The following is a 54,750-nucleotide window of genomic DNA, read 5'->3' as shown; positions in this document are numbered from 1 at the left end:
GACGATCTCGGCCACGAGGAGCATCGCGTCTCGGCCGTGGTCGACGAGCTGGTCGCCCGCGTCCCCGAGGTCGAGTCGACGCCGCTGCGCCTCGACGCCGCCGATATGAAGGTCACCTGGAGTGCGTTGCACGCCCTGCTCAACGGCACGAGCCACGGCCAAGAGGAGGCGCGCACCCATATCCGCGCCCTCCTGGACCGCATGCCCGGCGAGCACGACGTCCGCGCGATCGACCTCGACACCGAGCTGGCCCGCCGCACCTGACGTCCGCCGCGCGGCGCGTCACCATGTCGGGGTGAGCAAGAAGGACACGAGCGCCGCGCCGCGCATCGCCGAGCTGGCCGCCAAGGTCAAAGAGCTCAACGACGCCTATTACGGCACCGGCGACACGCCGATCCCGGATGCCGACTACGACGCGCTCAAGGACGAGCTCGCCGCGCTGATCGCCGAGCACCCGGAGCTCGAGCCCGCCGACAGCCCGCTGGGCAAGGTCAACGCGCCCGAGCACCTCACCGGGCCGACGATCCGCCACGCGCGGCCGATGCTCTCGCTGGCCAAGGCCAGCACCGAGGAGGCGATTCGGACCTTCTGCTCGCGCTTCGAGGGCCAGCCGTTCCGGGTTTCGGAGAAGCTCGACGGCCTGTCGCTCTCCATCGTCTACGAGGACGGCAAGCTCGACTACGTCGCCACGCGCGGGACCGGGACCGTCGGAGAGCTGGTGACCGACAAGGCGCGCTGGGTGATCCCCGCGCTGCCGAAGAAGATCCGCTTCAAGGGGCGGGTCGAGGTGCGCGGCGAGGCGCTGATGCCGCGCTCCACCTGGCAGGCCTACAACGACACCCATCCCGACAAGCCGCTGACCAACCCGCGCAACGGCGCGGCCGGCACGCTGATGCAGAAGGACCCCGAGGCGGCAGCCGCCGCGGGGCGCCTGCTGCGCTTCTTCGCCTTCGGCGCCGAGCGCGGCGCTGGCGATGAACTCGACCCCGAAGCCCTCGGCATCGAGTTGGCGCACCAGACGATCTGCGATGACGCCGACGCGGTCATCGCTGCCATCCACGCGATCGGCGAGCGCCGCGACAAGCTCGACTATGACATCGACGGTGCCGTGATCCGCCTGCACGAGCCGGCCGCCTTCGAGGCCGCGGGCTTCAACAGCGCCGAGCCGCGCGGCGCGATCGCCTTCAAGTACCCGCCCGAGGAGAAGCTGACCAAGCTGCTGGACGTGGCCTGGCAGGTCGGCAAGGTCGGCCGGATCGCCCCGCGGGCGAAGGTCAAGCCCGTCTTCGTCGGCGGTGTGACCGTCGAGAACATCACCTTGCACAACCCGCGCCTGATCCGGGAGCGCGACCTGCGCATCGGCGACACGATCGCCGTCGTGCGCCGCGGCGACGTCATCCCGTTTGCCGGCCGCTCGATCCCCGAGGATCGCGACGGCAGCGAGCAGGTCATCGAACCGCCGACCCACTGCCCGTCCTGCAACACCGAGCTGGAGGTCCGCGGCACCGGCGAGGAGCGCTGGTGCCCCAACCTGCAGTGCCCGGCGCAGATCACGCGCCGCCTGATGCACTGGGCGTCGCGCCCCGCGGCCGACATGGAGGGCGTCGGCGACATCTGGATCGAGAAGCTCGCCGAGGAGGGCGTGCTCAAGACCCGCAGCGACTTCTACACCTTGACCGCCGAGCAGTTGATGACCTACGAGCGCATGGGCGAGGTCTCGGCCAAGAACATGGTGGACTCGATCGAGCGCTCCAAGGGCTTGGGCCTGCGGCGAGCGCTGTTTGGCTTTGCGATCCCCATGGCTTCTGACGGGACGGCCAAGCGCTTCTGCCTGGCGGGCTACGAAAGCATCGAGGCGGTCGCCGACGCGACCGTCGAGGACCTCGTCGCGATCCGCGACATCGGCGAGAAGGTCGCCGAGAGCGTCGTCGCGTTCTTCGACCGCCCCGAGGTGCTCGAGGAAATTACGGCGTTGCGCGCCCACGGCGTCGACCTCGACGTCCATGACGAGGACCGCCCCGTCGACGTCGCCGCGGCGGCCGACTCGCCGCTCAAGGGCAAGTCGGTGGTGATCACCGGCGCCTTCACCGACCCGCGCTCGGGGGCGAAGGTCAGCCGCCCGGACGTCACGCGCCTGGTCGAGCAGGCCGCCGCCACGACCGCCTCGTCGGTCTCCGGCGAGACCGATTACCTACTGGCCGGCGCCAACACCGGCGCCGCGAAGACCGCGAAGGCCGTCAAGCTCGGCGTGACGGTCGTCGAGCAGGACGAGCTGTGGCGCTGGCTGGCCAAGGCCGGCGTGGCCCAGTAGGCAACGCTCGTCGTCTAGTAACGCCCTGCACCTCATAGAACGTCGAGCGTTTGTGCTGGCGTCCTAGGCTCGCACCGACGAGGCGTACAACTTGCGCTCGTAGTCGGCGAGCATGCGCGTGGCCGAGAAGGACGGTGCGAGGGACTTGAGAGACGCACGCATGCGGCGCACCCAGGCGCCGTCGCCAGCGTAGAACTCGGGGACGATCTCGTCCTCCAGCAACCGGTACAACATGGCTGCGTCGCGGGCATCCTGGGCCTGGTGGTCGGCGTCGACTTCCCCGGGCAGCGCCCAGCCGTTGGTGCCGTCATAGGCCTCGGCCCACCAGCCGTCCAGCACCGACAGCTGCAGACCGCCGTTGAGCACCGACTTCATGCCGCTGGTCCCGGATGCCTCCAGCGGCGGCCGCGGCAGGTTGGCCCAGACGTCGCACCCGCCGACCAGCTTCGCGGCGCTGGCGAGGTCGTAGTCGGCCAGGAAGACGACGCGGCTCTGCGTGCCCTCCGCCCCGCGCAAATGCATCAGCTGCTGGATGAGCTGCTTGCCCGGCTCGTCCTTGGGATGGGCCTTGCCGGCGATGATCAGCTGCACCGGCCGGTCGCCGCGCAGCAGGTCCAGCGCGCGCAGGGCGTCATGGACCATCAGCCCCAAACGCTTGTACGTGGCGACGCGGCGGGCGAAGCCGATCGTCAGCACGTCGGGGTCGAACGCCGCCTCGCCGGCCTCGACGAACGAGCGCTCCTCCCCGCGCCCGAGGCGGTCGCGCGGGATCCGCTCGCGGACGAGGTCCACGAGCGCGGCGCGCTGCTCACGGCGCGCGGCGAGCAGCGCCTCGTCGGAGATCGCATCCACGCCTGCCCACGTCTGCGGGTCGGCGGCCCGCGTGATCCAGCCCGCGCTGAGATGCTGGTCGAGCAGCGCGCGCATCGGGCGCCCGAGCCAGGTCGGGACGTGCACGCCGTTGGTCACGTGCGTGATCGGCACGTCGTGAAGCGGCCGGTCGGGCCACAGCTCCTGCCACATCTCGCGCGCGACCTCGCCGTGACGACGGCTGACGGCGTTGGTCGCCCGGGCGGTCCGGATCGCCAGCTGCGTGATGCCGAACGGCTCGTGCTCATCGTCGGGATGGGTGCGGCCGAGCGCGAGGACGGCATCCTCGTCGAGCCCGCGGGTCGCGATCAGCGGCTCCAGCAGCGCGCCGACCTCGGAGCTCGGGTAGGCGTCGTTGCCTGCGGGCACCGGCGTATGCGTGGTGAAGACCGTGTGCGCGCGGCTGTGCTCGACGAGCTCCTCGAGCGTCGCACCCGGCTCCTCGAGCGCGCCGAACGCGGCGTGGCCTTCGTTGAGGTGGATCACCTCCGGCGTGATGCGCAGCGCGGCGAGCGCGCGACGACCACCGATGCCGAGCAAGGCATATTGATTGAGTCGCACCTCCGGCGAGCCGACGTAGAGCTGCGAGGTCGTCCAGCGGGCGAAGGCCGAGTTCTCGGGGCGCTCGGCGTCAAGCAGCAGCAGCGGGACGCGGCCGACGTCGACGCGCCAGATCTGCGCGACGATCTCCTCGTCGTGGGTCGGGACGGAGACCGTGACGGGCTCGCCGTCCTCCCCGCGGATGAGGGCCGCAGGCAGCCGCTCGGCGTCGGTGTCGAGCCAGTACTCGCGCTGCCAGCCCGAGAGGTCGATCCGCTGGCGGAAGTAGCCCTGGCGATACAGAAGGCCGATGGCGACGAACGGCAGCGCGCGGTCCGACGCCTCCTTGACGAGGTCACCGGCGAGCGCGCCGAGGCCGCCGGAGTAGACCGGCAGCGACGCGTGGATCGCGTACTCCGCGCAGAAGTAGGCGACGGGGCCGTCGTCTCGCGACGGCGGCGCAGCGCGGTGCTCGGCCAGCCGGCGATCCAGCGCAGCGGCGCGCTCCAGCAGCGCGCCGTCGGCGGCGGCCGCCTCCAGCCGCTGCGTCGCGGCCTCCTGCAGCAGCCGCACGGGGTTCGCGCCGCACGCGATCCAGCGGTCGGGATCGATCGCGGCGAAGACGTCGGGGCCATCGGGATCCCACGACCAGGCGTAGTCGTAGGCGACGCGCGCGAGCACCTCCAGCTCGGCGGGCAGGCGCGCCGCCAGCCCGGCGATCGCGCGCTCGATGTCGCGGCGTCCTGCGTCGATCATGGCCTGCCCTCTACCCCTTGGCGGCGGGAACACACGTGGCGAAGCCTAAGAGCTGTCCCAGCTCGGATCCGGCCGGCGCAGCCATGCGCGGACCTCGGCAGCGAGCACGACGGGCTCGCCGGTGGAGGTGAAGCCCATGACCGGCAGCTCCTCGCGGGCGATGGCCTGGGCCAGCCAGGACTCCTCGACGTCGAGCCACGCGGCGACGTCGCAGGGGCGCAAGAGCGCGTCGTCGGGCGGGCCGTCGGACATCTGCATCTGGAGGTTACGGAGGGCGACGGCCCTCGTCGCCGGAGAACCGGCAGGATGCGGAGCGGATGGCCGCCGCTCGCAACCTCGTCAACCTGAAGTCCGTCGACAAGGGCTACGGCAGCCGCTCGGTGCTGCGCAACGTCACGCTCGGCGTCAGCGCCGGGGACCGGATCGGCGTCGTCGGGCGCAACGGGGACGGCAAGTCGACGCTGCTGGCGCTGATCTCCGGCGCCGAGGAGCCCGATGGCGGAACGGTCGTGCGCTCGGGCGATGTCGAGCTCGGCATCCTCGGCCAAGGGGACGAGCTCGACGAGGCCCAGACGATCCGCTCCGAGCTGGTCGGCGGGCGCGCGGACCATGAGTGGGCGGCCGACGCACGCTTTCGCTCGGTCCTCGACGGGCTGCTCGGCGGCGTCGACATCACGCGCTTCCCGCAGGGCCTCGACACGGTGATCGCCCCGCTGAGCGGCGGCGAGCGGCGGCGGATCGCGCTGGCCAAGACGCTGCTCGACAACCCCGAGCTGCTGCTGCTCGACGAGCCGACCAACCATCTTGATGTGGAAGGCGTCGACTGGCTGGCGCAGCATCTTGCGGCACGGCGCGGGACGCTGCTCGTCGTCACGCACGACCGCTGGTTCCTGGACGCCGTGTGCACCGCGACGTGGGAGGTCAGCGACGGCACCGTGCACCAGTACGAGGGCGGCTACGCGGCCTACGTGCTGGCGCGCGCCGAACGCGACCGGCAGGCCGCGTCGCGGGAAGACCGCCGCCAGCAGCTCATGCGCAAGGAGCTGGCGTGGCTGCGGCGCGGGCCGCCGGCGCGGACGTCGAAGCCGAAGTTCCGGATCGAGGCGGCCAACGCGCTGATCGCCGACGAGCCCGCAGCCCGGGACACCGCCGAGCTGCTGCGCTTCGCCGGGCGGCGGCTGGGCGACAAGGTGCTCGACGCCGAGGACATCATGTTGGCCTACGGCGACCGGCCGATCCTGCAACACGTGACCTGGCGGTTGGGCCCCGGCGACCGCGTCGCGCTCGTGGGGGTCAATGGGTCGGGCAAGACCTCGTTGATGAACATCCTGGACGGCACGCTCGCGCCGACCGGCGGGAGCGTCGACCGCGGTCAGACGGTGCGCGTCGCCCACCTCTCACAGGACACGGCCGAGATCCCCGGTCACCTCCGCGTCCTGGAGTCGCTGGAGCAGGTGCGCGGCCGCGCGACGCTGGCCGACGGCCAGGAGATCACTGCGGCGCTGCTGGTCGACCGCTTCGGCTTCCGCGGCGACCGCGCCCGCACGTTGGTGAAGGACTTGAGCGGTGGCGAGCGCCGGCGGCTGCAGTTGATGCGGTTGTTGATGGACGAGCCCAACGTCTTGTTGTTGGACGAGCCGACCAACGACCTGGACATCGACACGCTCACCGCGCTGGAGGATCTGCTCGACGGCTGGCCGGGGACGCTGGTGGTCGTCAGCCACGATCGCTACTTCGTCGAGCGCGTCTGCGACAACGTGTACGCCTTGATGGGCGACGGGGCGATCCGGCATCTGCCGGGCGGGATCGACCAGTACCTGGAGCTGCGCCACGCGGCCGAGGCGGCTGAGAGCGTCGCGGCCTCCCCCGCGCCCGCTGCCGCGCCGCGCCCCTCCGGCGCCGCGGTCCGAGCGGCGCGCAAGGAGGCCTCACGCCTGGAACGGGCATTGGAGAAGTCGACGGCCCGTGAGGCCGAACTGCATGACGCGATGGCCACCGCCGCGACCGACCACGCGCGGCTGCGCGAGCTCGACGCCGAGCTGCGCGCGCTGCTGACCGAACGCGAGGCGCTGGAGGTCGCGTGGATGGAGGCGTCGGAGGCGGCGGAGGGCTGAGCGCGGCGATCTGGGCGGGCGCACTCAGCGCCCGAGCGTCCGCTCCAGCTCGTGCGCCGCGTGCGGCAGCGGGCCGAGCAGGCCGCGCGTCTCAGAGATCCCGGCGCGCACGGCGGCGTCGCCGATCTCGACCGGCAGCATCGAGTCCTGGAGCTCGCCGAGCTCCGCGTCGGCGCGCTGGATCGCTTCGACCGCGTGGTCGATGTGGCCACGGGCGCCGGACGCGTGGCCCGCGGAGCCGACCGCGAACGAGCGCGGCGGAAAGCCCATCCGCTCGGCGAACTCCGCGTACGTGCGCTTCGCACGGCCCGACGCGGCCTGTGCCGGACGGAACAGCAGCTCTTCGAGGCGGTCGGCGGTCAGGTCGTCGAGCAACTCGTAGGCCTCACCGAGCATCGCGATCGCCATGCCGATCGCCTCGGTCGCGCTGCCCAGCTCGTCCAGCAGCTGCTGCCGGCCCTCCGCGTTGGTGTACGCCATTGGGCGGGAGCCTACGCGGTAGCGTGCCGGGCATGGCCAAGCGCTCCGGCTCCGGCGACATGGTGTGGTCGAGCTCCGACGGCGACCTGCGGCGGGCGCGGGATCCGAAGACGGTGACACGGAAGACCGAGGGCCCCGTCAAGGTGCGCCGTGAGACCGCCGGGCGCAAGGGCAAGACCGTCACCACCGTCTTCAACCTCCCGCTCAACGATGTCGAGATCCGCGAGCTCGCCGGCAAGCTCAAGAAGCGCTGCGGCGTCGGCGGATCCGCGAAGGACGGCATCATCGAGATTCAGGGCGACCACCGCGACACAGTCCTCGACGTGCTCCGCGCCGAGGGCCTGACCGCCGTCCTCGCCGGCGGCTGAGCCAAGCCGGCAGAGGCCGCCTCACCCGCCCAGCAATCACTCCTCCGGACTAGGCTGACAAGCCGCATTGGCAGGTCGGGGAGCGCGCGCCGCGGCGCCGGCGGCTACCGTCCCCGGCCATGGCCCCCAACGAGAAGCCCCAGGTCGAGGTCCACAGCGACCAGCCGCCCTCCTACCAGCTCGAGCTCGACGACCTCGAGATGGGCGACGGCGACGAGGCCGCTGCCGGCCACATCGTCGAAGTTCATTATGTCGGTGTATCGTGGCAGACGGGCAAGCAGTTCGACGCCTCGTGGGATCGGGGCGACACCTTCAAGTTCGGGCTCGGCAAGGGCCAGGTCATCGCCGGCTGGGACCAGGGCGTGGCCGGGATGAAGGTCGGCGGTCGGCGCCGGATCACGATCCCGCCGAACCTCGCCTACGGCAAGCGCGGCGCAGGCGGGGTCATCGGCCCCGACGAGACGCTCGTCTTCGTCGTCGACCTCATCGGGCTGCGCTAGCGAGCATCCCTTCCCGTGACCGGCCGCCGATCACTGCAGGTCCTTGCCGTGATCGTGGCGGTCGCGGTGCTGGTCGCAACCAGCCTCCTCATCCATCCCGTGCGCGAGGCGGCGGGCCACGCGGCGTCGGGCGACACGACGGCGCTGCGCCATCAGCTGCGCGGCACCGGCGTGACCGGCGTGCTGCTGTTGTACGCCTTGATGCTCGGCCACATCGTGCTGCTGTTCCCTGCCGAGGTCATCAACCTGGTCGCCGGGTTCACCTACGGGATCCCGATCGCGATGGCGATCTGCGTCAGCGGCTGGTTCGCCTCGGCGATGGGGACCTATGCGCTCGGCCGGATCGCGGGTCGCCCGCTGGTCGAGAAGCTGGCCGGCGCGCGGCGGCTGGCAGCCGCCGAAGAGCTGATGGAGCGCGGCGGCTGGCCCGCGCTGCTGGTGTTGCGGCTGCTGCCGGTCGTGCCGTTCAGCGGCGTGGGCTACGTGGCGGGCGCCACGCGCGTGCCGGTCGGGCGCTTTGCCTGGACGAGCGCGATCGGCGCGATCCCGCTGATCGCGATCGCGGTCGTGCTCGGCTCACGCCTGGAGCACTTCTCGGCGACCGATCCACTGGTCTGGGCCATGGTCGCGGGCTTCGCGGCGCTGTTTGCGCTCTCGCACCCGCTGACCCGCCGCTGGCAGCGCTCGCGCGCGGCGCGCGAGCGGGTCTAACCGCGGCGCTGCTCGCGGTCGGCCTCGAAGCGGCGCCGGTCGCGCTTGGTCGGGCGGCCGCCACGGTCGGGGTCGTGCGTGGGCGCGGAGGCCGCCTCGAGACGCCGCTGCTCGGCATAGGCGGCGCGGCCGGCCTTGCTCTCGGCGGTCTCCTCGTAGAGCGTCGCGGCGACGGTCGCCGAGCCGCGGCGTTCCGCGGTCGCGGTGATCAGCACGGTGAGCTTGACCGGCGCCGTCGAGAGCTCCAGGCGGTCGCCCGGACCGACGTCCTTGCTGGGCTTCACCGCGCGACCGTTGACGTGGACGCGGCCGCCCTTGACGGCGTCGGAGCCCAGCGCCCGCGTCTTGACGAAGCGCGCGGCCCACAGCCACTTGTCGACTCGCACGGGCGCGTCACGGTCATGCATCGACATCCATCCTGGCACCATCGGGGCCGTGCCCGACGACGTCCTGGAGATCGCCACACCGCATGGCCCGGCGCGTGCGCACCTCCGTCATGCTCGACGGCTGCGAGCCGCGCTGCTCATCGGCCACGGCGCGGGCGGCTCGATCGAGGCGCTCGACCTGCTCGCTGCCGCCGACGCGGCGTTCGCGGCTGGGCTGAGCGTCGTGCGGGTTGAGCAGCCCTATCGCGTCGCCGGTCGCAGGTCGGCGCCGCCCGCGCCGAAGCTCGACGAGGCGTGGCTGGCCGTGCACGCGGCGCTGACCGCGGCCGGCGCGCCGCTCGCCGGACTGCCGCTGCTCAGCGGCGGCCGTTCCTCCGGGGCCCGCGTCGCCTGCCGCACCGCGACAGCCACCAGCGCCATCGGCGTCCTCTGCCTCGCCTTCCCGCTGCACCCACCCCAGCGCAACCCCGACGCCGAGCGCAAGACGCGCCTGCCCGAGCTCGAGGCCGTGACCGTCCCGGTCCTCATCATCCAAGGCGACCGCGACCCCTTCGGCATGCCTCCGCCTGGCCCGACCCGCACCGTCACCACCATCGCCGGCAACCACAGCCTCAAGTCCGGCCTCGCCGAGGTCGGCCCCGCCGTCTCCTCGTGGCTGGACTCCCTCAACCTGTGCTGACGACCGACCGGCGCCGTCCTACGGCACGGCCGTCGGCCCCGGCGCGCGTTCGACGATACGGCTGAAGCGCTCCAATGCCATGGTGATCCGGCGTGCCTGCAGCCAGCGCACGAGCGCCCAGTCGAGGCCGCGGCCGGCGACGCCGAGCGTGGGCCGGTAGCGCAGGCAGAGCGTCAGCCACGTACCGCCGTCCCCGTCGGACGTCAGTTCGAAGATGCGGTCAAACCCCACCGCCAGGCGCACGGCCTCAGCGCGGTGGACCTGGCGGCGCGGGACGTCGAACTCCACGATTCGCCAGCGTGACGGTCCAACCAGCGGCGACAGCACGCGGCCGTGCTCTTCGTAGGCGACGCCGAGACCAGCCGGACGGTCGACGCGCCGCGCGTGCAGGGTCCATGGTGCCCAGTCGGCGTAGCGCTCAATGTCACAGAGGACCCGCCACACGTCGCGTGGGGTTGCGGCGATGCGACGTCGGTCCACGACGTCGGTCACCTCAGTCTCCCTGACCGTGTACGGCTACTTTCCAGTGCGATCGGCGCAACGTATCACCGCCCGCGGGCGCTGTGTCCTGCTCAGGAAGCGCGCTGCCGCGGCTTGGCGCCGAAGCGCTCGCGGCGCACCGTCGTCTTCTTGCCCTTGATCGTCCGCCCGCGCAATGCGGAGACGACCGCATCGGCCGACGCCTCAGGCACTTCGACGAGTGAGAAGCGGTCGGCGATCTCGATCGCGCCGATCTGCCGTCCGTTCAAGCCGGCCTCGTTGGCAATCGCGCCGACGAGGTCCTGCGGGCGGATACCGCGCTCGCGGCCGGCGCCGATGAAGAGACGGGTCATGCCGACGCTCGGACCCGTGGACTCCTTGGCCCCGCGGCGCGGCGGCCGGCCGCCGTCGCGCGGAACGGACGCGCCCGCCCCGCTTGGCCGCTCCGGGCGCTCGGTGCGGTAACCGCCCGCCCCGCGACGCTCGCCGGTCCCGCCGGGGCGCCCTGGCCTTCCCGGCCCGCGGCCCTGCTCCCGCGACGGGGCAGGCACCGCGTCGGGAATGTGGGTCTCATCGGCCTCGGTCGCGCCCGCCTCGTGAGCGAGCTTGACGGCAGCCAGCGCGACCTCCATCAGCTCGAAGTCCTCGCCGAGCGACTCGACGACCACGCGGTAGCCATCCAGGCCCTCCGCACCATCGGCCAAGATCTCGGCCAAAGAGTTACGGGTGGCCTCCAGCCGGCGGGCGCGCAGGTCGGCGACCGTCGGGACCTTCTCGATCGCGATCGGCTGGCGCGTGATCCGCTCGATCGCCTTGAGCATCCGGTGCTCGCGCGGCTGGGCGAGCGTGATCGCCACGCCCTCGCGCCCCGCGCGGCCGACGCGGCCGATGCGGTGGACGTAGGCCTCCGGCGCGGCCGGCACGTCGTAGTTGATGACGTGGGTGAGCACGTCGACATCGAGACCGCGAGCGGCGACGTCGGTGGCCACCAGCAGCTCGATCGTCCCGGCCTTCAGCCGCCCGATCGAGCGCGTGCGCTGCTCCTGGGTCATCCCGCCGTGCAGCGCCTCGGCGCGGTAGCCGCGGCCGTTGAGGGTCTCGGTGAGCGTGTCGACCTCGTCGCGTGTACGGCAGAAGACGATCGCGGCGGCCGGCGACTCGAGGTCCAGCAGACGGCCGAGCGCGGCGGGCTTGTGCGCGCGCGGGACGATGTAGGCGCTCTGGCGGACCTTCGGCGCCTCGCCGGGCGCGTGGCGTTCGCCGCCCAACTGGATGCGCACCGGGTTGTTGAGGTGGTTGCCAACGATCTTGTTGATGCGCGGCGGCATCGTCGCCGAGAACAACACGGTCTGGCGGTCGCCGGGCGTATCGGACAGGATCGCCTCGATGTCGTCGGCGAAGCCCATGTCCAACATCTCGTCGGCCTCGTCCAAGATGATGGTCTGCAGCGTCTGGGGCTTCAGCGTCCGGCGCCGGATGTGATCGAGCGCGCGGCCGGGCGTGGCGACAACGACGTCCACCCCACGCTCCAGCGCACGAAGCTGACGGACGATCGGCTGGCCACCGTAGATCGGCAGCGTCCGCACGCCGAGGTCGCGGCCGTAGCGGTGGATGGCCTCGGCGACCTGCGTGGCGAGCTCGCGCGTCGGGACGAGCACGAGCGCCCGGGGCGCGTCGCCTTCGGCTCCCCGGCCGAGACGCTGGAGCAGCGGGAGCGCAAAGGCGGCGGTCTTGCCGGTGCCCGTGGCGGCCTGTCCGAGTAGGTCGCGACCTTCCAGCAGCGGCGGAATGGCCTCACGCTGGATGGGTGTGGGCTCCTCATAGCCGAGGGCGGTCAGGGCGGCGACCAGCTCGTCGGCGAGGGCCAGGTCCGCGAAGCCGACGGCGTCGTCGGACGAATCAAGTGTCATGTAGGACAACAGGCTAGCGGTGACCTCGGTGAAGGAGTGTGAAGCCGCCCACGCAATCGGCAGCGCGTTCGCTATCCCGTGGGGAGGTGCCCGACTCGCTGTTGCGCGATCCGCCACGGTCCTCCGTGTCCCCCACCGCCGAACCGGCGCCTGCGCCCGCGCCCGCCACCGGGGCGGGTGGGACCGATTCTGCGCCCCATCTGCGCTTCGCCCTGCTGGCGCTCGCGCTCGGCGGCTTCGCCATCGGGACGACCGAGTTCGTGGCGATGGGCCTCCTGCCCCAGATCGCCACCGGCGTCTCGGTCTCGATCCCGACCGCCGGCCACGTCGTCAGCGCCTACGCGATCGGCGTCGTCGTGGGCGCGCCCGTCCTGGCCGGCCTCGGCGCCAAGCTGCCGCGCCGGACGCTGCTGGTCGCGTTGATGGTGGCCTACGCCATCGGCAACCTGCTCAGTGCGCTCGCTCCCTCCTACGCCATGCTCGTCGGCGCGCGCTTCCTCGCCGGCCTGCCGCACGGCGCCTACTTCGGCGTCGCCGCGCTGGTCGCCGCCGACCTCGCGCCCGAGGGCCTGAAGGCCCGCGCGGTCTCGCGCGTCCTGCTCGGGCTGAGCGTCGCCAACGTGGTCGGCGTGCCGTTTGCGACCTGGCTCGGGCAGACCTTCGGCTGGCGCATCGCCTTCGCGGCCGCGACCGTCCTGGCCGCCGCGACCGCCATCAGCGTCCTGCGCGCGGTGCCGTGGGCCCCCGCCGACCGCGCCGCGACCTTCAAGCGCGAGCTGACCGCGCTGCGACGCCCGCAGGTCTGGCTGGCCGTCGCCACCGGCGCGATCGGCGGCGGCGGGATGTTCGCCGTCTACTCCTACATCAGCCCGATCCTCACCGACCGCGCCGGCCTCGCGCTGGCCGCCGTCCCGCTCGTGCTCGCGGTCTGGGGCTGCGGCATGGTCGCCGGCAACCTGCTCTCCGGACGGTTGATGGACTGGGCCCCGCACCGCGCGATGGTCGGCGCGTTCCTGGGCATGGCCATCATGTTCGGCACGTTCGCCTACACCTCGGCCAACCCGGTCACCGCGATCATCACGGTGTTCTTCCTCGGGATGGCCCTCATGCTGCCGACCGGTCTGCAGATGCGTCTGATGGAGGTCGCGGGCGACGCGCAGACGCTCGGTGCCGCACTCAACCACTCGGCCTTCAACCTCGCCAACGCGCTCGGCGCGTGGCTCGGCGGCATCGTGCTCGCCGCCGGCCTCGGCCTCACCGCCCCGATGGTCGTCGCCGTCGCCCTCTCGGTCGCGGGCCTCGCGATCTTCCTGGTCGCGCTGGCGCTCGAGCGCCGCGGCGCCGGCGCCGGCGCGGCGATCAGCCGACGGTGATCCGGCGAAAGACGTCGCTGGCCAGCTCCTGCAGCTCGGTCACGTCGCGCCCCTGATCGAGCGCGGTGACGACGAGGTCGCGAAAGCCGCCGGTGATGATCGTCGCGACCTCGAGCGGGAGCGGCCGCAGCGTGGCGTCGTGCTGGCGGGCCTCTTCGACCAGCCGCATGATCTGGTGGGCCCAGCGCTCGTTCATCGCCTGGACGCGCGCCATGCCGTCGGGGCCGATGGCCGCGGTCTCCTGGATGCAGGTGCGGCTGAGGACGGGCTCGGCGGCGATGATGCCGAGGTAGGCGGCCAGCGCGCGATCGACCCGCTCGCCGAATGGACCCTCGCCGGTCGCCGCGTCGGCGATCGTCTCCAGCAGCCGCGCGCTGATGACGTCAAAGAGCGCCAGGAAGCACGCGTCGCGATCGTCGAAGTGCTGGTAGAACGTCCGCCGCGACGTGCGGGCATGTCGTACCACTTCGGCGACGGTGACCGAGCGCAGGTCCCCGTGCTCGCGGATCGCCTCGGCCATGCCGACCAGCAGCCGGTCGCGAAAGCTCTCCGGCGCGCCGGGCAGCAGCGTGGCGAGCTGCTCGGTCACGCGGCGGCTGCGATCTCCGGCGCCGCCTCGCGCACCGGGCGCCGGTGCACGAGCGCCTTGCCGCCACCGGCCGGGCTCCACGCCACGCCCTTGAACTTCCACGGCTCGTCGGGCGCCGTCGTCGCCTCGAACGCGACGCGCTGCAGGATGACCCGCAACACGACGTCGAGCTCCATGTGCGCGAACGTCGCGCCGATGCAGCGGCGGACGCCGCCGCCGAACGGGATCCAGGAGTAGGTGCCGGGCTTCGTGTCGAGGAACCGGTCGGGGTCGAAGCGGTCAGGGTGTGGGAACAGGTCGGGGTCGAAGTGCGTCAGCCCGGCGCTCAACCCAATGAGAATGCCGGCCGGAAGGCGATATCCTCCGACCTCGAAGGGCTTCATCGTGTGGCGGCCGGCGAAGGAGATCACCGGGCGCATCCGCTGCACCTCGCGGATCGTCGCGTCACGCAGCTCCTTGCCGCCGGCATCGACCTCATCAACAAGGCGCGCAAGGACATCAGGATGGCGCCGCAGCCGCTCGACCGCCCAGCTGAGGGTGTGGGCGGTCGTCTCGTGACCGGCCGCGAGCATCGTGACGAGTTGGTCGCGAATCTCGGCGTTCGACAGCGCGGTGCCGTCCTCACGGCGCGCGAGCACCATCATCGCCAGGACGTCGAGGCGCTCGGGCAGGTCGGGATCGCGGCGCGCGTCCTCGATCAGCGAGTCGAGGATCGCGTCGACCTTCGCGCGCAGGCGCAGGAAGCGGCCCCACGGGCTCAACGGCCCCAGATCGCGGTGCAGCTGCGGGAAGCGCGAGAGGCTCTGGCCCTGGTCGGTCCAGGTTGGCAGCAGTTCCTCGAGCTCCTCGGCGCGCGCGCCGGTCGCCCCGAAGACCGCTCGCAGGATCGCCCGCAGCGTGATCCGCTGCATCGACTTCGCGGTCTCGAACTCGACGGCGACCGGCCAGCGGTCGATCTCGGCGATCGCGATCTCCTCGATCAGCGGCTCGTAGGCCTTCATCCGCTGGCCCTTGAACGGCGGCAGCAGCAGCTTGCGCTGCTCCATGTGGTGCTCTTCATCAATGCCGAGCAGCGAGTTGTCGCCCAGCACCTTGCGCAGCGGCGAGCGCGAGCCGGCGTGCAGCGTCTTGGCGTCGGCCATGAACGTGTGCTTGATCAGCGCGGGATCGGCCAGGACCACCAGGTGCCCGAGGGCGGCGACCTTGATGGAGAACATGTTGCCGTAGCGCCGGCGCTGGCGCTCGAGAAACGGGCGCTGGCGGGTCAGGATGGCCAGCGTCTGCAGGGGCATCGGCATCGCCGGCCCGGGCGGGACGCCATCGATGATGGTGGTGTCGGTCATGTCAGCGGCCCCTCCGGACGACGCTCTCGAGCCGTTCGATCACGTTGTAGTACTTGCTTGGCGCGAAGCGCACCAGCAGGTCTAGGAAGACGGCGTCCGGGCCGACCCGGATGCGCGCCTTCTGCTTCTCCACGCCCTCGTGGATGATCTCGGCCGCGCGCTCGGGCGAGGTGCGGGCGACCGTGGCGAACTCACGCGCCGCGCTGGCGAGATCGGCGTGGTCGCCGTGGTAGTCGGAGCGGAAGCGGGCGTTGGCCACGATGTTGGTCTTGACGCCGCCCGGATGCACCACCGCCGCGTGGACACCGGTGCCGCGCAGCTCCTGGCGCAGCGCCTCGGTGTAGCCGCGGACCGCGAACTTCGAGGCGCAGTAGGCGCTCTGGTGCGGGAAGCCGATGAGGCCGAAGACCGATGACGTGTTGGCGATCACGCCTGAGCGCTGCTCCAGCAGGATCGGCAGGAACGCGGTGACGCCGTGCTGGACGCCGTGGAAGTTGACGTCGAAGACCCACTGGTCGTCCTCGGGCGAGGCGTCGGCGACGCCCTGCATCACCGTCACGCCGGCATTGTTGAAGACGAGGCCCAGCGGCGCCGGCATCCACTCCTTGACGTCGGCGGCAAAGGCCATCTGCCCCTGGCGGTCGCGGACGTCGAGCTTGCGGACCAGGACCGGCCCCGAGATCGAGTCCGCCGTCTCCTGCAGCCCCTCCTCGTTCCAGTCGGCCAGCGCGACCGGGCACCCGTGGGCGGCCAACCGCCGCGCCGTCGCCTGCCCGATGCCCGACCCTGCGCCCGTGATGACCGCCGTACGACCGTTGATGCTGCTCATGCGTCTCCTGACACCCCGGCTGGTACACGCGCGTACCAGCCTGACGGGGTGTCAGGATACTGATCGGTATCTGGTTGTCCAGCGGCTGCTGTGTGAGCTACCTCCGGCCGGACGTCACCGTGAAGCTGTCGGTGAGGTCGGCCGTCGAGGAGTCCCCGGCGAAGACGTCGATCTCCCCGGGTTCCACGGTGAAGCGGCCGGAGTTGTCGTAGAAGCCGACGTCGCTGGCGTCCAGGCGGAACGTCACCGTCTTCTTCTCGCCCGCATCCAGCGTCACGCGCTGGAAGCCGCGCAGGCGACGGACCGGCTGCGAGAGGCTCGCGACCGGGTCGTGGATGTAGAGCTGGACGACGTCGTCACCGGCGCGAGAGCCCGTGTTCTGGACGTCGGCCGAGACCTGCACGCTGCCTCTCGCCGGCATCGACTTGTCCGACAACACCAAGTTGTCGATCTTGAACGTCGTGTAGGAGAGGCCGAAGCCGAACGGGAACAGCGGCGCGCACGTCGGCAGGTCGCGGTAGCGCGAGTTGTACTTCTGCGTCGTGTCGCACGGCCGACCCGTGGGCTCGTGGTTGTAGTAGATCGGGATCTGGCCGACCGACTGCGGGAAGCTCACGGGGAGCTTGCCGCCGGGGTTGACCTTGCCGAACAGGACGTCGGCGACGCCGTTGCCGGCCTCGATGCCGCCGAACCACGCCTCGAGGATCGCGTTCGAGCTGTCGACGACCTTGCCCAGCGTCAGCGGGCGGCTGTTGAACAGCACGACCGTGACCGGCTTGCCCGTCGCCTTGACGGCGTCCAGCAGCTCCTGCTGCTTGCCGGGAAGATCAAGCACGCTGCGCACTTCGGCCTCGCCACCCTGGCCGCGCGTCTCGCCGAGCGCCAGCACGACCTGGTCGGCGGCGTTGGCAGCGGCGACCGCATCAGCGAAGCCGGCATCCGAGCCGCACTCGTTGGCCGGGTCGTAGAGGTCGGCGTCGATCATCTTGCAGCCCTCGGTGAACGTCGCGTCCGGGTTGTAGGCCTTGATGCCCGTGTAGAGGCTGACGGCGTCCTCGTCCTTGCCCTGGCCCCACCACGGGCCCAGCATGTCGTGCTGGTCGTCGCCGAGCGGGCCGATCACCGCGACCGACTTGGCCGGGTCGAGCGGCAGCGTGTTGTCATCGTTCTTGAGCAGGACCACCGAGCGGCCGGCGGCCTTGCGTGCCGCGTCGCGGTCGGCGGGCTGCAGCGTCTTGCCGGCGATCGCGGCCTGGTCGACGTAGGGATGGTCGAAGAGCCCGGCGCGGAACTTGACGCGCAGGATCCGGCGGACGGCGTCGTCGAGGCGGCGCATCGAGATCTGCCCGGTCGACAGCAGCTGCTTGCCGTTGTCGCGGATGTTGGTGCTGACCATCTCGGAATCCGTGCCGGCGTTCAGCGCCAGCGCGCCGGCGGATGGGCCGTCGGCCGCGACCCCATGACCACACGGACCCTCATCGGGGTTCTTGGGCGGGCAGGCGCGGAGCTCGGCAACGGCCGTGTAGTCGCTCTCGAGGAAGCCGTCGAAGCCCCATTCCTTCTTGAGGATGTCGGTCTCGGTGTGCGGGTTGGCGCAGCCCGGCTGGCCGTTGATCGAGTTGAACGAGCACATCGCCGTGTCGGCGCCGGCGTCGATCGCGGCCTTGAACGGCGGCAGGATCAGGTTGCGCAGCCGCTGCTCGGAGACGTCGGTCGTGTTGTAGTCGCGACCGCCCTCGGCGAGGCCATAGGCCGCGAGGTGCTTGACGCTCGTGACGACCTTGTCGGGCGCGGAGTAGTCCGGACCCTGGGCGGCGCGAACCTTCGTGGCGGCCATGACCGAGCCGAGGTACGGGTCCTCGCCTGAGGCCTCGACGATGCGGCCCCAGCGCGGCTCGTGGGAGACGTCGACCATCGGGCTGTAGATCTGCTTGATGCCGACGGCCGCGGACTCGCGCGAGGAGATCGTGTAGTCGTCGGTCGCGACGTCGGGGTCAAAGCTCGACGCCTCGGCCAGCGGCACCGGGAAGACCGTGCGGTAGCCGTGGATCGTGTCGTAGGCGAAGAGGATCGGGATGTGCAGCCGCGACTGCTCGACGGCGACGTGCTGGAAGTGATCGATCTTGGCCGGGTCGGTGAGGCTGAACACGCCGCCGACGCCCTTTTGCGCGTCGTCGTCGGTGATCTGGCCGTCGGAGAGCAGCTGGACCTGCTGGAGCTTCTCGTCGACGGTCATCTGCCTGATGAGCCGGTCGACTTTGCGCTCGATGCCGCCGTTGGCCTGCGTGCGCACCGGCTGGAGCGCCTGGTCGTCGCCCGCTCCGGTGCCGGCGATCACCGCCCCGGCGCCCAGCGTGCTGCTCGCGACGATCGCAGCCGCGATCGCCATCCGTCCCCGTCGTTGCACGGTCCCCTCCTGCGTTGAAGTCCCTCGACCCTGCAGCATGCCTTGGCGCACACCGCGTCCAGCGGACCTCTGGGTCCCCATCGTCGCGCGCGTTGAAACACGGATCCGGACTTGTTGTACGCCCCGGTTTGGGGCGTATCGGGACCGGACATGACGACCGCCGACCCGTACCGTCCCTTCAGCGTTCAGGAGACACGCCCATGTCCAGCAGAGCCCTCATCCTCGCCCTCGGTGCCGCAAGTGCCGCCGCCGTCCTGGCCGCCCCGGCCGCCCAGGCCAGCGACGCCGGGCTGAAGAAGACCGTGATCCGCCACGAGAAGCGCGTGACCCCGTTGGCCAAGGCCTTCGCCAAGGCCGACAAGGCGCTCGGAACGTCCACCACCGACCCCGCCGCCGCCTCGGCGGCCGCCGGCGCCTTCCGGACGGGGCTGCGGTCCTACAAGACGGCGGTCGTGCCGATCAAGACCGAGACCCCGGGCTCGGCGGCCGGCAAGAAGCAGATCCTCACGGCGATCCGCGAGTTCGACCTGGGACTGGTGCAGTACCAGAAGCTGCTGGACAAGGTGGCGGCGGGTGCTGACAAGAACTCGCTGAAGTCGACGTTCGTGACCTTGAACAAGCGGCTCGCGGCGGCGTCGGATGACGAGGAGAGCGCGCTGCGGTTGCTCAAGATCATCAAGTAGGCGTTGCGCCGCCGTTTGACGGGCGTTGTGCGGGGCGGGGCTGGCTGGTCGGCGTCTCCGTGACGATCGCCACCTCCGCTCCGCTCGCGCTCAGTCGTCGTGGTGCCGAACGTTGGGTGAAAGCTGTGCACTGCGATCTGAGCTCGGTTCGTGTGGGCACCGAACACCGCGCTTGCGCTTCGCGTTCGGATGTCGACATCACGGATCGCCTCCACGGTTCAACGCGCTCGCGCCGCCAACCAGCGTCGCGCGAGCAACGAGCAGGCTGCGACTTTGCACCAATGCTGCGCAGCTGACCAATTCCATCCGCCGCGTCGGCTAGGCTTTGCCTACAACCAAATCAAGACCCCCGCGACCGCGGAAACGGCCCGGGGGCATGACCCAAAGGAGTGGCACCTCCCATGAGTACCCCGCAGCGTACCCACGCTCGCATGCTCATCGTCGATCGCGAGACCGCCGATGTCCTGCGCATCGAGACCAAGAAGATGATGGACCTCGGCCACGAGCTGTTCGAGGACTTCCTCCTCTACGGGCCCGAGGCTCAGTACGTGCTAGCGATGCGCTTCTGCGCCGCGACCGCGCTCATCACCGCCGTCGGCTGGGATCCCGACAACGTGGACCCCGACATCGAGAGCTTCGAGGTCCCGTTGACCGACGACCTGATCGAGCAGCTGCGCCACCGTCGCTACGACCTGGCGCGCTGCAACAACGACCGCCTCGACGGCCTGCCCGTCGACAAGCCCATCCCGCCCGACCTCCTCGCCGAGATCACCACCGACCGCCTGGCGGCCCAGGCACTGGACGGCATCTTCACGACCTACGTCAAAGCCACCAAGAAGTAGCTGTCAAGCGCCAACGGCCGCCGCGGATCTCAGCCCGCGGCGCCAGCCATTCGGTGCACTCCGGCGACGGACAACAGACGTGTTGTTTCGACGGCTCTGCTGCTAGTCTGAATGCTGTGTTGACGCTACGGCCGCTGATCTCCAAGGGCGACATCCTGCGGGCCTACAACCCGTCCAAGCCGAACTCCGACTCGGCGTTCCGGCGGCTGCGCAGGGAAGGCGTCGTAAGCGACGGGATCACGATCAAGCCGCGAAGCGGCGGACGGCAGCGCGGCACGATCACCGCGTTCTATGCCCTCAATGAGGACGCGGCGATCGCCTATCGACACGGCGACCATGATCTCGCACGGAAGCTCGCGACCCAATCGGCGAAGGTCGAGGCAAGCGCTGCCGCACGTGAACTGGCCAAGGTTGCTTCCACCGGATCCGGCCAGGGAGTCGACGTGATCTTCGACGTCGACGGCGTGTACACGATCGTCAACGCCGAGCACCGCGCACCACTGGACATCCTGGCGCAGCGCGCGGTCATGGACCGTCGCCGGTTCGACAGGCGGTTGCGCGCACTCGGTGCCCGTTCCTTCCTGGCGTGGCTGGAGGTGATCCGCGAAGACGGGGCGGAACTCAAGGATGAGGATGGCTTGCGCCTATGGATGCCACGGACCCCCGAGCTGCTGGAACTCGGTGCTGACCACGCTCCGGTGCTGGTACGCAGCGACCTGATGAACGGCGTGTTGTGGACGTACGTCCAGAAGGCCTACACGTTGCGGGAGGACGACGACGCAAGCTCCGGTAAGGATCCGTTCGGCGACTTGCGGCCAGGTCTGCCCGACGACCTCGCCGAGCTACTCGATGACGCACCGCTGCGTCCGCTCGCAGCCACCGGTCCGGCGCTGCGCTGGGCGTGAGCGGCGAGCCGCTGACGATCGAGCTCGTGCCGCGCATTGCCGCGGCCGAGGATGCGTTGGCCGTGCGCGCGCTGACGTGCGCAGGCCGCACCCCTCGATATGGCGACGCTGCCCAGAAGCTCATTCGCCGCTGCGGCAGTGTTCTGGCTGGCACGGTCGCCGAGCCTCCCGGGTTTCACTGCCTGCTCTTCGAGCAGCCGGCCGCAGACGTTGATGATCGCCTGGCGGGTCTTTCGGCTGTTCAGGACGCGGGCGACGGCATCTGCGACTGGATTGTCATGGGCGTCAACCGCTCGCTTCACGGCGGCCGTGTGTCCGACGGTCGATCGATAGCCGCAGCCGTCGCGCAGGAGACCACCCGTTTCGCGCGTGACCAGGGCTTTCGACACATGGTCGCGCAGGTTCATCGCAACCACCAGAAGTCCCTCCACATCGTCGAACGGCTCGGCTTCATCCTCGTGAGGAAACTCGACGTCGACTACAGCCTGTACGCGGTCGATCTCGCTCCGTAGGCGTCAGCCCATCGCGGCCACCGCCGCCGTCGGCGCAAGCCGCGCGCCCAAGCGGCTCTCGCCGGCCCACTCATACGGTCCCGGCGACCGGTGCCCGTGGACGACCAGCCAGCGGCCGTCGTCGCCGCGGGACAACACCAGCGTCTCGCGTTGACGGACCGGAGACGGCACCCCGGCCAAATGGAAGCTCAGCATCTGCGTGGCCATCGCCACGTCGGGGCCGAGCTCGCGGATCTCGAGATCCCACGCGTGACAGGCCTCGACGGCCGGGCCGGTGGCCGCCCATTCCTCGACGATCACGCACAGCTCTGCGCGGGATCGCACCGGCGCGGCCTCACTGGCCAGAACGAAGGTGACGTCGGGGGCCATGGCGGCCAGCATGGCTTCGGTGTCGTAGCGGTCCAGCGCGGCGACGAGATCGCGGACGGTGGCGCGGACATCGGTGGACGGGCTCATAGACCAAAGCACACGCGAGGGCTCCAGAGGTTTCGATCGGGGCATAAGAATCGCGTCAGAGTGCGGGCAGCCGTACCCGCGACGGGGCGGTTGCACGCCCCGGGGCAGCCACCGGGGTTCCCCTGATGCGGCGACCGCCCGCAGCGGAGACAGTGCGGCCATGCGCACTCCCCTTCAGCGTCTCCCCCATCGCCTGACCCCAGCCTGTTCAGCCATCGCAGCCCTCGCGGCCGTCGCCCTCCCGGGCGGCGCGGCGAACGCCGCGACGATCACGACCGACGGCGCCGGCACCTACACCTACGTCGGCGCGCCCGGCGAGGTCAACTCCATGAGCATCCAAGCGCCCGAGGCCGGCGGCATCCTCTTCTACGCCAACCAGGGCGTCAACGTCACCTCGGCTCCGGCCGGCTGCACCGACGCTTATGGCGCCGGCGACTGGTCAGAGGTCATCTGCACCGCCCCGAAGGCCATCATCATCCAGGCCGGAGACGGCGACGAGAACATCACGCTCTCCTCCGACCTGCCCGTGCCGGTCACCGTCGACGGCGGCCCCGGCAGCGACTGGATCCGCGGCGACGACGGCAACGACACGTTCTTCGGCGGCCCGGGCAACGACAAGCTCGAGGGCTCCAAGGGCAACGACGCGCTCGACGGCGGCGATGGCGACGACGAGCTGATCGGCTACTCCGGCGCCGACCACCTGCTGGGCGGCGCGGGCAACGACACGCTGCAGCCTGACGGCTACGAGGAGCCCGCCGCCGACGTCGTCGACGGAGGCCCGGGCATCGACACGATCGAGAGCGACTACTCCTCGCGCTTCCGCGACAGCGACCTGCCCCAAGGCCTGAGCTTCACGTTCGCCGGCGGCGCCGACGATGGCCGCCCCGGCGAAGGCGATGACATCGTCAACGTCGAGCGGCTCAAGCTCTCAGAGAGCGCCCGCTTCGTCGGCACCGACGGTCCCGACTACATCAAGATCGCCCAGGCCACCAACGCCGGCGAGCTGATCGGCAACGGCGGCGACGACGACCTCAACGGCGCCGACGGCCCCGAGAAGCTCGACGGCGGCCCCGGCAACGACCACCTCGACGGCGGCTTCGGCGACGACACGATCATCGGCGGCCCCGGCCAGGACAAGATCTCCGGCGACCTCGCGGCCGGCGACTGCGGCCCGTTGTGGTGCAAGTACCCCTACGGCAACGACGCCATCTACGCCCAGGACGGCGAGGTCGACTCGATCCTCTGCGGCTTCGGGACCGACACCGTCTACACCGACGCCGCTGATGTGGTCGACAAGGACTGTGAGAACGTCATCCGCGCCGGCGCGGCGGCGGCCGGGGCCTCGACGCCTGGTGGCAAGGCCACCAACAACAACGGCAAGGGCGCGGGCGCCACGGCCACGGTGGCCGGCCGGATCCGCCTCGCCACCGCGCTGAAGTCCGGCTTCACCATCAAGGTCAAGGGCGTCAAGCCCGGCACGACGGTGAAGCTCAGCGCCGCCCGCGCCGGCAAGGTCGTCGCCCGCGGCTCGGCCAAGACCACCAAGAACGGCACGGCCACGGTCAAGCTGAAGTTCACCACCAAGGCCAAGCGCGCCCTGCGCCACGCCAAGAGCGTCACGCTGAAGGTCAGCGGCGGCGGGGCGACGACGACGGTCGTCCTCAAGCGCCGCTAGTCATATCCCGTTGGGTGGTCGATGCAAGCGTCGGCCACCCAACCGCTCAGCGCCCGTTGCCGGCAGCCCGCTCCGAGATGAAGCCGACGAGATCGCCGAAGCGATCCTTGAGGAAGTGGTGCGTCGCCCCGGCCTGGGCGAACTCGCGCTCGGCGCCGGGCACGGCGGTGAAGGCGACGATTTCGACGTCGGTCAGCAGCGCCTTGAGCTCGCGCGTGGTGGTGACGCCGTCCATCCCGGGCATGTTCTGGTCGATCACCGCGAGATCCGGTGGATCGGCAGCCGCCAGCGCGAGCGCCTCTACGCCACCTGAGGCTTCCTGCATCAGCACGTCCACGCGATCGCCGAGCATCGCGCGCAGCAGCGCACGGATGTCGGGCGCGTCGTCGACGATGAGGACGCGCAGGGGTCGTTGATGTGGCACCGGGTCCACTGTCATGGTCATCGGCTCGTCGCGCGCAGTTCCTGAGCCGCCGGTACGCCACGCGACGATGCAACGGACGCTACACAGAGCGCCGCACCGGCGGGGCGCCGGATCTGCGCCGCTACCGTGGACCGCTGTTGCCATCGAAGCGAGGAGCCCGTCTGTGCCCGTCCGCGTAGGTGTCCAGGTCCAACCGCAGCACGCCGACTTCGAGGGCATGCGCCGCGCCTGGCGCGAGGCCGATGAGCTCGGCGTCGACACGATCTTCTGCTGGGATCACTTCTATCCGCTCTATGGCGAGCCGGATGGCAAGCACTTCGAGGCGCTGACCACGATGGCCTCGATGGCCGAGGTCACCGAGCGCGCCCAAATTGGCGCGTTGGTGATCTGCAACTCCTACCGCAACCCGGAACTGCTCGCCGACGCTCACCGCACGATCGACCACATCTCCGGCGGCCGCGTGATCCTCGGCATCGGCGCCGGCTGGTTTGAGAAGGACTACGACGAGTACGGCTACGAGTTCGGCGACGCCCCGGCCCGCCTGCGCGCGCTCAAGCGCGATCTGCCCCGGATCAGCGAGCGCCTCGGCAAGCTCAACCCGCCGCCGATGGGTGAGATGCCGATCCTGATCGGTGGCAGCGGTGAGAAGGTCACGCTCAAGCTGGTCGCCCAGCACGCCGACATGTGGCACGGCTTCGGTGATGCCGACAGGTTCAGGCAGAAGAACGAGATCCTGCTCGGCCACTGCGACGCCGTCGGGCGCAATCCGGGCGAGATCGAGCGCACCTGGGGCATTCAGGCCGACGCGCTCCAGGCCGCCGACGACCTCGTCGCGGCGGGCGTCGAGCACCTCATCGTCGGCATCGGCGGCGATGGCAGCGGCTACGACCTCGGCGCGGTCCGCGAGCTGGTCGCCTGGCGCGATCGGGCCAACGCGACGGCGTAGGCCATCGCCACAGCACTCAGCGGCGCGCGAGCACGTCAGGTCCAAGTGTGGCCGGCCTGGCGGCCACGACGCCTAACCGCGGACGAGCACGTCTGGCCCAAGCGTGGCGGGCGTCGCATGCCCGCTGAGCGCCAGCGTGAGGTCCAACTCGCCGAGCAGGGCGCGCAGGACCGAGCGCACGCCGTTCTCGCCGGCCAACGCCAGGCCCCAGAGGTACGGTCGGCCGATCAGCGTCGCGTCGGCGCCGAGCGCCAGGGCCTTGACGACATCGGCGCCGCCGCGGATGCCGCTGTCGAAGAGGATCGTCAAGTCGTCACCGACCGCGTCGACGACGTCGGGCAGCGCGTCGAGCGCCGCGATCGCGCCGTCGACCTGGCGGCCTCCGTGGTTGGACACCAAGATGCCATCGACGCCGCGCTCTCGCGCCTCGCGCGCATCGTCGGGATGGTTGACGCCCTTCAGGATCAGCGGCAGCTCGGTCAGCGCGCGCAGCTTGTCGATCCCCGCCCAGGTCGCGCTCGGGTTGCTGAACTGGCCGACGAAGTGGCCGACCGCTCCCTGCGGATCCTCCTCGGGCGTGCGCTCCAGCGCGGCGCGAAAGACCGGGTCGGCGAGGTAGTTGGCGATGCCGATCGACTTCAGGAACGGCAGGTAGGCGCCCTGAAGGTCACGCGGACGCCAGGCCAGCAGCGGCGTGTCGAGCGTGACGACGATCGCGCCGTAGCCGGCAGCCTCGGCGCGCCCGACGAAGCTCGCGGTCAAGTCGTCGTCCTTGGGCCAGTAGAGCTGAAACCAGCGCGGTGAGCCCGGACCTGCCGCGGTGCCGGCCTCGGCGATCTCCTCCAGCGTGAACGACGACGCGGTCGACGCCACCATCGGCACGCCCAGCGCTCCCGCAGCGCGGGCGACGGCCAGTTCACCCTCGGGATGGATGATCGACTGCACGCCGACCGGCCCGAGCAGGACCGGCGCCGGCATCGCGGTGCCCAGCACGGTCGTGCGCAGATCGCGCGCCGCGACGTCGCGCAGCATCCGCGGGACGATGCGCCAGCGCCGGAAGGCCTCGAGGTTCTCTCGCTGCGTGTCCTCGGAGCCCGAGCCGCCGAAGACGTAGCCGCGCGCGCCATCGTCGAGCTTGGCCGCCGCCGCGGCCTCTAGCGCCTCCCAGCCGACCGGCAGGTCCGGCAGCTGACCGGCAAGACCCCGCAGGTAGATCTCGTACTGGTAGTTGCCGAACGGCGTCGGCGCGGCATCGGGCGTCTGTTCGGTCATCGCCGCCGGAACCTACCGGCGGACCGGCAGACCGCAACTTCGCCGGGCTGATTGAGTCTCGATCCGAGATGCCGCGCCTCCGCCCTGCCGCCGTCGCCGTCCTGCTGTCCGCCGCGGCGCTCCCGACCGCTGCCACCCCCGCCGACGCCGCCTCGCGTGCGCCCAAGCTCGCGGGCGTCCGCTGCGTCCCCGCCACCGCGGCGTCGTGCAAGAAGGGCGTCGCCGTGCGCGTCGGCCGCCAGGTACAGCTGCGCGGTACGCGGCTGAAGCTCGGCCTGCGCGTCACGTTCCGATGGCCGCGTGGCGCGATCGCGACCAAGCTGCACCGGGGCGCGGCGGGCTGGGTGGCGCGCGTGCCGCCAGGGGTCCGGCCCGGCGCGGTCGCGGTGACGGCGCGCGACAAGGCCGGGCGCAAGTCCAACATCATCAAGATCACGATCCTCGCCGAGCCCAGGAAGATCGTCGCCCCCGCCTTGAGCGGCGACGGCTCGCTGCCGGCCGCCTTCCGCGGCAACGGCATGTGGATCTGGCAGCTGGAGAAGTCCGACGGCGGCAACGTCGACGCGATCGCCGCCCGCGCAGCCGCGGCGTCGGTCTCCACCGTCTTCGTCAAGGCCGGCGACGGCACCACGCCGTGGGATCAGTTCTCGCCGCTGCTGGTCGGCGCCCTGCACCAGCGCGGGTTGAAGGCCTGCGCCTGGCAGTTCGTCTACGGCAACAGCCCGACGAGCGAGGCGAGCGTCGCCGCCGCGGCCATCGCCGCCGGCGCCGACTGCTTCGTCATCGACGCCGAGGGCCAGTACGAGGGCAAGTACGCCGCGGCGCAGACCTACATGAACGCGCTGCGCGCCGCCGCCGGACCGACCTTCCCGATCGGCCTGACGTCGTTCCCCTATGTCGACTACCACCCGGGCCTGCCGTTCAGCGTGTTCCTGGGACCTGGCGGCGCGCAAGTCAACCTGCCGCAGGCCTACTGGAAGGACATCGGCGGGAGCGTCGACGCGATCAGCGCCCACACGCTGGCCCACAACCGCATCTACCAGGCGCCGATCGCGCCGCTCGGGCAGACCTACGACAACCCGCCGGCCGCCGATCTGCGCCGCTTCCGCCAGCTCTGGGCGGCCTACGGCACGCAGGGTCTCTCCTGGTGGAGCTGGCAGGCGACCGACGCCGCGCACTGGAGCGTGCTCAACGAGCCCGCACCGCCCGCAACCGTCGAGCCAGACCCCGGCTGGCCCGCGCTCGGCAAGGGCGCCAAGGGCGACGAGGTCATCTGGCTGCAAGAGCACCTGACGCAGAGTTACCCCACCGTCACGGTGAGCGGCAAGTTCGACACGGCGACCGGTGACGCGATCAAGGCGATCCAGACCGCCAACGGCATCGCGGTGACCGGGACGACCGACGCGTCGACCTGGGCCGCCGCGCTCGCGCTGCCCTACACGCCCGTCGACTGGACCGCGACCGCGGCGAAGGCGACGGCCAGCGCTGCACGCCGCCACCGCCCCGAGATCCCCCGCGGCGACTCCCCACACCGCTGACGCGCCCACCACCCGGCGTCGAGGGACGATTCGATCTCGCTCTACGAGATTCAATCGTCCCTCGACGCCCAAGCGGGGCGCGATTGGGGCAAGATGGTGGCCATGTCCGCTGTCTCGCCGACCTATCGCTTTGCCATGGCCGCGTGCTCGCCGGCCATCGGCTGGTGGGGACGCCTGGAGGTCTCCGGGTTCGACGCCCTGCCCACCGACGGACCGGTCCTCCTGGCCGGCAACCACGACAGCTACTGGGACCCGATCGCCATCGGCATCGCCGGCCTCCCCCGCCGTCAGATCTGCGCGCTGGCCAAGGCGTCGCTGTGGAAGCCGGGCCTCGGCCTGATCCTCGACGGCATGGGCCAGATCCCGATCGAGCGCGGCAAGGGCGACGTCTATGCGATGGACCGCGCAGTCGAGATGCTGCGCGCCGGCGCGTGCATCGGCGTCTTCCCCGAGGGCACGCGCTCCAAGGGCCGCGAGCTGCGGGCACGCAGCGGCTTCGGCCGCCTCGCTGACGCGGTGCCCGAGGCGCACATCGTCTCGTGCACCGTGACCGGCACGGTCGACCTGCCGAAGTTCCCGCGCAGCCGCCCGCACGTCCGCGTCCACTTCTTCGCGCCGAGCGGTGGGCAACGCCAACCGGGCGAGACGCCCACCGAGCTCTCGGCGCGCCTGCTGGCCGAGATCCGTGCCCAAGCGCCGCGCATGCCCACCGGTCGCAAGCCGCGGCCGGCCGCCGAGCAGGCCCCCGTCGGCTAGGCCGGGACCTTCTCGCGCTCGGGCGTCAGCGCCTTCGCGGCCTGGCGCTCGGGCGTGATCACGACGACGTCGTGAGCCAGCCCCAGCTTCGCCAACCCGCCGATCACGAGCGCCGACACGTCGATCTCCCACGGCTTGAGCCCGTGGCGCGCCGAGCGCGGGAAGGCATGGTGATTGTGATGCCAGGACTCGCCGAGCGACGGGATCGCGAGCCAGGCCACGTTGGTGGACTTGTCCTCGATGTCGAAGCGGCGTGAGCCGAAGTAGTGGCAGACCGAGTTGACCGACCACGTGATGTGGTGCACGAGGAAGATCCGGACCAGGCCGCCCCAGATGTAGCCGCGCAGCGCGCCCTGCCACGTGAAGCCGTGCAGGATGTAACCCAACACGGTGGGGATCAGCAGCGAGGCGATCACGTAGAGCGGGAAGCGCCTGCCGATGGCCTTCATCTTGGGATCCTCGTAGAGGTCCTTGGCGTACTTCTTCCAGTCAGCCTGGCCCTGGGTCTCCATCAGCCAGCCGGTGTGGGCGTGCCAGAGGCCGCGCAGGCCGCTGCCGTGGCCGACGTGCGGGCTGTGCGGGTCGCCCTCGACGTCGGTGTGCGCGTGGTGCTTGCGATGGTCGGCGACCCAGTCGAGGACCGAGCCCTGCACGCTCAGCTGACCGAGCGACGCGACGGTGCGCTCGAGCCACGGATCGACGCGGAAGGAGCGGTGCGTCAGCAGCCGGTGAAAGCCGACGGTCACCCCCATCGCGGTCGCGAAATACATCACGGCGAGGATCGCGAGGTCGATCGCGTCGACCCACGAGTTCCACAGCAGCACGATGGCCACCAGGACGCCCGCGAACGGCACGACGACCCCGGCGAGATTGGCGTAGCGCTCGACGCGGGTCATGTCTTGGACGATGGCGTCAAGCAGACGAGGCTTCTTGTGCCCAACGACGCGTGTGACACGACCGATCTTGTGCGCAAGCTACAAATCGTGACCGTCGCACATCTGCGTGCGAACGTCGCGCCACGCCGCGCCGCCCGGTAAACACCAGGGCACGTGCCCCGCCGTCGCCGTCGCCGCCGCTCGATGTTCGCCTCGGCGCCGCCGCGCCGCAGCGCGGGCGTCCCGTGGCTGGAGCCCGGCCATCGCGCCGGCGGCGGCCACCGTCGCCGAGCGCCGCGCCGGCGCCGCAGTCCGCTGGCGTACCTCGTCCCGCTGCTGCTGATCGCAATCGTCGGCGGTGCCGTCGCGCTGGTGGTCCGCCATAACCGCGAGGTCGACCGCCAGCGCGCCGACGCCGCGGCCTTCGCCAAGGCCTACACCGCACGCGACACCACCGCGATGTGGCGCGCGCTCGACCCCAAGAGCCAAGGGGCCTATCCGCGCGCCCGCTTCGCCGCGCTGATCAGGCGCGCCGACGATGCCGCGACGGTCAAGACCAAGCGGCTCGGCGCCACCTCCAAGCCCGAGAAGGGTGCCGTCACCGTGCCCGTCGCCGTACAGACGCGGCTCTTCGGGACGTTGCACGGGACGCTCAAGTTGTCGGTCAAGGACGGCGGCGTCGCCTGGACCCCGAGCCTGCGCCTGCCCGGCCTGCGCAAAGGCGAAGCGCCGAAGCGCCGCACGCTGCAGTCCGCGCGCCAGGCGACGGTCCTCACCCGCAACGGCAACGCGCTGCTCGACGATCCGACGCTCAACATCTTCGAGAAGGGCCTGCGCGCCCGCTACCGCGAGCGCCTCGCTGGAACCGCCGGTGCCGAGTTGCGCTACGGCACGCGCGTGATCGCCAAGGTCACGCCGCACGCCGGCCGCTCGGTGCACTCGACGCTGCGCCCCGGCCTGCAGCGGGTCGCGACCGCCGCGCTGGGCACGAGGCTCGGCGGCGTCGCGGTGGTCCGCCCGCGCACCGGCGACGTCCTCGCCCTCGCCGGCATCGCCGTCAGCGCGCCCCAGCCGCCGGGCTCGACGTTCAAGATCATCACCTTGTCGGCCGCGTTGGCCTCCGGCGCCGCGACACCGAACAGCAGCTATCCCGTCCGGACCTCGGCGACGCTCTCGGGCGTCAAGCTCGCCAACGCGAGCAACGAGTCCTGCGGCGGCAGCCTCGCGCAGTCCTTCGCCGACTCCTGCAACTCGGTCTTCGCCCCGCTGGGCGCCAAGGTCGGCGCCAAGAAGCTCGTCGCCCGCGCCGAGGCGTTCGGCTTCAACGAGACGCCGCGCGTCCCGGTCGCCAAGCCGAACACGATCTCCACGACCCTCCGCGACGCCATCGCCGTCGGCTCGGCGGCGATCGGCCAGGAGAAGGACCTCGCGACGCCACTCGGGATGGCCAGCGTGGCTGCCACGATCGGCGCCAAGGGCATGCGTGCCAAGCCGCGGGCGATCACCGAGGACCCCGTCATCCGCAACCGCGCCGTCAGCGCCAAGGTCGCCGGCCAGGTCCGCGACATGATGATCGGCGTGGTCCGCGGCGGCACCGGCACCGCCGCCGCGCTGCCCGGCGTCACGGTCGCCGGCAAGACCGGCACCGCCGAGCTGCGCTTCACCGGCAACGGCGGGGCAGACCCCAAGAACACCGACGCGTGGTTCGTCGCCTTCGCTCCTGCGGCCAACCCGCGGATCGCCGTCGGCGTGATGCTCGTCGGTGCCGGCGCGGGCGGCAAGGCGGCGGCACCCATCGCCAAACAGGTGCTCGCCGCCGCGCTCGCCTCGTCCTAGGAGCGGCTCAGCCGCCGACCGCCGGGACGATCGGCGTGCAGATCGTCGAGCTCGCGTGCGCTGGATCCAGCGCGTTGAGCACCTCGCGATCGACGATGTGGTCGTAGGGCATCGACAGGTGATCGCCGAGATCCAGAATGCATTTGTTCTGGATCGTGATGTTGGTGACGTTGGCGCCGGTCAGGAACGCCGAGGTGTAGGGCGTGACGACCTCGTCATAGCGCGACTGGATCACCGTGTACTTGACGCCGGGCACCGTGTCGCCGCCCGCGTTGAGGTTCGTCAAGAACGGTGAGCCGACCACCTGATCCGTGCAGGCCGGGCAGAGCGCGCCGACCAGCGGCAGCGCGCCCGGGAAGTAGCCGGCCAGCGTCGCCAAGCCGCTCAGCGTCGTGCCGTGGTTGGACGGCGCAAGGCCGATCAGCGCGTTGACCTTGGCCGCGCCGCCGAGGTTCTTGAGGTAGTAGCGCGGCATCATGCCGCCCTGCGACCAGCCGACGAGGTCGACCTTCGACGCGCCCGTGCTCGTCAGCACCGCGTCGACCTCGGTCTTCAGCTCGCTGGCCGACGCCGCGATCGGGCCGTAGCTGCCGATCTGGCCGGCGAAGAGGCCGCCGTAGTTGAAGGTGTAGACGCAGTAGCCGTTGTTCTTCAACAACGGCGAGAGCGCGTTCCAGCTCGTGATCTGGTTGGCGAACGTCCCGTTGACCAGCACGACCGGCCGCGGGTGCGCGGCCGATGGATGGCAGGACGCGTCGTTGGCGCCGGCCGGCGAGCCGCCGGGCTGCACCGCCGACGCGGCGATCGCCGTCGGGAAGTTGTAGATGACGGGCAGTGCTGCTTGGGCGCTCGCCGCCCCCGCGGCGACGAACGCCGCCGTGACGACCATCGCGGCCGCCAAACGCTGAACGCGCATAAGTGTTGTCTCCTCCTCCTGCCGCCGCCCCCGCTGGGCGGCGATCGACACGCCGCGACCCTCTCAGAAGGCCACACCAAACTGCAACCGGAATGGTCGCTTTGGCAGGGGTGACCTACCCAGCGGCGGCGACGATATGCACGGCCATCCCGAACGGGTCCGTGACGGCAAAGCCACCGGGCACGTCCCCGGAGTCGATCTCCGCGGCGCGCACGCGAGCACGCACCTCCTCGACCTCAGCGGGCGTCTCGAGCACGATCGTCCAGTGACGCAGGCCGACGATGCCCTCGGGCATCGGCGCCGCGCCCTCGCCACGCCAGGTGTTGAAGCCCAAGTGATGGTGGTAGCCGCCGGCCGAGACGAACGCGGCGGTGGGCATCTTCGCCCAGACCTCGAAGCCGAGCACGTCGCGGTAGAACGCGAGGCCGGCGGCGATGTCGCCGACGTGCAGGTGCACGTGGCCGACGCGCAGACCCGGGCGCACCTGCGGGCTGAGCTCCTCCCCGCCGACGGTCGCCAGCAGCGCGTCGAGGTCCAGCCGCTTCGGGCCGTCACCGGTGAACTCCTCCTCGGGCGTCGGCCACTGCTCACGCGGGCGGTCGGCGGCGAGCTCGATGCCGTTGCCGTCAAGGTCGGGCAAGTAGATCGCCTCGTGCGTCCCGTGGTCAGAAGCGCCCTGGATCGGCGCCTTGGCCGCGGCCAGCCGCAGCGCGGTCCGCGCCAGCTCCTCGCGGCTTCCGAAGAGCAAGGCGTAGTGGTAGAGCCCAGAGGTGCGGCCCGGTTGCCGGGCGGTGCTGTCCTCGTGCAGGACCAGCACCTCCTCGGTGCCGTCGCCTAGCGCGGCGGTGTCGACGTCGTGGCGGTGTACGCGCAGGCCCAGCGCAGACTGGTACCAGGCGACCGAGCGATCGAGGTCGGTGACGGTGAGGTGCACGGCGCCGAGGCGCAGCGTGGCAGGAAGCTCGCTGATGCCCTGGGCCGCGGGGCCGACGGTGACGGGCGTGAACGGATTTGTGGAGCTCATGGGGTCCTTGCGGTGTCGCGCCGAGAGCGCAAGACGGGCAATCGACGGTAGCGGCCCCGCTGCACGGCAAGCAGGAGCAGCCCGGCGACCAGGCCCCAGAACGGCGCGCTGATCCCCAGCGCCGTGACGCCTGACGCGCAGACCACGAACGTGATGATCGCGGGCTCTCGCTGCTGCTCGTCGTCGGTCGCGGCGCGCAGCGCGGCGCCGAGCGTGCCCAGCAGCGCCAGGCCTGCGACGGCCTCGATCAGCACCGGCGGTGAGGCCGCCAGCAGCGCGGTCGCCAGCCCGGCGGCAGGGCCGAGGACGAGGTAGACGGCGCCCGCGCTCACCGCCGCGATCCAGCGTCGCGACCGATCCGGTCCGGCCTCGGGGCCAGCGGCCAGCGCCGCGGTGATCGCCGCGAGGTTGATGCCGTGGCCACCCATCGGTGCGCCGACGACGGTCGCCGCGCCGGTCGTGACCAGGACCGGCCGCATCGGCGCCGCGTAGCCGTGCGCGGCGAGCACGCTCATGCCCGCAACGTTCTGCGACACCATCGTGACGATGAAGAGCGGCAGGCCGACGCCGAGCAGCGTGCCAAGATGGAGCGTGGGCGTCACGAACGTCAGCTGCGGCAGCAGGTGCGCCGACGGACCGCCGGCGACCGGATCGATCGCCACCGCGATCGCCGCCGCGGCCAGCGCGCCCGGCACCGCCCAGCGCCGCGCAACGCGCCACAGCACCAGCCAGACGACGACGGTCGGGATCCCGAGCTTGGGGACCTCGACGACCGCGTGGACCGGCTGCAGGCAGATCGGCAGCAGGACGCCCGCCATCAGCCCGCTGGCGATCGGCCCGGGGATCGCGACGATCGCCCGCGTCAGCGGACGCCACAGGCCTGCGACGACGATCAGGACGCCGGCCAGCACAAACGCCCCGAGCGCAGCCGGGTAGCCGCCGCTCACCGGACCGGCGGCGACCAGCAGCGCGGCGCCCGGCGTCGACCACGCCATGCTCAGCGGCATCTTGTAGTGGAAGGAGAGCGCGATGCCGGTCACGCCCATGGCGACCGACAGCACCAACAACCCCGACGACGCCTGGGCGTTGCTGGCCCCGACCGCATGCAGGCCTGCCAAGACGATCGCAAACGAGCCGGCGAAGCCGACCAGCGCGGCGACGATGCCGGCGACGACAGGCTGTGAGCGGGCGCTGCTCACTCCGCACCCGCGCCCGGATAGATCATCCAGCACAACGTCCGCGTGTCGCGCAGCGCGACGTAGTGGTGGGCGACGTCGGCGGTGAACCAGACCGCGTCGCCCGGGCCGAGCTCGACCTCCTGGTCATACGGGCCGACGCGCACGCGGCCCTTGACGCAGAAGATCAGCTCCTCGGTGCCCGGCAGGTGGCCGTCGGTCGCCTGGTCGACGCCGCGCGGCAGCTCGATGTCGAAGAGCTCGGCGCGGTGCTCCTGCGCGGCGGCGTGCAACAGCCAGGCGCCCATCCCGGATTCGGAGCTCAGCGGCTCGCCGGAGCGGGCGCGGATGGCCCGGACCCGTGGGCGCCGGGACGGCGGGCTCAGGACCGCGCCCAGCGGGACCTTCAGCGCGCGCGAGACCCGCCAGAGCGTCTCGACCGACGGGTTGCCGTCACCACGCTCGATCCGGGCGAGGATCGTCTTGGACAGCCCGGACGCCCGTGCAAGGTCGCCGAGCGACCAGCGCTGCCCGAGCCGCAGCTCACGCACGGCGCTGCCAATCCGGTCAGCGAGAGCGTCGAGGTCATCGTCGAGCGGTGGGTCGGCGGTGGCATCCATAGTGGTCGATCGGAAACTCTAATGCACCCGGCTCGTGTTCGGTGACGAGTCCGGCCCCGCATGGCAGTGTTGGCGCCCTATGAGCATCTCCCCTGCCCTGCTCCCCGGCCGCTTCGAAGCGTGGGCCGGCGGCTATCTCGCTCGCGCGCTTGTCGCGCTACCCACCCCGATCGTCCGGCGCCTGGCCGGCGCCGTGCCGCCCGAGGCAGCGGGCCTCCATCCCGAGGCGCTGTTGCTCGGCAAGCTCGCGGAGATCGGGCGCGACCCGATGAGCGATGCGCAGCCGGTCGCCGAGCAGCGGCGGCGCCTGGCGCTGACGGCACGGCCAATGGCCATCCGCCCGAAGCTGCCGCTGACGGTCAGCGATCTGCGCGCGGGCGAGATCCCCGTGCGCCTCTACGCCCCGCACGCCGCGCCGACGCCCGGCCCCTTGTTGGTGTACTTCCACGGCGGCGGCTGGGTCCAGGGCTCGGTTGAGACCCACGACGCGAGCTGCCGCCTGCTCGCGCACCTCAGCGGCGTCCGTGTGCTGTCGGTGGATTACCGGCTAGCGCCCGAACATCCCTATCCGGCAGCAGTCGAGGACGCGGTGGCGGCCTACGCCTGGGCGGCCGACCATGCCGACCGGCTCGGCGCCGACCCGACGCGGCTGGCGGTCGGTGGCGACAGCGCGGGCGGCAACCTGGCGGCCGTCGTCGCGCTCGCGGCGCGCGACGACGAGCGGCTGCCCGACGTGGCCTTCCAGCTTCTGCTCTACCCGGTGACCGACGTCACGACCAAGACGGAGTCCTACGCGCGCTGTTCCAGCGGCTACCTGCTGACCGAGTCCGGAATGGACTGGTTCATCTCCAAGTACCTGCCGGATCCGGCGCGCCGCGCCGAGCCGCAGGCCTCGCCGTTGCACGCGCCGCAGCTGGCCGGGCTGCCGCCTGCCTATGTGGCGACCTGCATCCCCGACGTCCTGCGCGACGAGGGCGAGGCCTACGCGGCGCGGCTGCGGGAGGCCGGCGTCGCCGTGGCGACCCAGTGCCACGACCAGATCCACGGCTTCTTCAACACCACCGCGGCGCGCAGCAGCCGCGCGGCCTTCGGGCAGATCGCCGGCGCGCTGCGCCAGGGCCTGGCGTCACCATCGCGGTAGGCAATCGGCGCCGGCCCGTCGTCCGCTGCCGGTACCCTGAGCGCAAGAGATGTCTGCCCGTCCGACCTCACGCGTGAAGCCCGCGACGCCCGATCAGGTGCCGTGCATGGAGCTGACCGAGGGCGAGGCGCGCTACCTGCTCGCGCTGCGCGATCTCAACTCGGCCGGTGCGCCGCCATCGCAGGCGGGGGTCGCACGCAAGGTCGGGGTCTCGCACCCCACGGCCCTGGAGATGATCCGCCGTCTCCGCGCGCTCGACCTCGTCGCGCCCGACGCGCTGACGCTGACCGCCAACGGCACCAGCGCCGCGCTCGTGCTGAGCTCCCGCCGCCACGCTGCCCGTGTCCTCGCCCACGAGGTCCTCGGGCTCGACGACGAGCAGGCCGACGCCGAGGCCGAGGCGCTGGCGACCAGCCTCTCACCAGTTCTCGCCCGGCGCCTCGTCGCCTGGCGCACGCGGCGCGACACCGAGTAGCACCTCGCCAGCCGACCGTGCGCTCGACGCGCCGCCGGTCTAGATGAGATCGATTCTTGCTTATACTGGCGCGCTCGTGCCCGCCCCGTTCGACCTTCCGTTCGTCCAGCGCGCCGTCGTCGAGATCGCGCTGCTCGCCGTCGGCTCGGGGATCCTGGGGACGTGGATCGTGCTACGCGGGCTGAGCTTCTACGCCCACGCCGTCGGCACGGCGGCCTTCCCGGGCTTGGTCCTCGCCGATGGCCTGGGCTTCTCGCCGCTGCTCGGGGCGCTGGCGACGGCGGGCATCGTGGCGATCGGTGTCGCCGCGATCGCCAACCGCGGTCGCGCGGAGTACGACTCGGCCACGGCGCTCGTATTGGTCGGCGCGCTCGCTGCGGGGGTGATCCTCGCCAGCGACGTCTTTCACTCGCAAGGCAGCGTGGAACGGCTGCTGTTCGGCAGCCTGCTGCTGATCGACCGCACCGACCAGCTCGTTGCCGCGGCCGTCGGCGTGGCCGTCGTGATCGTCAGCGCGGTGCTCGGCCGGCGCTGGCTGGCGGCGGGCTTTGATCGCGACAGCGCCCGCGCGTTGGGTGCGCGGTCGCCGCTGCCCGATCTGCTGCTGCTCGCGCTCGTGGCCGCCTCGGCGGTCGCCGCGCTGGATGCGATCGGCGCGTTGCTCTCCACCGCCCTGCTCGTCGTTCCCGCCGCGACGACCCGCCTGTTGATCGACCGGCTGCGCACCTGGCAGCTGGCGACGGTGGCGCTGGTGATGGTCGAGGGCATCATCGGGCTGTGGCTGTCGGTGCAGACCAACGCGCCGCCGGGTGCGACGATCGCCGTCGTCGGCGGTGCGGTGTTCGCGCTGGTCGCGCTTGGTCGCGCGGGCCGGACGCGCTTGATTGCGCGCGGAGTCACCGCATGAGCGACACGCCGCGGCTTACCGCTTGTGGTCCGGTCGCGCGCGAGGCGACCGCATGAGCGACGCGCCGCTGCTCGCGGCCGACGGCCTCGCCGCCGGCTATGGCGGCCCGCCCGTCCTGCGCGACGTCAGCTTCGGCGCGCACGCCGGCCAGCGCGTCGCGGTGCTCGGCCCCAACGGCGGCGGCAAGACGACGCTCTTTCGTGCGCTGCTCGGAGAGCTGCGCCCCTCGGCCGGCACGCTGACCCGCCCGCCGCGGCTCGGCGTCGTCCCCCAGACCGAGCGCTCGCGCCTGGACTTCCCGGTGAGCGCGCTGGACGTCGCGCTGATGGGCACGCTCTCGACGCTGCCGTGGTGGCGGCGGCCCGGCCGCGCCGACCGCCAGCGGGCGCGCGCCGCGCTGGCCGACGTCGGCCTCGTCGACCGCGCCGACCACACCTTCGGCGACCTCAGCGGCGGCCAGCGCCAGCGGGTCCTGGTCGCTCGTGCGCTCGTGCAGGACGCGCCGGTGCTGCTGCTCGACGAGCCCTACGTCGGCCTCGACACGCCGAGCGTCGCGCTGCTCGACGATCTCTTGGGAGGGCTCGCCGCGCAGGGACGCACGCTGCTCATCGCCACCCACGACGTCGACCAGGCGCGCGGCTGGGAGCGCGTGCTCTGCCTCAACCGCCGTCAGATCGCCTTCGGGGCACCGGCCGACGTCCTGACGCGGGAGACGCTCGAGGCGACCTACGGCGCCGAGATCGTCGAGCTGCCCGGCGAGCGCTGCGTGCTGCCGGCGCACCATCACGAGCACGGCCACGACCACGACGCCGCGTGATCCTCGCGACCGTCTGGCACAGCCTGATCGCACCCTGGGAGCAAGGGATCGACCGCCGCGCGCTGTTCGAGGTGATCCTGCTCGGGCTGACCGGTGGGACGCTCGGCTGCTGGATCATCTTCTACAACTTGAGCTACTCCACCGAGTCGCTCGCCCACGCGCTGCTGCCGGGCCTGGTGCTCGCGGCGCTGGCCGGGATCCCGATCATCCTGGGCGGCGCCGTGGGCTTGGCGGTCGCGGCGCTGGCGATCGCGGCAGCCGCCCGGACCCCGGCGGTCGGGCGCGACACGGCGGTCGCGGTGGTGGTCACGGGGCTGCTCGGGCTCGGGGCGCTGCTGGCGCTGTCGCCCGACACGCCGGCGGGTCTCGGAGAGCTGCTGTTCGGCGATGTGCTCGGGGTGAGCGATACGGATCTGGCGCTGGCGGGTGGATTGGCGGTCGCGGTGCTGGCCGCGCTGGCGCTGCTGCACGGCCGGCTGCTGCTCGTGGGCTTTGACCGTATTAACGCTGCGGCGTTGGGCGTGCGACCGGGCGTCGTGGACGTCGCGCTGCTGCTGCTGATCGCCGCGGCGCTGCTGGTCGCCGTGCAGGGGCTCGGCAACCTGCTCGTCGTCGCGGTGCTCGTCGGGCCGGCCGCGTGTGCTCGCGCGGTGACGCGACGCATGTCCACCATGATGGCCATCGCCGCGGGCGTCGCCGTCGCCGCGGGGTGTGGTGGGTTGTACTTGTCCTACTACGCCGAGACGGCGGCTGGGGCGTCGATTGCCGCGGTGATCGTGGGGGCTTATGTGGTGGCTCTGGGTGTTGGGGCGGCGGAGCGCCGGGTGCGGGCTGCGTAGGCCTGGGCTTTGGTGGCGCTCAGCGCAGACGCTTGTCGGAGTGCGCTGCGTGATCCGTTGGCATCGAGGGGAGTGAGCGGGGTTGGCCGTGCGCCGCGCCCGGGGTCGTCCGCGGGCGCCTGGGCGGCCGATCGAGGCCCGAGGTGCCGGCACCGTCGGGTCCGGGTCGTTCTGACCCCGATACGTGGGGCCAGAACGCCCCGGACCTCAAGCGCCTCGGCCGATGGCACTTCGGCGCGAGCCTCGTCTCGTCGACATCGATCGCACCGAGACGTTGCATCTCAACGTCTAGGTGCGATCGAGTGACGTTCGGTGCCGAATCGTCCGCCCGGGCGCCCGCGGACGACACCGGGCGTCGCGAAGCTCCGGCCTCGCTCACTCCTTCGATGCCGACGGACCACACAGCGCACCCGACCCAACGCTCCGAACTGAACGCCACCGACGCCCAGTCCCGACCCAGCGAACCCCTACCCCGCGCACTCCCCACACGCCCCGTGGAGCACCACATCATGCTCGGCCACCGTGAACGTCACCCGCCGCGCCAACCGCTGGATCGCGCGCTCCAACGCAGGATCCTCGAACGGGATCACCGTCCCACACGCATCGCAGACCATGTGATGGTGATGGCCTTCCTCGCGCGCTGCCTCAAAGCGCGCCAGCCCCTGGCCCACCTCAACCCGCGTCACCAACTTGAGCCCCTCAAGCTCCTCGAGGATGCGGTAGATCGACGCCCGCGCCACCGGCCGGGCGACACCGCCACCTCCGCGTAGCGCCTCCTCGATCTCGGCGGCCGACAGGGCGCAGTGCTGGGCGTCAAGCAGGCCGATCAGCGACGCCCGCGCGCCGCCGCGGCGGTAGCCGGCGTCCGCCAGCGCCTCGGTCGCGCGGACTGCCCAGCCTTCGGTGGCCGCGTGGTCATGGCCGTGCTTGGTGGGACCCATTCCCACCAAGGGTATCGACGGGCGCTCAGGTCGAACCCGACAGCCCGACGGTCGAGACGACCGTCGCGACCGCGAACACCGCGACCGTGATCCGCCGCAGCCGCTCCGGGGTCAGGAAGCTCCAGCCCCGCGTCTGCAGCCAGCTGCGCACTCCGCTGGCCCCCGCCATCGCCGTCATCGCACAGCCCGCGCACATGCGGCGGATCCTAGCCGCCGCATGTGCACGCCACCATGATGCTCGTGTTAGGTCGCGAGCTTGGCCGCGACCTGCGAGAGCGGCTCGGCCAGCGCGTTGACGAGCTGGCTCAGCTGGCGGCGCTGGGCCTTGTCGATCGTGTCGTAGGACGGGTACTGACCGTTCTGCTTGAGCTTGGCGAGCGCCGCGTTGACCGCGTCGAAGCGGCCGGCGATCGTCGTCGCCAGCTGCGCGTCGGTCTTGCGCAGCGCCGGGGCCAGCAGGCCGAACGCGGTCTCGGAGCCCTCGACGTTGGCCTCGAAGTCCGAGAGGTCGGTGTGCGAGTAGCGGTCCTCTTCGCCGGTGATCTTCGAGGCGGAGACCTCGTCGAGCAGGCCGTTGGCGCCGTTGGCGAGCTCCTCGGGTTGGTAGGTCAGACCCTTGGTCTTGGTCTGCAGGCGCTTGACGTCGACCAGCAGCTTGTCGGCGATCGGCTCCAGGCCCTTGGTGCTGTTCTTGACCCAGAGGCCCTGCTCGAGCTTGTGGAAGCCCGTCCAGGGCGTGCCCTTCTCGACGTCGTTGACCCGCGCGTCGATCTCAGGGTCGAGGTTGCCGAAGGACTCGGCGACGGGCTCGATCGTCTCGTACGGTGCGCGAGCACCGGCGAACTGCGCCTTGGCCGCAGCGACGTCACCGGACTTGATCGCGGCGACGAACTTCCCGGTGCGGTCGACGAGGACCACCGACTTGCTCTCGACGTAGCTGCGGTAGGACTCGGTGGCCGAGCCGAGCAGCGCGGCGGTCGCGCCGCCGGAGGTGACGGCCGTGCCGCCGACGTTCAGGACGCCCGTGGCCGCGGTCTTGCCACCGGGGCAGGAGATCGAGTATTGGCCGGGCTTCAAGTTGATGGTGAACGTGCCCGACAGTCCGGCGACCAAGTTCTCCTTCTCACCCAGGATGCGGGAGCCGGAAAGGACCTCGAACTCGCTGACGCGCCCGGTCCCGCCGTTGGTCACCTTGAACTCGGTGGGCCCGGCGTCGAGCTTGAGCGCAGCGGGCTCGCAGCCCGCGTCGGTCAGCTTGACCGCAACCTGCTTGGCGCCAGCAGCGCCGGAGCTCTTGTTGTCGTCCGAGCCACACGCAACCAGCAACAGGGCTGCTGAGGTGACGACAACGGCCGCGACGGCGGCGTTCTTCATGCTTTGCTCCTTGGAGGGCTTCTTGCGTGCCGGCATCAAGATGTAGATGACGGCGGGAATCGCGTAGACGAGATAGCCGATGACCTCGATGGTCGTCGGGGTGGGCTGGAGGCCGAGCATGCCCGTGAGCAGCGCGGCGGTCCATGTGCCCGGAACGACCAGCCAGGTGAGGTCCAACGCCTGGCCCTGGCCGAAGTTGACCCAGCCCGCTTCATGGGCGGTGTGCAGCGTGCTGGCGACCAGCCCGGCGGCGACGAGCGCCAGCACAAGGCCGGTGAGGCGGAAGAACCGCTGGAGGTTGAGCTTGACGCCACCGCGGTAGATGGCGAAGCCGATGACGATCGCCGCGAGGATGCCGAGGATCGCGCCGATGCCGGCCGACCCGGGGTTCTCGGAGTTCTGGAAGACGGCAAGCAGGAAGACCGCGGTCTCCAGGCCCTCCCGGAAGACCGCGAAGAAGGCCATGCCGACGAGGGCCTTGACCGAGCCTTCCTTCAGCGCGCTGGCCGTGCTCTCACGCAGGTGTCCGGCGAGGCCGGCGGCATGCCGGCGCATCCAGACCACCATGAACGTGACGATGCTAACGGCGATCGCGCCGATGACCGTCTCCAGGCCCTCCTGCTCACGCTGTGGCAGCTCCTGGTCGATGATCTGCAGCAGGACGCCGACCGCCAGGCAGATCGCCGCAGCGGCCAGCACGCCCGCCCAGACCCAGCGCAGAGCGTCGGTGCGGCCCTCCTGGCGCAGGAAGGTGGCGATGATCGAGACGATGAGCGCGGCCTCGATCCCCTCGCGCAGGCCGATGACGAACGTCGGAAGCATGCGCGCATCTTAGGCGACCCTAAGCGCTCATGTCGGGTTCCCTAATTCGGGTTCCCTCATTCGGGCGCGGAGACGTGCTTCTCCTCGTCGCGAGATTCGCCCGACAGGCTGTCCTTGAACTCGCGCATCCCCTTGCCCAGCGACTTGCCGGCCTCCGGGAGCTTCTTGGGTCCGAGCACGACCAGCGCGATGACGAGGATGACGAGCATTTCGGGGAAGCCGATGGGCACGAGGCCCTCCTAGCGGTTGGGTTCAGGAGGGTCTGCGCGGCGGGCGAGCGATCGGATCAGCGATAGGTTCCGGCGATGTCCGAACCCACCCTGTCCCCCGTTCTCGACGCCTTCCGCCTGGACGGCAAGGTCGCCGTCGTCACCGGCGCCTCGTCGGGTCTCGGCGTCGCGTTTGCCCGCGCGCTGGCCGAGGCCGGCGCCGACGTCGCCCTCGGCGCGCGCCGCGTCGATCGTCTGCAGGAGACCAAGGCGCTCGTGGAGGCGACGGGCCGCCGGGCGATCACGGTCGCGACCGACGTCGCCAAGCCCGAGGACTGCACCGCGCTGATCGAGGCCGCAGTGCGCGAGCTGGGCCACGTCGACATCCTGGTCAACAACGCCGGCGTCGGCACCGCGGTCCCCGCGACACGTGAGGCGCCCGAGCAGTTTCGCTCGGTCATCGACATCAACCTCAACGGCGCCTACTGGATGGCCCAGGCCGCCGGCCGGGTGATGCAGGCCGGGAGCAGCATCATCAACATCTCCAGCGTGCTGGGGCTGACCACCGCCGGGCTCCCGCAGGCGGCCTACGCGGCGAGCAAGGCCGGCCTCAACGGGTTGACGCGCGACCTCGCCCAGCAGTGGACGGGCCGCAAGGGCATCCGCGTAAACGCGATAGCACCGGGCTTCTTTGCCTCCGAGATGACCGACCAGTACCCGCCGGAGTACCTGGAGATGATGAAGTTCCGGATCCCCGCCGGGCGCACGGGCGATCCACGCGAGCTGGCGGCGACCGTCGTCTTCCTCGCCGGACCGGGCGCCGGCTACATCACCGGGCAGGTGCTCCCGGTCGACGGCGGGATGACGATCACCTAAGCGGAAGGCACCCAGCCCGTCGGGAACGCGCCGGCGGGCACGAGGCCCGGCCGGTCGTCGAACCACTTGCGGGCGACCTGCTCGGCCGGACGGCCCTCGATGAGCGGCCGCAGGTCGCCGACCGTCAGCAGCACCGAGAGCGTCGCGCCGATCTGCAGGTCGGCCGCGTTGGGCGCCTCACCGGCCAGGATGCCCTCGGCGACGTAGGCGTCGATGCGGTCGAGCATGGCGGGCAGGGCCGCGAGGTCCTCGGCCAGCCGGACCGCGGTGATGTTGTGGTACTTCCACGCGCCGCGGACGAAGCGCATGGCGAAGTCGGTTCCGGCGGGGTCCAGCGCGCTGCCGCCGGCGACCATGGTCCCCATCGACTCGGGCCGGAAGTGAAGCGCGCCCCACGGCAGCCGGCGGCCGAGATCCTGCAGCACGTCGTCGCCCCACCGCTCGGCCGCAGGCACGGCGTCGCCGAGGTCAGACGGGTAGAGCGCCGGCTCGGGCACGAGCTGCTCGAGGCGCTCGAGGATCGCGATCGAGCCATGGACGGGCTCATCGTCGAACATCGCTCCCGGGACGGTGTGCCGGCCCTCACCGTAGAGCCGCTGCATCTCCTCGATGTGCGCCCCGGCCTTCAGCTCCACGCGCTCGTACTCCAGGCCCTTGACCTTCAGGGCGGCCTCGACCGTCGCGCACGGGTGTGACGGCGGCAGGAGGTGGACGGTGATGCGCGGCTGCTCGGACATCCGCGCATCTTATGCGTGCGGATCTAGAGCAGGGCAGGATCCGGATCGTGCAGCAGGAAGCCCGCCGCGTCGAGGATGCCGCGGGCGTCCAGACGCGAGAGCCGTGCGACGAGCTCGCCGTCGGCGCTCTCCCACGCGGCGACCGTCGCGGTCTCGTCCAGCGGCTTGAGCCCCGCCTCGGCAGGATCGTCCAGCGCCTGGCGAAACCAGGCGAGGTCGTCGGAGATGCGCCGCGGCCGGTCGCCCTCGGGGCTCCACGGATCCTCCTCCGCGCGACGCTCCGGAACACCGGGCGGACGGGTCAGGGCAACGCCCAACGCGCCCATCCAATCGGGCTGCGGCTGCACCAATTCCAGGATGGCCATGCAGACATGGTGCCCGATGCCACGAAATCCTGACCTGTGAAGGCGATCCGGCACGGGCGGAGTCGCCTTGCGATCACCCCGCGACGGCGCCGATGGCTTCCACGGCGAGCGCGTACTGACGCTCGGTGATGCGGATGTGGGACTGCTGGCTCATCGAGCGCGCAGCCACCCCGATCGCCTCGATCGGCGGTGCGTTCTCCAGGTGCGGCACGACGACCAGCGGCTCGATGCCCACCGCCCAGGGCCACCGGGCCGACCCGTTGTCCTGCGCCGGCTCGCTCGTGACCTCGACGATCCCGAAGACGCGCTTCCAGACCGAGGCGTAGAGGACGAGCCGATCGCCCTCGACCATCCGTGGGCGCCGGGGAAAGCCGGTCCGCGTCAGGCGCATGGGCGCCCGCTCGTCGACGAGCCACGCTTCCGACAGCGGCCCACGAGCGTGGCCGACGGCCTTGAGCCAGTACTGGGCGGGCGTGGCCGGCACCGGACGGCGCTAGGCGATGGTCTGCAGCTGCTTCGGCAGGCCGGTCAGGACCTCGCAGCCGTCGTCGGTGACGACGGCCAGGTCCTCGATCCGGACGCCGACCGCGCCGGGCACGTAGACGCCCGGCTCGACCGTCACGACCTGGCCGGTGGCCAGCGTCGAGTCCGAGCGCTGCGACAGGCGCGGGCCCTCGTGGACCTCGGCCCCGACGCCGTGGCCGAGGCCATGGCCGAAGTGCTCGCCGTGGCCGGCGGCGGTGATGATCTCGCGGGCGACAGCGTCGACCTCGCGCCCGCCGGCGCCGGCGCGCACCGCGGCCAGCGAGGTCTCCTGGGCGCGCAGCACCAACTCATAGATCTCGCGGTCGCGTGGATCCAGCTCGCCGGTCGCGTAGGTGCGCGTGCAGTCGGAGGCGTAGCCGTCGAGCTGGGCGCCCCAGTCGATGGTGACCAGCGTGCCGGCCGGGATCGCGACGTCCCGCGGGACCGCGTGCGGGAGCGCGCTGTGCTCACCGGAAGCGACGATCGGAGGAAACGACGCGGCCTCAGCGCCGGCCTTGCGCATCGTGACCTCGATGTCGAGGGCGACGTCGCGCTCGGTACGGCCGACCAGGCCGCGGCCCAGGACCTCGGTCAGCGCAGCGTCGGCAAGCTTGGCCGCGGCACGGATCTTGTCCAGCTCGCCGGCGTCCTTGACCGCGCGCAGCCGCTCGACGAGACCGCCGGCGGCGACGAGCTCGACATTGTTGGCCAGGCGGGCGGCCAGCGTGCCGTGGTCCTTGACCGACAGCGACGCGTCGTCGAAGCCGAGCCGGATCGTGCGGTCATCGCCCGCGCCGGCCAGGGCGGCGGCCGCCGCGGGCAGGATCTCGACGGCGATCTCGCGCCGCCAGCCGTCGTCGAGCTGCTCGGCCGCCTGGGTCAGGTAGCGGAAGTCGGTGAGGAAGAGGCGCTGGGGATGGGCGCGATCGGCGTAGACGAGCGCCAAGCCGTTGGAGCCAGTGAAGCCCGTCAGCCAGCGCACGTTGACGAGGTTGGTGACCAGCAGCGCGTGGAGGTCGCGCTTGGCGAGCAGGTCGCCGAGACGGTCGGCGCGTTGGGTGGGCGTGCTCACAGGTCCAGCTCCTCCTTCAGGCGGATCAGCGCGGTGCGGTAACCGTCGACGCCCTCGCCTTTGACGGTCGCGACGCAGAGGTCGCGGATGACGGAGACGCGACGAAACTCCTCGCGCGCGTCGACGTCGGAGAGGTGGACCTCGACGGCGGGCAGCGCGGCGATCTCCAGCGCGTCACGGATCGCCCACGAGTAGTGCGTCCAGGCGCCCGGGTTGATGATGATCCCGTCGGCCAGCCCCTCGACGCGGTGCAGATGCCCGACGAGCTCGCCCTCGTGGTTGGTCTGGAAGAAGCGCGGCTCCAGTTCGAGCTCGTGCGCAAAAGCGCCGATCTGCTGCTCGAGCTGATCGAAGGTCAGCGAGCCGTAGTGCGAGACCGGCCGGCGCCCGAGCATGTCCAGGTTGACGCCGTGCAGGATGTCCACGCGGTTGCGCGAGTTCACGAGGCGACTGCTCGCATGACGCTGGATCCGTTCGCGGCCCAGTTTTGGGTCGTCATGCGACCAACTCTCGCACGGCCAGCGCCACGTCGTCGTCGGCGACATCTTGTCCATGGACAACGTCACCGGCTTCGCGGACGAGCACGAACGGCGTGCGCGCGGTCGTCGTGCGCTTCTTGTCCAGCCGGGTCGCGGCGACGATCGCCTCGGGGTCGACGTCGTGGCCCTCCAGGCGCGTCGGCAGGCCGGCGTCGGCCAGCAGCGTCTCGACCTGGCCGCGCAGGTCCGACAGCCCGCTGAGGCGCAGCGCGGCGAGCAGACCGAGGCCGACGGCCTCGCCGTGGCGCAGCGTGCCGTAGCCGAGCGAGACCTCCAGCGCGTGGCCGACGGTGTGGCCGAGGTTGAGGACCTGCCGGCGGCCGCCGTCGCGCTCGTCGGCGGCGACGACCGCAAGCTTGGTGCGCGCGCAGGCGAGGATGACGTCGTCGTCGACCGCACCGCCGGCGGCGATCGTCTCCCACAGCGGCCCGCCGGCGATCAGCGCGGTCTTGACGACCTCGGCATAGCCGGCGGCGTGCTCCTCGAGCGGGAGCGTGGCCAAGGTGGTGGTGTCGGCCAGCACCGCGGCCGGCTGGTGGTAGGCGCCGACGTAGTTCTTGGCCTCGGGCAGGTCGACGCCGGTCTTGCCGCCGTAGGCCGAGTCGACCTGCGAGACGATCGTCGTCGGCGCCTGCACGATCGGGATGCCGCGCTGGAAGGTCGCCGCGCAGAAGCCCGCAAGGTCCCCCACCACGCCGCCCCCCAGTGCGATCAGGTGATCTGCGCGGGTCACGCCCTGGGCGACCAGCGCGTGCCAGACGCGCTCGGCCGTCGCCAGCGTCTTGTGCCCCTCGCCGGGCGGGATCTCGACCAGGCCAGACAGCGACGCGCTCAGCGACGCGCCGAGGTGATGCTCGGCGACCGCACTGTCGGTCACGCAGAAGCTCCGGCCCTCCAGACCGGGAAGCGCGCCCGCCAGCGCCAGCACGCCGCGCCCGACGAAGACCGGGTACTCGCCCGAGGCGGCCGAGGCCCAGACCAGCCGCGTCCCCTCAGCCGCGTCGGCCAGCGTGCGCAGCGCACCGTCGGCGCGCACGATCACGCCCGTGTCGCCCTGGGGCAGGTGCGCGCCGGCCAGCGACTCGTAGAGCGCCTGGCGCTCGGCGTGCAGCGCGGCGAACGCGTCGCGATCGCGGGCCAGCGGGCGGTCACGACCCGCCGCACGTGACCAGGCGACATCGAGCGGCACGTCGAGCAGCACGGTCGTGTGGCCGGCCAGCGCCGCCTGCACGCGAGGGGCGAGCACCGAGCCGCCGCCGAGCGAGACGACGGCGTCCTCGCCTTGGGCGCCGTCGAGCACGCCGAGCACGACCTCCTCCTCGGCCGCACGGAACGCCGCCTCGCCTTCGCCGGCGAAGACCTCCGGGATCGTCTTGCCGAAGCGGGTGACCAGCAGCGCGTCCGTGTCGACGTGTCGCACGCCGCGCGCGTCGGCCAACTCACGGGCGAGGGTGGTCTTCCCCGCGCCCATGAAGCCGATGACGACGGTCAGCCGCGCCACGCGATCCGTTCGACGTATCGGTCGACGGCGTCGCGCACATCGTCGATGTGATCGCCGCCGAACTTGCGCCGGTAGGCGTCGGCCATCACGTAGGCCAACATCGCCTCGCCGACGACGCCGGCCGCGGGAACGACGCAGGAGTCGGTGCGCTCACGCAGCGCCTGGGCCGGCTCATGCGACGCGATGTCCACCGACCGCAGCGGCTTGGTCAACGTCGGGATGGGCTTCATGGCGACACGGGCCACGAGCGGCAGGCCGGTCGTCATGCCGCCCTCCAGCCCGCCCGCGTGGTTGGTCTCGCGGAAGTACCCGCGTTCCTCAGACCAGAAGATCTCGTCGTGGGACTGCGAGCCGGGCGCGCCGGGCAGGTCGAAGCCATCGCCGAACGCGACGCCCTTGGCCGCCTGGATCGAGCACAGCGCACCGCCGATGCGGCCGTCCAACCGCTCCTCCCAGGAGACGTGCGAGCCGAGACCCGGCACCAAGCCGAACGCCACGACCTCGAAGACGCCGCCGATCGACTCATTGGCCTTGCGCTGCACGTTGATGTGGCTGACCATCGCGCGGCTCGCCTCGGGGTCCAGGCAGCGGACCTTGTCCTCGTCGACGCCCTCGAAGTCCTGCACCGTCACCGGCGTCGCCCGCGGTGCCACGTGCACATCGCCGATCTGCACGACGTGGCTGCGGATCTGCACGCCGACCGCCGCCAGGAACGCCTTGCAGAGCGCACCGCCGGCCACGCGGGCCGCGGTCTCGCGCGCACTGGCGCGCTCCAGCACGTTGCGCACGTCGCTGAAGCGGTACTTCTGCACGCCAACGAGGTCGGCGTGGCCCGGGCGCGGCAGATGCACCTCGGGGATCTCGGCCTCGACCGGCCACGGGTTCATCCGCTCTTCCCAGTTCGCGTAATCGCGATTGGGAACCTGCAGGGCGATCGGACCGCCGAGCGTGCGGCCGTGCCGGACGCCGGCCGTGACGTTGGCGTGGTCCTTCTCGATCTTCATCCGCCCGCCACGACCGTGGCCCAGCTGGCGCCGGGCCATGTCGCGGTCGACCAACTCCTGGTCGAGCTCCAATCCCGCGGGCAGGCCCTCGACGATGGTCGTCAGGCCCGGCCCGTGGGACTCCCCTGCGGTGATCAAGTTCAGCGCCATGCGGCGCTGAAGTCTATGAGGCGGCCGCCGGCCGCTGCTGAGCGCCTACGGGCTCGGGACGGTCAGGACCGTCGAGGTCTGCTGCACGGCGGCGCCGTCGGCCGTACCGGCGACCGTCGACGGCACGTTGGCGACGTCGGGCGTCGTGGCCGGGTCCTTCTGGACCAGGAGGCCCAGACCCTTGGAGAAGTCCCAGCTGCCCAGCACGGCCGGGTCGTCGGCCACAAGCTGGCGCAGGGCTTCGCGACCGGCCTTGGACTCACGTGCGTGGGCCTTGGCCGCGCTCGCCTTGGTCGCCGCCTTGTACTTCTTGATGGACTTGAGGTCGAGCTGGTACTGGACCACGCCGGCGGTGCCGGACTGCAGGTCAAAGAACTCCGTGTCGCCGGCGCGCAGCACGATCTGCTGGCAGTCGTCGCGCGTCGGCTTGCAGCTGCCGTCGCCGTTGGGCACGGCGTCAGCGTTGATCAGGAAGATCGCGGACTTCTGGTCGTCGGCAAGGCCGAGGTAGACGAAGAACGGGTTGTCTGACGACGGCAGCGGCGTGAGGCGCGCGACGTTGTCATAGCTCTTCTGCGCGCCGACCTCGCCGAAGCTGAGCTTCACGCGGTAGGCGTCGACCGAGGAGGCCTCGGGCTTCTTCGGCGTCGTCGGCGTCGTGCTCGGCCCCGTGAACGGGTTCGTGTCACCCGTCGAGGTCGACGGCGTCGTCGCGCCGCCCTGCGCGGCCTGGTTGGTAGCGGGGGTCTTGACGACCAGGACCTTGACCGGCTTGGGCTGATGGTGCTGGACGAACGGATCGCGGACCTTGCCGGCGCGCTGGACCTTGCCGGCGGCCTGCTCTTCGAGGCTGACGACCTGCTCGCGAGCGACGTCGCGGTGATTGGCCAGGCCGTTGGGCGCCGTCACGGCCGCCACGTCGGTGGCCGGCGCGCCGGTGCTCGAGGAGCTCCCGCCGAGGACGATCGGCACCGCCACCAGGGCGGCGACGAGCGCGATGGCCACGGGCCACAGGCGCTTCTCGACGAGATCATGCAGGACGTTCTTGAGGAAGCTCATCGGTCACTCCCGATCAGGCTGGCGGTGGCCGTGGACGCGGTGCCCGTCGCTGGGGTGTCCGCCGTGGCGCCGGCGGTCAGACCCTCGTCGGCGGGCAAGAGGTAGGCGGTGACGGCGACGGTCGCGTCGACGTTGGGGAAGCCCTTGGGGCCGGCCTTGAGGCCGACGCCGTCGACCGTCAGCAGACGACCCTTCACGTTGATGCTCTTGCCCTGCACCGCCGTCAGGCCGTCGATGGCCTTCAGGAAGCGCTGCATGTGGAAGAACGAGCCGGTGAAGTCAAAGGAGAACGGCATCGTCGGGAAGCCCGCGGCGCCGACGACCGCGCCGGGCGGAAGCGCCGGCGTGACGGTGGCAGCGGGGGTCGAGCTCGTGGCCGACGTGTTGCCGTTGGCCGAGGCGACGGCCGCGGCGACGCCCGTGGGCGCGGCAGCGGTGGCGCCGGTGCTCGTCAGCTTGATCGCGCGGAAGTCGACGTGGTTGACCTTCGCGGTGTGCGACAGCTGGTAGACGAGCGACGGCATGTCGTCGTCGACCGGCACGGCCTTGCCCAGGCGGGCCACCGTCGCGTAGTCGCTGGAGTACTGCTTGCGCGCGGCATCGGCGCTGGCAGCGCTGGCTTGCGCGGTGTCGAGGCGCGTCTGCGCGGTGGACACCTGAGCCGCCACGTCGGACGCCTCCTTGCGCTTGGGGCTGATCGCGAGGAACCAGAACGCGCCCAGCAGGGCGACGAGTCCGACGACGATCAGGACGGTGCGATCACGAGCGGTCACTTGCTGGTCACTCCCGTAACGGACGAAGCCGGGGTGGTGGTCGAGGCGGTGGTGGCCGGAGCCGTGGTGCTGCCCGGGACCGGCGACGTCGCCGACGCCGTCGTGGTGCCGGCGGTCGTCGAGACCGCGGCCCCGTTGGGCTCGAAGAAGATGTCGACGTCGTAGATGGGGTACTTGGCGTGCCCGCCGCGGCAGTCGCCGGTGCCCGAGCCCGCATCGCTGACGGTCGTGCCGGTGCTGGCGGTCTCCTGACCCTTGGTCGAATCCTCCAGGCTCACGCGCTGGACGCCGTCGACGAGGCGCAGGCGCGCGATCAGCTTGGCGACCGACGCCTGGCTGGTGGTGCAGCCCTGCATCTGGATGGCCGGGACGTCGAGCGACGAGCGCAACGAGCCGGCGCCGCCGCCGACGCTGACCGATGACGAGGTCGTCGCGGTCAGCGAGGTCAGCCAGGCGTTCTCGGGCAGGACCCGCGAGACCTCGCGCAGGGCGTGCGCCCAGTCAAAGCGGCTGGCGGCCAGCTGGGAGACGGTCTCGACGCGCTTGGCGCGGATCGAGGCGAACCTGGTGTAGCTGGTCAGCGCGGCCGACTTGGCCTCGGCCGCCGTGGCCTGCTGGCTGATGTCGGCCAGCTTGGCCTTCTTGTCGGTCACCGACTTGCCGGCGACGACGTAGGAAGCGGCGAGCACGACCACGAGGGCGAGCGCCCCCAGCAGGATGTACGCGCCACCGCCGGACTTGCCCGCGGCGCCGCCGGCGCCGCGCTGCTGGTCGGACGGGATGAGGTTGACAGCCCTCATGCGTGCGGGGCCTCCTCGACGGCCAAGCCGGCCGCGATCGTGAGCAGGTGGGGATCCAGGTCGTCGGGCGTGCCGTCGACCATCCCGGAGGTGACCGGCAGGCCGAGCTCGGCCGCCAGGGCGTCGTCGAAGCCGGGCACGGTGGCCGCGGCGCCGGTGAGCACGGCGCGCTGGACGCGCAGGCTCATGCCCTCCTGGGCGTGGTGGAAGTCCAGTGAGTTGCGCACCTCGCCGCCGATGCGGCGGACGCCGTCGAGCAGGACGGTGCGCGCCTCTTCGGCGATCTCGTCCTGGTCGTCGGACTCGATCTCGATCAGCGGGGTGACCAGGCCGACGTGGCGCAGCCAGCCGCGTGCGTGCTCGAGCGTGAGCGCCTTGCGCTCGGCGAGCTCGACGGCGATGGCCTCGAGGCCGCCGCCGACGACGCGGGTGAAGAGGCAGGTGGTGCCCTCGGCGACCGCCAGGTTGGTGAGGCCGCCGACCGAGAGGTACAGGACCGGCTCGGTCGCCTCGCCGTCGGGCACCTTGCGGTACAGCGCGCGGATCATGGCGAAGGCGGAGAGGTCGATGCCCTCGGGCTTCAGGCCGGCCAACTTGCAGGCCGCCATGACGCGGTCGACCATGTCGCGGCGGGCCGCGACGATCAGGACGCGCTGGCGCGGGCCGTTCTCGGTCTCGACGATGTCGAGCGGCTGGAAGTCCAGCACCGCTGAGTCCAGCGGCATGGGGATCTGGTCCTGGGCCTGGAAGCGGACAGCCGCCTCAAGCTCCTTGCGATCCTCCAGCGGAGGAAGCTCCAGGACGCGGACGACGATCTTCTGGTTCGCGATGCCGATGCGAACCTTCTTGTCGAGGCCCTTGTTTTCCCGGTACAGGAGGCGCAGGGCGTCGGCAAGTGCGTCGACGTCGTTCACCTCGCCGTCGCGGACGATGCCGGTTTCCAGCGGGACGAGCGCCGCGGTCTTGACCGATACGTGACCGTTGACGGTCACGGATGCGGCGTGGACGGCGGAAGGCTCGATCTCGAGTCCGACGATGGTGGTTGCGCGCTTGGCCATGTTCAGAGCAGTGGGTCGGCGGGGATCGGCGGTGCCTGAAGGAACCGCCCCGACACCCTCGGTTGTTCGTCCAAGAACGGAAGCTCTTGAGCGCCGAAGGTGATCTCGCGTCCGCTCAGAAGCGGTCCGTGTAGCTGTTGACGATCGCGTCGCCCACGAAGAAGGCGACGAGCGCCCCGATGGCCAGGAACGGGCCGAACGGGACTTTGGTGCGACGGCCGTCGGAGATGCCCTTCATGGCGATGATCGCGGCGCCGACGACGACGCCGAGGATCAGGGCGATGAAGATCGCGGGCGCGACGGCGCGCCCGAGGTACAGCCCGAGGACCGCGACGAGCTTGACGTCGCCCATCCCCATGCCCTTCTGGTGGATCAGGGTGGGCAGCAAGAAGAAGATGAGCGCTCCGGCGCCGGCCGCCAGCTGCTCGGGCAGGTAGGACGGCTCGAGCACGGCGCCCAGGGCGATGGCGAGCACGGCCGCGGGCGCGGTCAGCTTGTTGGGGATGATCTTGAGGTCGAGGTCGATGACCGCGATCGGCACCAGGAACGTGACGAGCACGAGCCCCAGCACCATCTGCAGCACGTCGTCGGACTTCAAGGCGACGACCAGGACGTAGAGCGCCGCGGTCACGGCCTCGACGACCGGATAGCGGGCGGAGATGCTCTCCCCGCAGCCCCGGCAGCGGCCGCGCAGCACCAGCCACGAGAAGACCGGGATGTTGTCGTAGGCCTTGAGCTGCGTCTCGCAGCCCGGGCACTTCGAGCGTGGCTTGATGAGCGACTCGCCGCGTGGCAGGCGCCAGGCGACGACGTTCAGGAACGAGCCGATGAGGAGGCCGAAGAGTGCGGCCGGTGCGAGCGCGGGAGCCATCGAACACGATGATCGGCAGAAGCCCCCGCGCTCTTGACGCCGGGTGTCTACCAGGTGCCGCCGATGCAGCCGCCGCCCGCGCAGGTGCGGGCCAGACCGGTGGCGGTGCGGGCGACCGAGAACGTGCCGCCGGACTTCGACGTTGCGGTGACCGTGTAGGTCGACGCCGTCACGCCGGACACCGCGACGTTGGCAAAGCCGCCGGCGCTGAGGACCGCCGTCGTGGCGCAGCCCGTGTAGTCCATGGCGTCGACGTAGCAGGTCTCGACCTGCGTGACGGCGTTGCGCGCATCGGACTTCGCGGCGCTGTTCTGCGCCTTCTGCTGCTGGCTGAGCAAACTCGGCAAGGCGATTGCGGCGAGAATGCCGATGATCAGGATGACGACGAGCAGCTCGATGAGCGTAAAGCCCTCTTCGTCGCGCATGATTGCGTGCACGGTCCCCTCCTCTGGGGCTGACCTTTGTGGATGTTCGGCGTGGTCCGACGACGTCCAGGTCAGGTTGCAGCAAGTCCCGGAAGGTGAGCGGTCCACGGCTTCCTTCGGCCCTCGCCGGCCGGCCCCTGAGGCAGGAGAGCCCGCGATGGACCGATGTCCGGCCCTGAGCGGTTACCAGGTGCTGCCGGTGCAGCCGGTGCAGCTACGCGTCACTCGGCCCGTGGTCGGGTCCTTGGTGATCGTGAACGTGTTGCTGGACTTCGACGTCGCCGTGACGGCGTAGCCCGAGCTGGTCACCGAAGAGACCGTGACGCCCGGCAGGCCGGCCGACGAGAGCACGGCCGTGGTGGCGCAGCT

At 71.2% G+C, this 54,750-nt stretch carries 59 protein-coding genes (1 of these 59 only partly in view); 23 read left to right on the top strand and 36 right to left on the bottom strand.

All coding sequences use genetic code 11. The features are described from left to right. Together VGO10_RS16840 and ligA are read left to right on the top strand one after the other, a co-directional pair. On the top strand, window positions 1-264 hold the 3' portion of the coding sequence (locus VGO10_RS16840; RefSeq protein WP_327470464.1) for a hypothetical protein. The gene continues 78 nt to the left of window position 1, outside the view; only the last 264 of its 342 coding nucleotides appear in the window; the start codon falls outside the window, past its left edge; it ends in the stop codon at window positions 262-264. Between the two features lie 31 nt (window positions 265-295). After that, window positions 296-2,311 (top strand): NAD-dependent DNA ligase LigA, encoded by a 2,016-nt coding sequence (gene ligA / locus VGO10_RS16835; RefSeq protein ID WP_327470461.1) that lies wholly within the window; start codon window positions 296-298, stop codon window positions 2,309-2,311. 63 nt (window positions 2,312-2,374) lie between these two features. Here ligA and glgP read toward each other — a convergent pair whose 3' ends face one another. Next, the gene (glgP, locus tag VGO10_RS16830) at window positions 2,375-4,477 is read right to left on the bottom strand and encodes an alpha-glucan family phosphorylase (protein WP_327470459.1); all 2,103 of its coding nucleotides are present in this window, start codon (window positions 4,475-4,477) and stop codon (window positions 2,375-2,377) included. Between the two features lie 45 nt (window positions 4,478-4,522). Beyond that, entirely contained in the window at window positions 4,523-4,729 is a 207-nt protein-coding gene (locus tag VGO10_RS16825; protein WP_327470457.1) for a hypothetical protein, read from the bottom strand. A 65-nt stretch (window positions 4,730-4,794) separates the two neighbouring features. On the opposite strand from VGO10_RS16825, the gene VGO10_RS16820 reads away from it, so the two are divergent. Then, window positions 4,795-6,591 carry an ABC-F family ATP-binding cassette domain-containing protein gene (locus VGO10_RS16820; RefSeq protein ID WP_327470455.1) on the top strand — a complete coding sequence of 599 codons (1,797 nt, stop codon included), beginning with the start codon at window positions 4,795-4,797 and terminating at the stop codon, window positions 6,589-6,591. A gap of 24 nt (window positions 6,592-6,615) precedes the next feature. Here the strand turns inward: VGO10_RS16820 and VGO10_RS16815 are convergent, their stop codons facing one another. Further along, window positions 6,616-7,071 carry a hypothetical protein gene (locus VGO10_RS16815; protein ID WP_327470454.1) on the bottom strand — a complete coding sequence of 152 codons (456 nt, stop codon included), beginning with the start codon at window positions 7,069-7,071 and terminating at the stop codon, window positions 6,616-6,618. 32 nt (window positions 7,072-7,103) lie between these two features. Between VGO10_RS16815 and VGO10_RS16810 the strand changes: the two genes are divergently transcribed. The 3 genes from VGO10_RS16810 (at window position 7,104) to VGO10_RS16800 (ending at window position 8,650) form a co-directional block, all read left to right on the top strand. After that, window positions 7,104-7,439, top strand: a complete 336-nt coding sequence (locus VGO10_RS16810) for a stress response translation initiation inhibitor YciH (RefSeq protein ID WP_327470452.1) — start codon at window positions 7,104-7,106, stop codon at window positions 7,437-7,439. Between the two features lie 119 nt (window positions 7,440-7,558). Beyond that, complete coding sequence (locus VGO10_RS16805) at window positions 7,559-7,939, top strand: FKBP-type peptidyl-prolyl cis-trans isomerase (protein WP_327470449.1); 381 nt, start codon at window positions 7,559-7,561, stop codon at window positions 7,937-7,939. Between the two features lie 15 nt (window positions 7,940-7,954). Continuing rightward, a complete protein-coding gene (locus tag VGO10_RS16800) occupies window positions 7,955-8,650 on the top strand; it encodes a VTT domain-containing protein (RefSeq protein WP_327470447.1) in 696 nt (231 codons plus the stop codon). Here the strand turns inward: VGO10_RS16800 and VGO10_RS16795 are convergent. After that, window positions 8,647-9,057 carry an RNA-binding S4 domain-containing protein gene (locus VGO10_RS16795; RefSeq protein WP_327470445.1) on the bottom strand — a complete coding sequence of 137 codons (411 nt, stop codon included), beginning with the start codon at window positions 9,055-9,057 and terminating at the stop codon, window positions 8,647-8,649. The two genes, VGO10_RS16800 and VGO10_RS16795, sit on opposite strands and share 4 nt — an antisense overlap. A gap of 28 nt (window positions 9,058-9,085) precedes the next feature. On the opposite strand from VGO10_RS16795, the gene VGO10_RS16790 reads away from it, so the two are divergent. After that, on the top strand, window positions 9,086-9,715 hold the full coding sequence (locus tag VGO10_RS16790; RefSeq protein WP_327470443.1) for an alpha/beta family hydrolase: 630 nt from the start codon (window positions 9,086-9,088) through the stop codon (window positions 9,713-9,715). Window positions 9,716-9,733: 18 nt separating this feature from the next. Here the strand turns inward: VGO10_RS16790 and VGO10_RS16785 are convergent, their stop codons facing one another. Continuing rightward, window positions 9,734-10,207 (bottom strand): SRPBCC family protein, encoded by a 474-nt coding sequence (locus VGO10_RS16785; RefSeq protein ID WP_327470441.1) that lies wholly within the window; start codon window positions 10,205-10,207, stop codon window positions 9,734-9,736. Between the two features lie 80 nt (window positions 10,208-10,287). Beyond that, complete coding sequence (locus VGO10_RS16780) at window positions 10,288-12,105, bottom strand: DEAD/DEAH box helicase (RefSeq protein WP_327470439.1); 1,818 nt, start codon at window positions 12,103-12,105, stop codon at window positions 10,288-10,290. A gap of 125 nt (window positions 12,106-12,230) precedes the next feature. On the opposite strand from VGO10_RS16780, the gene VGO10_RS16775 reads away from it, so the two are divergent. Beyond that, window positions 12,231-13,478 carry an MFS transporter gene (locus VGO10_RS16775; protein WP_327470437.1) on the top strand — a complete coding sequence of 416 codons (1,248 nt, stop codon included), beginning with the start codon at window positions 12,231-12,233 and terminating at the stop codon, window positions 13,476-13,478. Here VGO10_RS16775 and VGO10_RS16770 read toward each other — a convergent pair. The 4 genes from VGO10_RS16770 to bglX form a co-directional block, all read right to left on the bottom strand. Next, entirely contained in the window at window positions 13,465-14,067 is a 603-nt protein-coding gene (locus VGO10_RS16770) for a TetR/AcrR family transcriptional regulator (RefSeq protein ID WP_327470435.1), read from the bottom strand. The two genes, VGO10_RS16775 and VGO10_RS16770, sit on opposite strands and share 14 nt — an antisense overlap. Beyond that, window positions 14,064-15,410, bottom strand: a complete 1,347-nt coding sequence (locus VGO10_RS16765; RefSeq protein WP_327470433.1) for a cytochrome P450 — start codon at window positions 15,408-15,410, stop codon at window positions 14,064-14,066. Before VGO10_RS16765 ends, VGO10_RS16770 begins: the two co-directional genes overlap by 4 nt. A gap of 1 nt (window position 15,411) precedes the next feature. Next, window positions 15,412-16,239 carry an SDR family oxidoreductase gene (locus VGO10_RS16760; protein WP_327470431.1) on the bottom strand — a complete coding sequence of 276 codons (828 nt, stop codon included), beginning with the start codon at window positions 16,237-16,239 and terminating at the stop codon, window positions 15,412-15,414. 97 nt (window positions 16,240-16,336) lie between these two features. Further along, window positions 16,337-18,628, bottom strand: a complete 2,292-nt coding sequence (gene bglX, locus VGO10_RS16755) for a beta-glucosidase BglX (RefSeq protein WP_327470429.1) — start codon at window positions 18,626-18,628, stop codon at window positions 16,337-16,339. Window positions 18,629-18,846: 218 nt separating this feature from the next. Here bglX and VGO10_RS16750 point away from each other — a divergent pair, with 218 nt between their 5' ends. From VGO10_RS16750 to VGO10_RS16735, 4 genes are all read left to right on the top strand, one after another. Next, window positions 18,847-19,329: a hypothetical protein gene (locus VGO10_RS16750; RefSeq protein ID WP_327470427.1), complete on the top strand. Its 483-nt coding sequence runs from the start codon at window positions 18,847-18,849 to the stop codon at window positions 19,327-19,329. A gap of 401 nt (window positions 19,330-19,730) precedes the next feature. Then, window positions 19,731-20,171, top strand: a complete 441-nt coding sequence (locus VGO10_RS16745; RefSeq protein ID WP_327470425.1) for a hypothetical protein — start codon at window positions 19,731-19,733, stop codon at window positions 20,169-20,171. Window positions 20,172-20,287: 116 nt separating this feature from the next. Further along, window positions 20,288-21,076 carry a hypothetical protein gene (locus VGO10_RS16740; RefSeq protein WP_327470424.1) on the top strand — a complete coding sequence of 263 codons (789 nt, stop codon included), beginning with the start codon at window positions 20,288-20,290 and terminating at the stop codon, window positions 21,074-21,076. Then, on the top strand, window positions 21,073-21,588 hold the full coding sequence (locus VGO10_RS16735) for a hypothetical protein (RefSeq protein WP_327470423.1): 516 nt from the start codon (window positions 21,073-21,075) through the stop codon (window positions 21,586-21,588). The genes VGO10_RS16740 and VGO10_RS16735 overlap by 4 nt, the downstream gene beginning before the upstream one ends. Window positions 21,589-21,591: 3 nt before the next feature. Here the strand turns inward: VGO10_RS16735 and VGO10_RS16730 are convergent, their stop codons facing one another. Continuing rightward, window positions 21,592-22,044, bottom strand: coding sequence for a nuclear transport factor 2 family protein (locus VGO10_RS16730; RefSeq protein ID WP_327470421.1), 453 nt, complete (start codon window positions 22,042-22,044; stop codon window positions 21,592-21,594). Window positions 22,045-22,204: 160 nt separating this feature from the next. On the opposite strand from VGO10_RS16730, the gene VGO10_RS16725 reads away from it, so the two are divergent. Continuing rightward, on the top strand, window positions 22,205-23,719 hold the full coding sequence (locus VGO10_RS16725; protein WP_327470419.1) for a calcium-binding protein: 1,515 nt from the start codon (window positions 22,205-22,207) through the stop codon (window positions 23,717-23,719). Between the two features lie 46 nt (window positions 23,720-23,765). On the opposite strand, the gene VGO10_RS16720 is transcribed toward VGO10_RS16725, so the two are convergent. Next, entirely contained in the window at window positions 23,766-24,143 is a 378-nt protein-coding gene (locus VGO10_RS16720) for a response regulator (protein WP_327470417.1), read from the bottom strand. 163 nt (window positions 24,144-24,306) lie between these two features. Here VGO10_RS16720 and VGO10_RS16715 point away from each other — a divergent pair, with 163 nt between their 5' ends. After that, entirely contained in the window at window positions 24,307-25,089 is a 783-nt protein-coding gene (locus VGO10_RS16715; protein ID WP_327470415.1) for an LLM class F420-dependent oxidoreductase, read from the top strand. Window positions 25,090-25,161: 72 nt separating this feature from the next. Here the strand turns inward: VGO10_RS16715 and VGO10_RS16710 are convergent, their stop codons facing one another. Beyond that, window positions 25,162-26,361, bottom strand: coding sequence for an alpha-hydroxy-acid oxidizing protein (locus tag VGO10_RS16710; protein ID WP_327470413.1), 1,200 nt, complete (start codon window positions 26,359-26,361; stop codon window positions 25,162-25,164). A gap of 68 nt (window positions 26,362-26,429) precedes the next feature. Here VGO10_RS16710 and VGO10_RS16705 point away from each other — a divergent pair, with 68 nt between their 5' ends. Then, window positions 26,430-27,899 (top strand): peptidoglycan-binding domain-containing protein, encoded by a 1,470-nt coding sequence (locus VGO10_RS16705; protein WP_327470411.1) that lies wholly within the window; start codon window positions 26,430-26,432, stop codon window positions 27,897-27,899. Window positions 27,900-28,001: 102 nt separating this feature from the next. Then, a complete protein-coding gene (locus tag VGO10_RS16700) occupies window positions 28,002-28,655 on the top strand; it encodes a lysophospholipid acyltransferase family protein (RefSeq protein WP_327470409.1) in 654 nt (217 codons plus the stop codon). On the opposite strand, the gene VGO10_RS16695 is transcribed toward VGO10_RS16700, so the two are convergent. Further along, window positions 28,652-29,551, bottom strand: a complete 900-nt coding sequence (locus tag VGO10_RS16695) for an acyl-CoA desaturase (RefSeq protein ID WP_327470407.1) — start codon at window positions 29,549-29,551, stop codon at window positions 28,652-28,654. The genes VGO10_RS16700 and VGO10_RS16695 overlap by 4 nt on opposite strands. A gap of 153 nt (window positions 29,552-29,704) precedes the next feature. Here VGO10_RS16695 and VGO10_RS16690 point away from each other — a divergent pair, with 153 nt between their 5' ends. Beyond that, complete coding sequence (locus VGO10_RS16690; protein WP_327470405.1) at window positions 29,705-31,366, top strand: penicillin-binding transpeptidase domain-containing protein; 1,662 nt, start codon at window positions 29,705-29,707, stop codon at window positions 31,364-31,366. A 7-nt stretch (window positions 31,367-31,373) separates the two neighbouring features. On the opposite strand, the gene VGO10_RS16685 is transcribed toward VGO10_RS16690, so the two are convergent. From VGO10_RS16685 to VGO10_RS16670, 4 genes are all read right to left on the bottom strand, one after another. Then, window positions 31,374-32,282, bottom strand: coding sequence for an alpha/beta fold hydrolase (locus VGO10_RS16685; protein WP_327470403.1), 909 nt, complete (start codon window positions 32,280-32,282; stop codon window positions 31,374-31,376). A 115-nt stretch (window positions 32,283-32,397) separates the two neighbouring features. Beyond that, window positions 32,398-33,306: a VOC family protein gene (locus VGO10_RS16680; RefSeq protein ID WP_327470401.1), complete on the bottom strand. Its 909-nt coding sequence runs from the start codon at window positions 33,304-33,306 to the stop codon at window positions 32,398-32,400. Then, window positions 33,303-34,505, bottom strand: coding sequence for a benzoate/H(+) symporter BenE family transporter (locus VGO10_RS16675; protein WP_327470399.1), 1,203 nt, complete (start codon window positions 34,503-34,505; stop codon window positions 33,303-33,305). The genes VGO10_RS16680 and VGO10_RS16675 overlap by 4 nt, the downstream gene beginning before the upstream one ends. Beyond that, window positions 34,502-35,101, bottom strand: a complete 600-nt coding sequence (locus VGO10_RS16670) for a helix-turn-helix domain-containing protein (protein ID WP_327470397.1) — start codon at window positions 35,099-35,101, stop codon at window positions 34,502-34,504. Before VGO10_RS16670 ends, VGO10_RS16675 begins: the two co-directional genes overlap by 4 nt. A gap of 79 nt (window positions 35,102-35,180) precedes the next feature. Here VGO10_RS16670 and VGO10_RS16665 point away from each other — a divergent pair, with 79 nt between their 5' ends. The 5 genes from VGO10_RS16665 (at window position 35,181) to VGO10_RS16645 (ending at window position 39,280) form a co-directional block, all read left to right on the top strand. Then, complete coding sequence (locus tag VGO10_RS16665; protein WP_327470395.1) at window positions 35,181-36,242, top strand: alpha/beta hydrolase; 1,062 nt, start codon at window positions 35,181-35,183, stop codon at window positions 36,240-36,242. A gap of 49 nt (window positions 36,243-36,291) precedes the next feature. Next, a complete protein-coding gene (locus VGO10_RS16660) occupies window positions 36,292-36,717 on the top strand; it encodes a hypothetical protein (protein ID WP_327470393.1) in 426 nt (141 codons plus the stop codon). Between the two features lie 76 nt (window positions 36,718-36,793). Then, window positions 36,794-37,624 (top strand): metal ABC transporter permease, encoded by an 831-nt coding sequence (locus VGO10_RS16655; protein ID WP_327470391.1) that lies wholly within the window; start codon window positions 36,794-36,796, stop codon window positions 37,622-37,624. 52 nt (window positions 37,625-37,676) lie between these two features. Next, a complete protein-coding gene (locus VGO10_RS16650; protein ID WP_327470389.1) occupies window positions 37,677-38,441 on the top strand; it encodes a metal ABC transporter ATP-binding protein in 765 nt (254 codons plus the stop codon). Beyond that, window positions 38,438-39,280, top strand: coding sequence for a metal ABC transporter permease (locus VGO10_RS16645; RefSeq protein WP_327470387.1), 843 nt, complete (start codon window positions 38,438-38,440; stop codon window positions 39,278-39,280). Before VGO10_RS16650 ends, VGO10_RS16645 begins: the two co-directional genes overlap by 4 nt. 467 nt (window positions 39,281-39,747) lie before the next feature. Here VGO10_RS16645 and VGO10_RS16640 read toward each other — a convergent pair whose 3' ends face one another. Genes VGO10_RS16640 through VGO10_RS16625 form a run of 4 tightly spaced genes read right to left on the bottom strand, consistent with a single transcriptional unit; the run spans window position 39,748 to window position 42,647 of the window. Next, window positions 39,748-40,221 (bottom strand): Fur family transcriptional regulator, encoded by a 474-nt coding sequence (locus tag VGO10_RS16640; RefSeq protein ID WP_327470385.1) that lies wholly within the window; start codon window positions 40,219-40,221, stop codon window positions 39,748-39,750. A 25-nt stretch (window positions 40,222-40,246) separates the two neighbouring features. Next, the gene (locus VGO10_RS16635) at window positions 40,247-40,417 is read right to left on the bottom strand and encodes a hypothetical protein (RefSeq protein ID WP_327470384.1); all 171 of its coding nucleotides are present in this window, start codon (window positions 40,415-40,417) and stop codon (window positions 40,247-40,249) included. 47 nt (window positions 40,418-40,464) lie between these two features. Beyond that, window positions 40,465-42,417 carry an iron uptake system protein EfeO gene (gene efeO, locus VGO10_RS16630; protein WP_327470382.1) on the bottom strand — a complete coding sequence of 651 codons (1,953 nt, stop codon included), beginning with the start codon at window positions 42,415-42,417 and terminating at the stop codon, window positions 40,465-40,467. A 56-nt stretch (window positions 42,418-42,473) separates the two neighbouring features. Next, the gene (locus VGO10_RS16625) at window positions 42,474-42,647 is read right to left on the bottom strand and encodes a twin-arginine translocase TatA/TatE family subunit (RefSeq protein WP_327470380.1); all 174 of its coding nucleotides are present in this window, start codon (window positions 42,645-42,647) and stop codon (window positions 42,474-42,476) included. A 75-nt stretch (window positions 42,648-42,722) separates the two neighbouring features. On the opposite strand from VGO10_RS16625, the gene VGO10_RS16620 reads away from it, so the two are divergent. Then, window positions 42,723-43,502 carry an SDR family NAD(P)-dependent oxidoreductase gene (locus VGO10_RS16620; RefSeq protein WP_327470378.1) on the top strand — a complete coding sequence of 260 codons (780 nt, stop codon included), beginning with the start codon at window positions 42,723-42,725 and terminating at the stop codon, window positions 43,500-43,502. Here VGO10_RS16620 and VGO10_RS16615 read toward each other — a convergent pair. The 14 genes from VGO10_RS16615 to VGO10_RS16550 all read right to left on the bottom strand — a co-directional run. Then, window positions 43,499-44,239, bottom strand: a complete 741-nt coding sequence (locus VGO10_RS16615) for a glutathione S-transferase N-terminal domain-containing protein (RefSeq protein ID WP_327470376.1) — start codon at window positions 44,237-44,239, stop codon at window positions 43,499-43,501. The genes VGO10_RS16620 and VGO10_RS16615 overlap by 4 nt on opposite strands. Window positions 44,240-44,262: 23 nt before the next feature. Continuing rightward, the gene (locus tag VGO10_RS16610; protein ID WP_327470375.1) at window positions 44,263-44,604 is read right to left on the bottom strand and encodes a hypothetical protein; all 342 of its coding nucleotides are present in this window, start codon (window positions 44,602-44,604) and stop codon (window positions 44,263-44,265) included. A gap of 73 nt (window positions 44,605-44,677) precedes the next feature. Further along, window positions 44,678-45,088 carry a hypothetical protein gene (locus tag VGO10_RS16605; RefSeq protein WP_327470373.1) on the bottom strand — a complete coding sequence of 137 codons (411 nt, stop codon included), beginning with the start codon at window positions 45,086-45,088 and terminating at the stop codon, window positions 44,678-44,680. Between the two features lie 9 nt (window positions 45,089-45,097). After that, a complete protein-coding gene (locus VGO10_RS16600) occupies window positions 45,098-46,201 on the bottom strand; it encodes a Xaa-Pro peptidase family protein (RefSeq protein WP_327470371.1) in 1,104 nt (367 codons plus the stop codon). After that, a complete protein-coding gene (locus VGO10_RS16595) occupies window positions 46,198-46,644 on the bottom strand; it encodes a type II 3-dehydroquinate dehydratase (protein WP_327470369.1) in 447 nt (148 codons plus the stop codon). Before VGO10_RS16595 ends, VGO10_RS16600 begins: the two co-directional genes overlap by 4 nt. 52 nt (window positions 46,645-46,696) lie before the next feature. Beyond that, entirely contained in the window at window positions 46,697-48,241 is a 1,545-nt protein-coding gene (locus VGO10_RS16590; protein ID WP_327470367.1) for a bifunctional shikimate kinase/3-dehydroquinate synthase, read from the bottom strand. Continuing rightward, window positions 48,229-49,395 carry a chorismate synthase gene (aroC, locus tag VGO10_RS16585; protein ID WP_327470365.1) on the bottom strand — a complete coding sequence of 389 codons (1,167 nt, stop codon included), beginning with the start codon at window positions 49,393-49,395 and terminating at the stop codon, window positions 48,229-48,231. Before aroC ends, VGO10_RS16590 begins: the two co-directional genes overlap by 13 nt. Window positions 49,396-49,440: 45 nt before the next feature. Further along, window positions 49,441-50,454 (bottom strand): hypothetical protein, encoded by a 1,014-nt coding sequence (locus tag VGO10_RS16580; protein WP_327470363.1) that lies wholly within the window; start codon window positions 50,452-50,454, stop codon window positions 49,441-49,443. Continuing rightward, the gene (gene pilO, locus VGO10_RS16575; protein ID WP_327470361.1) at window positions 50,451-51,227 is read right to left on the bottom strand and encodes a type 4a pilus biogenesis protein PilO; all 777 of its coding nucleotides are present in this window, start codon (window positions 51,225-51,227) and stop codon (window positions 50,451-50,453) included. The genes VGO10_RS16580 and pilO overlap by 4 nt, the downstream gene beginning before the upstream one ends. Beyond that, a complete protein-coding gene (locus VGO10_RS16570; RefSeq protein WP_327470358.1) occupies window positions 51,224-52,027 on the bottom strand; it encodes a PilN domain-containing protein in 804 nt (267 codons plus the stop codon). The genes pilO and VGO10_RS16570 overlap by 4 nt, the downstream gene beginning before the upstream one ends. Next, the gene (gene pilM / locus VGO10_RS16565) at window positions 52,024-53,085 is read right to left on the bottom strand and encodes a type IV pilus assembly protein PilM (RefSeq protein ID WP_327470356.1); all 1,062 of its coding nucleotides are present in this window, start codon (window positions 53,083-53,085) and stop codon (window positions 52,024-52,026) included. Before pilM ends, VGO10_RS16570 begins: the two co-directional genes overlap by 4 nt. A gap of 115 nt (window positions 53,086-53,200) precedes the next feature. After that, the gene (locus VGO10_RS16560) at window positions 53,201-53,956 is read right to left on the bottom strand and encodes a prepilin peptidase (RefSeq protein ID WP_327470354.1); all 756 of its coding nucleotides are present in this window, start codon (window positions 53,954-53,956) and stop codon (window positions 53,201-53,203) included. Window positions 53,957-54,003: 47 nt separating this feature from the next. After that, window positions 54,004-54,381: a type IV pilin protein gene (locus VGO10_RS16555; protein WP_327470352.1), complete on the bottom strand. Its 378-nt coding sequence runs from the start codon at window positions 54,379-54,381 to the stop codon at window positions 54,004-54,006. 183 nt (window positions 54,382-54,564) lie between these two features. After that, window positions 54,565-54,750: hypothetical protein (locus VGO10_RS16550; protein WP_327470350.1), on the bottom strand; the 186-nt coding region annotated here is incomplete at its 5' end.

The sequence above is a fragment of the Baekduia sp. genome (assembly GCF_035996765.1).
GTDB lineage: Bacteria > Actinomycetota > Thermoleophilia > Solirubrobacterales > Solirubrobacteraceae > Baekduia.
Note: the sequence above shows the minus strand (reverse complement) of the source record. Positions and strands in the feature narration are given on the sequence as shown.

Excerpts from the sequence above, each read along its gene's own strand:
- glgP (WP_327470459.1), bottom strand. The coding sequence starts at position 4,477 with ATGATCGACGCAGGACGCCGCGACATCGAGCGCGCGATCGCCGGGCTG.
- VGO10_RS16825 (WP_327470457.1), bottom strand. The coding sequence starts at position 4,729 with ATGTCCGACGGCCCGCCCGACGACGCGCTCTTGCGCCCCTGCGACGTC.
- VGO10_RS16820 (WP_327470455.1), top strand. The coding sequence starts at position 4,795 with ATGGCCGCCGCTCGCAACCTCGTCAACCTGAAGTCCGTCGACAAGGGC.
- VGO10_RS16815 (WP_327470454.1), bottom strand. The coding sequence starts at position 7,071 with ATGGCGTACACCAACGCGGAGGGCCGGCAGCAGCTGCTGGACGAGCTG.
- VGO10_RS16810 (WP_327470452.1), top strand. The coding sequence starts at position 7,104 with ATGGCCAAGCGCTCCGGCTCCGGCGACATGGTGTGGTCGAGCTCCGAC.
- VGO10_RS16805 (WP_327470449.1), top strand. The coding sequence starts at position 7,559 with ATGGCCCCCAACGAGAAGCCCCAGGTCGAGGTCCACAGCGACCAGCCG.
- VGO10_RS16795 (WP_327470445.1), bottom strand. The coding sequence starts at position 9,057 with ATGCATGACCGTGACGCGCCCGTGCGAGTCGACAAGTGGCTGTGGGCC.
- VGO10_RS16780 (WP_327470439.1), bottom strand. The coding sequence starts at position 12,105 with ATGACACTTGATTCGTCCGACGACGCCGTCGGCTTCGCGGACCTGGCC.
- VGO10_RS16765 (WP_327470433.1), bottom strand. The coding sequence starts at position 15,410 with ATGACCGACACCACCATCATCGATGGCGTCCCGCCCGGGCCGGCGATG.
- VGO10_RS16760 (WP_327470431.1), bottom strand. The coding sequence starts at position 16,239 with ATGAGCAGCATCAACGGTCGTACGGCGGTCATCACGGGCGCAGGGTCG.
- bglX (WP_327470429.1), bottom strand. The coding sequence starts at position 18,628 with ATGGCGATCGCGGCTGCGATCGTCGCGAGCAGCACGCTGGGCGCCGGG.
- VGO10_RS16750 (WP_327470427.1), top strand. The coding sequence starts at position 18,847 with ATGTCCAGCAGAGCCCTCATCCTCGCCCTCGGTGCCGCAAGTGCCGCC.
- VGO10_RS16745 (WP_327470425.1), top strand. The coding sequence starts at position 19,731 with ATGAGTACCCCGCAGCGTACCCACGCTCGCATGCTCATCGTCGATCGC.
- VGO10_RS16730 (WP_327470421.1), bottom strand. The coding sequence starts at position 22,044 with ATGAGCCCGTCCACCGATGTCCGCGCCACCGTCCGCGATCTCGTCGCC.
- VGO10_RS16725 (WP_327470419.1), top strand. The coding sequence starts at position 22,205 with ATGCGCACTCCCCTTCAGCGTCTCCCCCATCGCCTGACCCCAGCCTGT.
- VGO10_RS16710 (WP_327470413.1), bottom strand. The coding sequence starts at position 26,361 with ATGACCGAACAGACGCCCGATGCCGCGCCGACGCCGTTCGGCAACTAC.
- VGO10_RS16705 (WP_327470411.1), top strand. The coding sequence starts at position 26,430 with ATGCCGCGCCTCCGCCCTGCCGCCGTCGCCGTCCTGCTGTCCGCCGCG.
- VGO10_RS16700 (WP_327470409.1), top strand. The coding sequence starts at position 28,002 with ATGTCCGCTGTCTCGCCGACCTATCGCTTTGCCATGGCCGCGTGCTCG.
- VGO10_RS16695 (WP_327470407.1), bottom strand. The coding sequence starts at position 29,551 with ATGACCCGCGTCGAGCGCTACGCCAATCTCGCCGGGGTCGTCGTGCCG.
- VGO10_RS16685 (WP_327470403.1), bottom strand. The coding sequence starts at position 32,282 with ATGCGCGTTCAGCGTTTGGCGGCCGCGATGGTCGTCACGGCGGCGTTC.
- VGO10_RS16680 (WP_327470401.1), bottom strand. The coding sequence starts at position 33,306 with ATGAGCTCCACAAATCCGTTCACGCCCGTCACCGTCGGCCCCGCGGCC.
- VGO10_RS16670 (WP_327470397.1), bottom strand. The coding sequence starts at position 35,101 with ATGGATGCCACCGCCGACCCACCGCTCGACGATGACCTCGACGCTCTC.
- VGO10_RS16665 (WP_327470395.1), top strand. The coding sequence starts at position 35,181 with ATGAGCATCTCCCCTGCCCTGCTCCCCGGCCGCTTCGAAGCGTGGGCC.
- VGO10_RS16660 (WP_327470393.1), top strand. The coding sequence starts at position 36,292 with ATGTCTGCCCGTCCGACCTCACGCGTGAAGCCCGCGACGCCCGATCAG.
- VGO10_RS16650 (WP_327470389.1), top strand. The coding sequence starts at position 37,677 with ATGAGCGACGCGCCGCTGCTCGCGGCCGACGGCCTCGCCGCCGGCTAT.
- VGO10_RS16640 (WP_327470385.1), bottom strand. The coding sequence starts at position 40,221 with ATGGGTCCCACCAAGCACGGCCATGACCACGCGGCCACCGAAGGCTGG.
- VGO10_RS16635 (WP_327470384.1), bottom strand. The coding sequence starts at position 40,417 with ATGTGCGCGGGCTGTGCGATGACGGCGATGGCGGGGGCCAGCGGAGTG.
- efeO (WP_327470382.1), bottom strand. The coding sequence starts at position 42,417 with ATGCTTCCGACGTTCGTCATCGGCCTGCGCGAGGGGATCGAGGCCGCG.
- VGO10_RS16620 (WP_327470378.1), top strand. The coding sequence starts at position 42,723 with ATGTCCGAACCCACCCTGTCCCCCGTTCTCGACGCCTTCCGCCTGGAC.
- VGO10_RS16615 (WP_327470376.1), bottom strand. The coding sequence starts at position 44,239 with ATGTCCGAGCAGCCGCGCATCACCGTCCACCTCCTGCCGCCGTCACAC.
- VGO10_RS16610 (WP_327470375.1), bottom strand. The coding sequence starts at position 44,604 with ATGGCCATCCTGGAATTGGTGCAGCCGCAGCCCGATTGGATGGGCGCG.
- aroC (WP_327470365.1), bottom strand. The coding sequence starts at position 49,395 with ATGGCGCTGAACTTGATCACCGCAGGGGAGTCCCACGGGCCGGGCCTG.
- VGO10_RS16580 (WP_327470363.1), bottom strand. The coding sequence starts at position 50,454 with ATGAGCTTCCTCAAGAACGTCCTGCATGATCTCGTCGAGAAGCGCCTG.
- VGO10_RS16570 (WP_327470358.1), bottom strand. The coding sequence starts at position 52,027 with ATGAGGGCTGTCAACCTCATCCCGTCCGACCAGCAGCGCGGCGCCGGC.
- pilM (WP_327470356.1), bottom strand. The coding sequence starts at position 53,085 with ATGGCCAAGCGCGCAACCACCATCGTCGGACTCGAGATCGAGCCTTCC.
- VGO10_RS16560 (WP_327470354.1), bottom strand. The coding sequence starts at position 53,956 with ATGGCTCCCGCGCTCGCACCGGCCGCACTCTTCGGCCTCCTCATCGGC.
- VGO10_RS16555 (WP_327470352.1), bottom strand. The coding sequence starts at position 54,381 with ATGCGCGACGAAGAGGGCTTTACGCTCATCGAGCTGCTCGTCGTCATC.